General features: G+C 65.0%; 41 protein-coding genes and 1 tRNA gene (1 of these 42 running past the window's edge). 22 read left to right on the top strand and 20 right to left on the bottom strand.

The window, feature by feature from the left end:
- The 4 genes from AC1KVG_RS18730 to AC1KVG_RS18715 all read left to right on the top strand — a co-directional run.
- A protein-coding gene (locus AC1KVG_RS18730) for a phosphoglycerate kinase (protein WP_168958783.1) crosses the window boundary here: on the top strand, positions 1–1,066 show its 3' portion. 110 nt of this gene lie to the left of the window's left edge; only the last 1,066 of its 1,176 coding nucleotides appear in the window; its start codon lies off the left edge, out of view; it ends in the stop codon at positions 1,064–1,066.
- Positions 1,063–1,716: an HAD family hydrolase gene (locus AC1KVG_RS18725; protein WP_481095371.1), complete on the top strand. Its 654-nt coding sequence runs from the start codon at positions 1,063–1,065 to the stop codon at positions 1,714–1,716. The genes AC1KVG_RS18730 and AC1KVG_RS18725 overlap by 4 nt, the downstream gene beginning before the upstream one ends.
- 208 nt (positions 1,717–1,924) lie before the next feature.
- A complete protein-coding gene (gene pyk / locus AC1KVG_RS18720) occupies positions 1,925–3,391 on the top strand; it encodes a pyruvate kinase (RefSeq protein ID WP_043889404.1) in 1,467 nt (488 codons plus the stop codon).
- A gap of 362 nt (positions 3,392–3,753) precedes the next feature.
- The gene (locus tag AC1KVG_RS18715) at positions 3,754–4,758 is read left to right on the top strand and encodes a class I fructose-bisphosphate aldolase (protein ID WP_006451416.1); all 1,005 of its coding nucleotides are present in this window, start codon (positions 3,754–3,756) and stop codon (positions 4,756–4,758) included.
- 247 nt (positions 4,759–5,005) lie between these two features.
- Here the strand turns inward: AC1KVG_RS18715 and AC1KVG_RS18710 are convergent, their stop codons facing one another.
- The 4 genes from AC1KVG_RS18710 to cobA all read right to left on the bottom strand — a co-directional run bounded on the left by AC1KVG_RS18710 (position 5,006) and on the right by cobA (position 8,693).
- Positions 5,006–5,545 (bottom strand): O-acetyl-ADP-ribose deacetylase, encoded by a 540-nt coding sequence (locus AC1KVG_RS18710; RefSeq protein WP_205393882.1) that lies wholly within the window; start codon positions 5,543–5,545, stop codon positions 5,006–5,008.
- Between the two features lie 208 nt (positions 5,546–5,753).
- Positions 5,754–6,260 carry a methyltransferase family protein gene (locus tag AC1KVG_RS18705; RefSeq protein WP_481095370.1) on the bottom strand — a complete coding sequence of 169 codons (507 nt, stop codon included), beginning with the start codon at positions 6,258–6,260 and terminating at the stop codon, positions 5,754–5,756.
- Positions 6,261–6,511: 251 nt separating this feature from the next.
- The gene (gene cysK / locus AC1KVG_RS18700; RefSeq protein ID WP_023904961.1) at positions 6,512–7,471 is read right to left on the bottom strand and encodes a cysteine synthase A; all 960 of its coding nucleotides are present in this window, start codon (positions 7,469–7,471) and stop codon (positions 6,512–6,514) included.
- Positions 7,472–7,487: 16 nt separating this feature from the next.
- Positions 7,488–8,693 carry a uroporphyrinogen-III C-methyltransferase gene (gene cobA / locus AC1KVG_RS18695; RefSeq protein WP_481095369.1) on the bottom strand — a complete coding sequence of 402 codons (1,206 nt, stop codon included), beginning with the start codon at positions 8,691–8,693 and terminating at the stop codon, positions 7,488–7,490.
- Between the two features lie 162 nt (positions 8,694–8,855).
- Here cobA and AC1KVG_RS18690 point away from each other — a divergent pair, with 162 nt between their 5' ends.
- Complete coding sequence (locus AC1KVG_RS18690; protein WP_006451421.1) at positions 8,856–9,839, top strand: LysR family transcriptional regulator; 984 nt, start codon at positions 8,856–8,858, stop codon at positions 9,837–9,839.
- 498 nt (positions 9,840–10,337) lie between these two features.
- The gene (locus tag AC1KVG_RS18685) at positions 10,338–10,619 is read left to right on the top strand and encodes a hypothetical protein (protein ID WP_481095389.1); all 282 of its coding nucleotides are present in this window, start codon (positions 10,338–10,340) and stop codon (positions 10,617–10,619) included.
- A gap of 463 nt (positions 10,620–11,082) precedes the next feature.
- Here AC1KVG_RS18685 and AC1KVG_RS18680 read toward each other — a convergent pair whose 3' ends face one another.
- The gene (locus tag AC1KVG_RS18680) at positions 11,083–12,276 is read right to left on the bottom strand and encodes a sensor histidine kinase (RefSeq protein ID WP_043889402.1); all 1,194 of its coding nucleotides are present in this window, start codon (positions 12,274–12,276) and stop codon (positions 11,083–11,085) included.
- 292 nt (positions 12,277–12,568) lie between these two features.
- On the opposite strand from AC1KVG_RS18680, the gene AC1KVG_RS18675 reads away from it, so the two are divergent.
- From AC1KVG_RS18675 to AC1KVG_RS18665, 3 genes are all read left to right on the top strand, one after another.
- A complete protein-coding gene (locus AC1KVG_RS18675; RefSeq protein WP_481095368.1) occupies positions 12,569–13,006 on the top strand; it encodes a DUF2946 family protein in 438 nt (145 codons plus the stop codon).
- Positions 13,007–13,199: 193 nt separating this feature from the next.
- Entirely contained in the window at positions 13,200–15,200 is a 2,001-nt protein-coding gene (locus AC1KVG_RS18670; RefSeq protein WP_481095388.1) for a TonB-dependent receptor, read from the top strand.
- On the top strand, positions 15,200–16,879 hold the full coding sequence (locus AC1KVG_RS18665; protein ID WP_481095367.1) for a PepSY-associated TM helix domain-containing protein: 1,680 nt from the start codon (positions 15,200–15,202) through the stop codon (positions 16,877–16,879). The genes AC1KVG_RS18670 and AC1KVG_RS18665 overlap by 1 nt, the downstream gene beginning before the upstream one ends.
- Positions 16,880–17,016: 137 nt before the next feature.
- Here the strand turns inward: AC1KVG_RS18665 and AC1KVG_RS18660 are convergent, their stop codons facing one another.
- From AC1KVG_RS18660 to AC1KVG_RS18650, 3 genes are all read right to left on the bottom strand, one after another.
- Positions 17,017–17,742, bottom strand: coding sequence for a phosphoadenylyl-sulfate reductase (locus AC1KVG_RS18660; RefSeq protein ID WP_023904953.1), 726 nt, complete (start codon positions 17,740–17,742; stop codon positions 17,017–17,019).
- Complete coding sequence (gene cysI / locus AC1KVG_RS18655) at positions 17,739–19,460, bottom strand: assimilatory sulfite reductase (NADPH) hemoprotein subunit (RefSeq protein WP_481095366.1); 1,722 nt, start codon at positions 19,458–19,460, stop codon at positions 17,739–17,741. The genes AC1KVG_RS18660 and cysI overlap by 4 nt, the downstream gene beginning before the upstream one ends.
- A gap of 105 nt (positions 19,461–19,565) precedes the next feature.
- Entirely contained in the window at positions 19,566–21,413 is a 1,848-nt protein-coding gene (locus AC1KVG_RS18650; RefSeq protein ID WP_481095365.1) for an assimilatory sulfite reductase (NADPH) flavoprotein subunit, read from the bottom strand.
- Between the two features lie 178 nt (positions 21,414–21,591).
- Between AC1KVG_RS18650 and cysD the strand changes: the two genes are divergently transcribed.
- From cysD to AC1KVG_RS18610, 8 genes are all read left to right on the top strand, one after another.
- Complete coding sequence (gene cysD / locus AC1KVG_RS18645) at positions 21,592–22,500, top strand: sulfate adenylyltransferase subunit CysD (RefSeq protein ID WP_023904950.1); 909 nt, start codon at positions 21,592–21,594, stop codon at positions 22,498–22,500.
- Positions 22,500–24,476 carry a sulfate adenylyltransferase subunit CysN gene (gene cysN / locus AC1KVG_RS18640; protein ID WP_481095364.1) on the top strand — a complete coding sequence of 659 codons (1,977 nt, stop codon included), beginning with the start codon at positions 22,500–22,502 and terminating at the stop codon, positions 24,474–24,476. The genes cysD and cysN overlap by 1 nt, the downstream gene beginning before the upstream one ends.
- A gap of 118 nt (positions 24,477–24,594) precedes the next feature.
- Entirely contained in the window at positions 24,595–25,674 is a 1,080-nt protein-coding gene (locus AC1KVG_RS18635; protein ID WP_481095363.1) for an efflux RND transporter periplasmic adaptor subunit, read from the top strand.
- Entirely contained in the window at positions 25,671–28,796 is a 3,126-nt protein-coding gene (locus AC1KVG_RS18630) for an efflux RND transporter permease subunit (protein WP_481095362.1), read from the top strand. Before AC1KVG_RS18635 ends, AC1KVG_RS18630 begins: the two co-directional genes overlap by 4 nt.
- A 273-nt stretch (positions 28,797–29,069) precedes the next feature.
- Positions 29,070–29,390, top strand: a complete 321-nt coding sequence (locus tag AC1KVG_RS18625) for a hypothetical protein (RefSeq protein ID WP_481095361.1) — start codon at positions 29,070–29,072, stop codon at positions 29,388–29,390.
- A gap of 148 nt (positions 29,391–29,538) precedes the next feature.
- Positions 29,539–32,226, top strand: coding sequence for a M1 family metallopeptidase (locus tag AC1KVG_RS18620; protein WP_481095360.1), 2,688 nt, complete (start codon positions 29,539–29,541; stop codon positions 32,224–32,226).
- 471 nt (positions 32,227–32,697) lie between these two features.
- The gene (locus AC1KVG_RS18615) at positions 32,698–33,621 is read left to right on the top strand and encodes a TrmH family RNA methyltransferase (protein ID WP_481095359.1); all 924 of its coding nucleotides are present in this window, start codon (positions 32,698–32,700) and stop codon (positions 33,619–33,621) included.
- The gene (locus AC1KVG_RS18610; RefSeq protein ID WP_481095358.1) at positions 33,621–35,132 is read left to right on the top strand and encodes a carboxylesterase/lipase family protein; all 1,512 of its coding nucleotides are present in this window, start codon (positions 33,621–33,623) and stop codon (positions 35,130–35,132) included. Before AC1KVG_RS18615 ends, AC1KVG_RS18610 begins: the two co-directional genes overlap by 1 nt.
- A gap of 64 nt (positions 35,133–35,196) precedes the next feature.
- Here AC1KVG_RS18610 and AC1KVG_RS18605 read toward each other — a convergent pair whose 3' ends face one another.
- Together AC1KVG_RS18605 and AC1KVG_RS18600 are read right to left on the bottom strand one after the other, a co-directional pair.
- Entirely contained in the window at positions 35,197–36,684 is a 1,488-nt protein-coding gene (locus tag AC1KVG_RS18605; protein ID WP_481095357.1) for a neprosin family prolyl endopeptidase, read from the bottom strand.
- A 303-nt stretch (positions 36,685–36,987) separates the two neighbouring features.
- Positions 36,988–38,952, bottom strand: coding sequence for a glycoside hydrolase family 97 protein (locus tag AC1KVG_RS18600; protein WP_481095356.1), 1,965 nt, complete (start codon positions 38,950–38,952; stop codon positions 36,988–36,990).
- A gap of 219 nt (positions 38,953–39,171) precedes the next feature.
- Between AC1KVG_RS18600 and AC1KVG_RS18595 the strand changes: the two genes are divergently transcribed.
- Both AC1KVG_RS18595 and AC1KVG_RS18590 read left to right on the top strand, forming a co-directional pair.
- Positions 39,172–42,639: a glycosyl hydrolase 2 galactose-binding domain-containing protein gene (locus AC1KVG_RS18595; protein WP_481095355.1), complete on the top strand. Its 3,468-nt coding sequence runs from the start codon at positions 39,172–39,174 to the stop codon at positions 42,637–42,639.
- 140 nt (positions 42,640–42,779) lie between these two features.
- Complete coding sequence (locus tag AC1KVG_RS18590; protein WP_481095354.1) at positions 42,780–45,716, top strand: TonB-dependent receptor; 2,937 nt, start codon at positions 42,780–42,782, stop codon at positions 45,714–45,716.
- A 237-nt stretch (positions 45,717–45,953) separates the two neighbouring features.
- Here the strand turns inward: AC1KVG_RS18590 and AC1KVG_RS18585 are convergent, their stop codons facing one another.
- The 5 genes from AC1KVG_RS18585 to AC1KVG_RS18565 form a co-directional block, all read right to left on the bottom strand.
- Complete coding sequence (locus AC1KVG_RS18585) at positions 45,954–47,006, bottom strand: LacI family DNA-binding transcriptional regulator (RefSeq protein WP_481095353.1); 1,053 nt, start codon at positions 47,004–47,006, stop codon at positions 45,954–45,956.
- A gap of 194 nt (positions 47,007–47,200) precedes the next feature.
- The gene (locus AC1KVG_RS18580) at positions 47,201–48,619 is read right to left on the bottom strand and encodes a M20/M25/M40 family metallo-hydrolase (RefSeq protein ID WP_481095352.1); all 1,419 of its coding nucleotides are present in this window, start codon (positions 48,617–48,619) and stop codon (positions 47,201–47,203) included.
- Between the two features lie 110 nt (positions 48,620–48,729).
- On the bottom strand, positions 48,730–49,161 hold the full coding sequence (mscL, locus tag AC1KVG_RS18575; RefSeq protein WP_023904934.1) for a large-conductance mechanosensitive channel protein MscL: 432 nt from the start codon (positions 49,159–49,161) through the stop codon (positions 48,730–48,732).
- Between the two features lie 60 nt (positions 49,162–49,221).
- On the bottom strand, positions 49,222–49,935 hold the full coding sequence (locus AC1KVG_RS18570) for a fumarylacetoacetate hydrolase family protein (RefSeq protein WP_006448454.1): 714 nt from the start codon (positions 49,933–49,935) through the stop codon (positions 49,222–49,224).
- Between the two features lie 88 nt (positions 49,936–50,023).
- On the bottom strand, positions 50,024–50,299 hold the full coding sequence (locus tag AC1KVG_RS18565) for a hypothetical protein (RefSeq protein ID WP_006448453.1): 276 nt from the start codon (positions 50,297–50,299) through the stop codon (positions 50,024–50,026).
- Positions 50,300–50,561: 262 nt separating this feature from the next.
- On the opposite strand from AC1KVG_RS18565, the gene AC1KVG_RS18560 reads away from it, so the two are divergent.
- Complete coding sequence (locus tag AC1KVG_RS18560; RefSeq protein ID WP_481095351.1) at positions 50,562–50,903, top strand: Rieske (2Fe-2S) protein; 342 nt, start codon at positions 50,562–50,564, stop codon at positions 50,901–50,903.
- Between the two features lie 134 nt (positions 50,904–51,037).
- On the opposite strand, the gene AC1KVG_RS18555 is transcribed toward AC1KVG_RS18560, so the two are convergent.
- The 4 genes from AC1KVG_RS18555 to thiS form a co-directional block, all read right to left on the bottom strand.
- On the bottom strand, positions 51,038–52,900 hold the full coding sequence (locus AC1KVG_RS18555) for an SLC13 family permease (protein WP_023904931.1): 1,863 nt from the start codon (positions 52,898–52,900) through the stop codon (positions 51,038–51,040).
- A 73-nt stretch (positions 52,901–52,973) separates the two neighbouring features.
- Complete coding sequence (trmB, locus tag AC1KVG_RS18550) at positions 52,974–53,732, bottom strand: tRNA (guanosine(46)-N7)-methyltransferase TrmB (RefSeq protein ID WP_268214330.1); 759 nt, start codon at positions 53,730–53,732, stop codon at positions 52,974–52,976.
- Between the two features lie 164 nt (positions 53,733–53,896).
- Complete coding sequence (locus AC1KVG_RS18545; RefSeq protein WP_481095350.1) at positions 53,897–54,691, bottom strand: thiazole synthase; 795 nt, start codon at positions 54,689–54,691, stop codon at positions 53,897–53,899.
- 49 nt (positions 54,692–54,740) lie between these two features.
- A complete protein-coding gene (thiS, locus tag AC1KVG_RS18540) occupies positions 54,741–54,941 on the bottom strand; it encodes a sulfur carrier protein ThiS (RefSeq protein WP_006448448.1) in 201 nt (66 codons plus the stop codon).
- A gap of 190 nt (positions 54,942–55,131) precedes the next feature.
- On the opposite strand from thiS, the gene AC1KVG_RS18535 reads away from it, so the two are divergent.
- Positions 55,132–56,916 (top strand): autotransporter outer membrane beta-barrel domain-containing protein, encoded by a 1,785-nt coding sequence (locus tag AC1KVG_RS18535; RefSeq protein WP_481095387.1) that lies wholly within the window; start codon positions 55,132–55,134, stop codon positions 56,914–56,916.
- A gap of 116 nt (positions 56,917–57,032) precedes the next feature.
- Positions 57,033–57,106: transfer RNA gene (locus AC1KVG_RS18530), tRNA-Gly, on the top strand.
- Positions 57,107–57,228: 122 nt separating this feature from the next.
- On the opposite strand, the gene AC1KVG_RS18525 is transcribed toward AC1KVG_RS18530, so the two are convergent.
- Positions 57,229–57,671 (bottom strand): MFS transporter (locus AC1KVG_RS18525; RefSeq protein ID WP_481095349.1); only part of this gene is annotated, 443 nt, incomplete at its 5' end.

The following is a 57,671-nucleotide window of genomic DNA, read 5'->3' as shown; positions in this document are numbered from 1 at the left end:
CACCGCCTCGGTGCCCACCATCAAGCTGGCGCTGGAAAAGGGCGCCGCAGTGATGGTGACGTCGCACCTGGGCCGCCCCAAGGAAGGCAGCTGGACCGAAGAAGATTCGCTGGCGCCGGTGGCCGCGCGCTTGAGCGCGCTGCTGGGCGTGGACGTGCCGCTGGTGCGCGATTGGGTCGATGGAGTCGAAGTGGCGCCGGGCCAGGTGGTGTTGCTGGAAAACTGCCGCATGAATGTCGGCGAGGGCAAGGACGACGAGACCCTGTCGCGCAAGTACGCCGCGCTATGCGATGTGTTCGTCATGGACGCCTTCGGCACCGCGCATCGCGCGCAGGCCTCCACGCATGGGGTGATCCGGTTCGCGCCTGTGGCCGCAGGCGGCCCGTTGCTGATGGCCGAACTCGATGCGCTGGCCAAGGCGCTGGACAACCCGGCCAAGCCGCTGCTGGCGATCGTGGCCGGCAGCAAGGTCTCCACCAAGCTGGAGCTGCTGTCCAACCTGGTCAACAAGGTCGACCAGCTGATCGTCGGTGGCGGCATCGCCAACACCTTCATCGCCGCAGCCGGGCATGACGTGGGCAAGTCCTTGAACGAGCCGGACCTGATTCCCACCGCCAACCAGATCGTGGCCGATGCCAAGCTGCGCGGCGCGGAGATTCCGTTGCCCACCGATGTGGTGGTCGCCAAGCAGTTCCTGCCCGATGCGCAGGCCACCGTGAAGTCGCTCGATGCCGTGGAGGCCGACGATCTGATTCTGGATATCGGCCCGCAGACCGCCAAGCGCTACGCCGAGCTGATCGCCAGCGCCGGCACCGTGGTGTGGAACGGGCCGGTGGGCGTGTTCGAATTCGAGCCCTTCAGCCATGGCACCGAAACCCTGGCGCGTGCGATCGCCAGCTCCAGGGCATTCTCGATCGCCGGCGGTGGCGACACCCTGGCGGCCGTGGACAAGTACGACATCGCCAAGGACGTCACCTACATCTCCACCGGCGGCGGCGCGTTCCTGGAGTTCCTGGAAGGCAAGACCCTGCCGGCGGTGGCCGCACTCGAGGCGCGCGGTAAGTGAGTGCAGCCACGCTGTTCTTCGATCTGGATGGCACCCTGGTCGATTCGGAACCGGGCATCGTCGGTAGCATCGTGCAGGCCTTCGACGAGGTGGGCCAGCCGCGTCCGTCGCCGCAGACCCTGCGCGCCTGGATCGGCCCGCCACTACGCGACAGTTTCACCGAGTGCTTTCCGGATGATCCGGAGCTGGTGCAGCGCACCTTGGCCGCCTACCGCGCGCGTTACGACGCGGTGGGCTGGACCGAACTGAGCGTGTTCGACGGTATCGGTGAGGTCGTCATCGACCTGCAGCGCGCCGGCCATCGCCTGGCGGTCGTGACCTCGAAGAACGAGCGCTACGCGCGCCGTATCGTCGAGCATCTGCCCTTCGGTGCGTGCTTCGAGAACGTGATCGGCGCCAGCGAAGACGGCGAGCGCCGCTTCAAGCCGGACCTGATCGCCGAAGCATTGCGCCGTTTGCAGATCGAAAAAACCGGCTGCGTGATGATCGGCGACCGCCGCATGGATATCGATGGCGCCACTCACCACGGTATCCACAGCATCGGCGTGTTGTGGGGCTTCGGCGACGAAGCCGAACTGCGCGCCGCCGGTGCTGGTGCGATCGCACACACCCCGGCCGAGTTGCGTGCATTGATCGACGCAAATCATTGACGCTTGCAAAGTCTGTTCTTCACCGCCGCCGCGTTAGGGTGGCAGCCCACGGTTTCAGCCCGCAGCGCGTCAGCGTGGTGCGGAAAGCGTACGTACTGTCCCGCACTGTCTTCAGGACATGCCGGAATGCGAGGGTGGCTATGCCGCAATGCCATCCTTGGTACGTGACGCGTGTGTTAAGTTTCGCGGCTTTTACAGGGAGGCCATCATGAAAGAACGTCAACGCCGCACCAAGATCCTCGCAACGCTCGGACCGGCCACGGATCCGCCCGGTGTGCTGGACGCTTTGTTCAAGGCGGGCGTCAACGTGGTGCGCCTCAATTTCAGCCACGGCGATCCGTCCGGCCAGGCCAAGCGTGCGGCCGAAGTCCGCGCCGCTGCGGTACGTGTCGGTGCCGAGGTCGGCATCCTGGCCGACCTGCCTGGCCCGAAGATCCGTGTCGAGCGCTTTGCCGAAGGCAAGATCAAGCTGACCACCGGCGCACGCTTCGACCTGGTGGCCGACCCCAATGCACCTGCGGGCGACCAGAATCAGGTCGGCGTCAGCTACCTGGGTCTGCCGCAGGACGTGGCCGCAGGCGATGTGCTACTGCTCGACGATGGCCTAGTGCAGCTGCAGGTCACCGAAGTGCAGGGCCAGCGCATCGTCACCACCGTGCTCAACGATGGCGTGTTGTCCGATCGCAAGGGGTTGAACAAGCAGGGCGGTGGCTTGTCGCTGGGCGCGCTGACCGAGCGCGACAAGGAACTGATCGGCATCGTCGCCAAGATCGGTGTGGACTTCATCGCGGTGTCGTTCTGCCGTAATGCCGAAGACATGAACGATGCACGCCGCATCGCGCGTCAGCACGGTTGCGATGCCGCGCTGGTGTCCAAGATCGAGCGCACCGAAGCGATCGAGAACCTGGTCGAAATCGTCGAAGCCTCCGACGTGGTGATGGTGGCGCGCGGCGATCTGGGCGTGGAAATCGGCGATGCCGAATTGCCTGGCCTGCAGAAGAAGATCATCCGCGAGTCGCTGGCGCAGAACAAAGTGGTCATCACTGCCACGCAGATGCTGCAGTCGATGGTGGAGAGCCCGATCCCGACCCGCGCCGAAGTGCTCGACGTGGCCAATGCGGTCATCGACGGCACCGATGCGGTAATGCTCTCGGCCGAAACTGCGGCCGGTGCCTATCCGGTGCGTGCGGTGGAAGCGATGGCGCGCATCTGTCTGGGTGCCGAGCGCCAATTCGAATTCGACACCGACTTCGAAGCGGCGCAACGCAACCTGCAGCGCGCCGACCAGGCGATCGCGATGGCGACCATGTTCCTGTCCGAGCACATCGGTCTGGCCGGCGTGGTCGCGCTGACCGAGTCCGGCGGCACGCCGCGTTACCTGTCGCGCTTCCGTTCCAACATGCCGATCTACGCGTTCACCCGGCACGATGGCGCACGCCGCCACATGGCGATGATGCGCGGCGTGTTCCCGATCAGCTTCGACAGCCGCGGCCTGACCCCGCGCGAAGCCGCACGTGCGGCGATCCGTCTGCTGGTGGAGAACGAGCGCATGGGGCCTGGCGACCGCGTGGTCTTTACCAGCGGCGAGCATATGGAAACCCACGGCGCCACCAACACGCTGCGTCTGCTGGAAGTGGGCGAAGACGGCCGCGCCAGCGGACTGGGCGAGCTGTAGTCACGCCTGTTTGGTGATGACACAGCGCGCGTGCGAAACGCGCGCTGCGTGGTGATAGCGAGGACAAACACAACGGCGGCCTGTGGGTCGCCGTTGTGCTGTGTGGCATGTCCGGCTGAGGTTTGTTGCGGAACGTTTGCGCACGCAAGACGCCAGACAAGACCCATGCGCGCATCCGCCCGATGCGCGGCCACCGGCATCGTCGTCATGCGTGCACATCGCGATGCACATCGCGATGCGCGCCGCGCCACACATCCTGTCACGCAGGACACGTGTAATCGGTTGCAGACATTCCGTGAAGGAATGTCTGCGACTTTCGTCGCTATACTTTCGTTCTCCCCCGCAGCTGCCACAGGAACTACATGAGCATCGAACAGCTTGCCGAAACCGCCCAGGCCATGGTCGCCCCGGGCAAGGGCATCATTGCCATCGACGAATCGACCAGCACGATCGCCAAGCGTTTTGCCAGCGTCGGCATCGAGAACATCGAAGAAAACCGTCGCGCCTATCGCGAACTGCTGCTTACCACGCCCAAGCTGAGCGACTACATCTCCGGCGCCATCCTGTTCGACGAGACCATCCGTCAGAAGACCAAGGACGGCGTGCCGTTCGCCGAGTACATGACCGCCCACGGCATCATTCCGGGCATCAAGGTCGACAAGGGCGCGCAGCCGCTGGCCGGCATGCCGGGCGAGCTTGTCACCGAAGGTCTGGACGGTCTGCGCGCGCGTCTGGAGGAGTACTACACGCTGGGCGCGCGTTTCGCCAAGTGGCGTGCGGTCATCAACATCGGCGAAGACATTCCGTCCGGCACCTGCATCGAGGCCAATTCGCATGCGCTGGCGCGTTACGCCGCGCTGTGCCAGGAACAGGGCCTGGTGCCGATGGTCGAGCCGGAAGTGATCATGGACGGCAGCCACGACATCGAGACCTGTTACGAAGTCACCGAAGCCACGCTGCGTTCGCTGTTCGGCGCACTGTATGAGCAGAATGTCGTGCTCGAAGGCACCATCCTGAAGGCCTCGATGGTCATCTCCGGCAAGGGCTGCGAAGAGCAGGCCGGCATCGAAGAAGTGGCCGAGTCCACCGTGATGTGCTTGAAGTCGACCGTGCCGGCGATCCTGCCGGGCATCGTGTTCCTGTCCGGCGGCCAGAGCGACGAGCAGTCCACCGCGCACCTCAACGAGATGCACCAGCTCGGCAATCTGCCGTGGCCGCTGAGCTTCTCCTACGGCCGTGCGATGCAGCAGGCTGCACTGAAGCTGTGGGCCAAGGACATGACCGGCAACTTCGCCAAGGCGCAGCAGATCATCTATGAGCGCGCCAAGGAAAACGGTCTGGCCGCGCTGGGCAAGTGGAAGGGTTGATCGGTTGATGACGGCTGCAAGGCCGTCGCATCGCTAAGACAAAAACGTCGGTAGCAATGCCGGCGTTTTTGTTTGCCTCGAACAAGAGCGACAGCGCTGATCGGGCGCGATTTCGGGCCACACCGTCATACGGCACTGAAGTCGTTGAAAGACTGTCGGCGGCAGTGATTGCGCTGCACATCAGTCGTCTAGTCAAAACGCAACGAGCGCCTCGCGGCGATCGTCACTTCAACTTTTGCATCGCGCCTCAGGCGGCCGCAGTTTCCTGGGCGGCCAATGCCTGCTGATATGCCTTGAAGGTCGCCTCGTTGTAGGCCACCAGCACAATATGCTTGGGCACCTTGTGCGAGCGCTGCCAGTCGCGTGTCTCGGTCACGGCGATGCGTGCGGCCTGATACAACGGGTATCCATAGATGCCGCAACTGATCGCTGGAAAGGCGATCGAATGCAGCATCATCTGCTCGGCAAGTTTCAGTGACTGCCAGTAGCAATTGGCGAGTTGTTCCGGCTCGTTGTGCTTGCCGTCGCGCCACACCGGGCCGACGGTATGAAACACATGCCGTGCCTTCAGATCGAAGCCGTCGGTAATGCGGATTTCGCCGGTCGGGCAGCGCACGCCCGGACGCACTTGCGGTAACGCTTCGCAGGCTTCCAGCAAACGCGGGCCGGCGGCACGATGGATGGCCCCGTCGACGCCACTGCCGCCCAACAACGATTCGTTGGCGGCGTTGACGATGACGTCAACGTCGAGTTCGGTGATGTCGCCTTGCCAGACTTCGATCTTCATAGCGCGATAGTTAAGGGATTTGCATGAGGAACGCGTGATGGGGCGCGCGTTGCGGAATGGGCACGCTATCGCCCATTCATCTCACCTGCTGCGACCGCCCGGCGCGCGTACGTCGATGCCGCGCGTCGATGGCATGCCGCGACTGTGCGAACGTGCCGATGCGATCGATCGGATCAATCGCAACGCAGATGTCACCGACAATCGAGAGCTACAACCAGCGCCGCACGCGCGCGCAATAGGCGCTGTAATGGCGGCCGAATTCACTGCGCAGGCGCGCTTCTTCGAACGGGATGACGTAGAGCTGCAAAGCAAGCCATGGCAGCGGCAGCAACGTAACCGCCCACAGCAAACCCAGCTGCAGACATAGGCCGATGTAGCTCAGCACCAGCGCCAGATACATCGGGTTGCGGGTGAAGCGATACGGGCCGTCCAGCACCAGCCGCGAGGGATGACCGCTGGGCATGATGGTGGTGCGCTGGCGCGCGAACAGGATGAAGCAGCTCACCGCCAGCGCCAGCCCGAGACCGGCGATGCTGCCGCCGGCCAGTTCGATCCATGCCAACAGGGTTGGCGCAGGTAATGGCAGATCCAACGCGCTTTGCAGCCAGGCACCCAGGCCCAGTGCCAGCGCGAAGTGAGCAGGCGAGGTGATCTTGACCAGCCATGGCGCCCGCGATGCGCGGGTGTCGCTGTGTCCGTACGGCCGGTTGTTCACCACGTTTCTCCCTGCATCACGGCCGCCATCCTAACGTTTCCTTGACATGGACGGGAGTGCGCGGGTGCCGTAGTGCGAGCTGCTCCGCACGCAGCGATCTACAAAGCTTGGCGATGTCCGAGATATCTGCGGCACCATGCGATTGCATGACGCAATCGCATGCCGAGGAAGGCGAGGCCGATGACTGGATCGACCACAAACAAAAAGGCCGCGCTGTGGGCGCGGCCTTGCATGCAGATACAACGCGACGATCAAGGCAGACCGGCCAGCCAATCGTCGTCGGAGCCCTCGTTGATGTCGGCGAACAGCGGCGTGGAAAAATACCGCTCGCCGGTATCGGGCAGCATCGCCAGCACCACGGCGCCGGGCACCGCGCTTTCGGCTACGCGCAATGCAGTGGCGACAGTGGCGCCGCCGGAGATGCCGGTGAAGATGCCTTCCTCGGCGGCCAGGCGACGGGCCACAGTGATCGCATCGGTGTCTTCCACGCTCAGGACTTCATGCGCGACATCGCGATTGAGCACTTCCGGCACGAAGTCCGGGGTCCAGCCCTGGATCTTGTGCGGCTTCCAGTCCTGGCCCTGAAGCAATGCAGCGCCGGCCGGCTCGGTGGCGGTGATGCGCACTTCCGGGCGGGCCACGCGCAGCACTTCGCCTACACCAGTGAGTGTGCCGCCGGTGCCCCAGCCGGTGACGAAATGGTCCAGCCGGTGGCCGGCGAAATCGCGCAGGATTTCGGCGGCGGTGGTGTTGCGGTGATAGGCCGGATTGGCCGGGTTGGCGAACTGGCTGGCCAGAAACCAGCCGTGCTGCTCGGCCAGTTCCTTGGCCTTGCGCACCATGCCGCTGCCGCGCTCGGCGGCCGGGGTCAGGATCACCTTGGCGCCATACGCGCGCATCAATTTGCGGCGCTCGATGGAGAAGGTTTCCACCATGGTGGCGACGAACTTGTAGCCGCGTGCGGCGGCCACCATTGCCAGCGCCACGCCGGTATTGCCGGAGGTGGCTTCGACAATGGTGTCGCCGGGCTTGAGCAGGCCGCGCTGCTCGGCGTCCAGAACGATCGCCAGCGCCAGCCGGTCCTTGACCGAGCCGCCCGGATTGAACGCCTCGACCTTGACGTACAGGGTCACGTGCTCGGGCGCGAGGCGATGGAGCTTGACCACCGGGGTACGGCCGATGGTGTCGAGGATGTTGTCGTACAGGGCCATGGGGTCTCCGTCGGAATCAGGCTGCGTGGGCGAGTGTGGGCGCGTCGGGCGTTGCGATGGGTGAGTGCGGGGGCGGCCGGGCGGTCAACGGCGCTGCGCCGAACCAGTGCAGGCTGGCGGCCAGCCCGGCGACCTCGCCCAGGATCAGCAAGGCCGGTGCGCGCACGGCGTGCTGCTGCGCGGTGGCGGCCAGGCTGGCGAGGGTGCCGGTGATCACGCGTTGCTGCGGGCGCGAGCCGTTTTCCACCAGCGCGAATGGCGTGGCGGGCGCGCGACCGGCCTGCAACAGGCGTTGCTGGATGCTGTCCAGGCCTGCCACACCCATGTAGAAGGCCAGGGTCTGGCGTTCCTGGCCGAGCGCCTGCCAGTCCAGCGTGTCCAGCGAATCCTTGCAGTGCGCGGTGATCAGCCGCAGCGATTGCGCGTGGTCGCGATGGGTGAGCGGAATGCCGGCATAAGCGGCGCAGGCGATCGCAGCGGTGATGCCGGGAATGACCTGGAAGCCGATGCCGTGGTCGCGCAGGAATTCCAGCTCCTCGCCGCCACGGCCGAACACGAACGGGTCGCCGCCTTTCAGCCGCACCACGCGGCGCCCGGCGCAGGCGTGTTCCAGCATCAGCGCGTGGATCTGCTCCTGGCGCGTGCTGTGGCCTTGTGCGGCCTTGCCCACTTCCACGCGCAGTGCGTCGCGCCGGGCCAGTTGCAGGATCTGCGGGCTGACCAGGCGATCGAAGAGCAGCACATCGGCCTGGCGCAGCGCGCGCAGGGCATGCCGGGTGAGCAGGCCGGGATCGCCGGGGCCGGCGCCGACCAGGGTCACGCTGCCGGGGGCCAGCGTGCCGACTGCGGTACGGGGCGTGGGGGATGCTGCGGGTGTCGCTGCTGAAGCGGCCGGGGTAGCGTCGTGCGTGAGCAGGCGGCGCGTGGTGGCTGCAGCGCGTAGGGCATCGTTGAGTTCGGCTGTCGCGCTGGCGGCGATGGTCAGCCAGACCGGTTGGTCGGGCAGTTCCAGCCATGACGGGTCAAACCCGCCCAACAGCCAGCGCACCTGCCCAGCCTGCACCCAGTTGCGCAATTGCATGGTGAGTTCCGGTGCACCCACCAACGGTAGCGCGCCTGCCTGCAGCAGCCCGGCGGTGGCGCGCTCGGCATCGGCGCCGCCGCCGACCACCAGGACGGCACGGCCACGCAGGTCGGCAATGAGCGGGAACACAGGGGGCACGGCAGGGGCATCGAGAAGGGAGGGCCAGACCGTAACGCCGGCATATAGCCGTCGGAAATGACTTCATACACCCTGGAAATAGCGTTCGGTTATAAGCTGGCCCATAGAACTCCTCTACAGTCGAGTCCCTGTGGCGCCTCGCGCTTTTTTGGATATAAGCCCATGACGCTGACCCAACTTCGTTATCTGGTCGCCATCGCCGATGCCGAGCTGAACATCACGCTGGCCGCCGCGCGTGTGCATGCCACCCAGCCCGGTCTGTCCAAGCAGCTCAAACAGCTGGAGGACGAACTGGGCTTTCTGTTGTTCGTGCGCAAGGGGCGCAGCCTGGATGCGGTCACGCCGGCGGGGGTGGAGGTGATCGAGCGTGCGCGTTCGGTGCTGTCGGAAGCCAACAACATCCGCACCTATGCGGCCAACCAGCGCCGCGAGAGCCAGGGCCAGCTGACCCTGACCACCACCCATACCCAGGCGCGCTTCGTGCTGCCGCCAGCGGTGGCGCAGATCAAGCACGCCTACCCGCAGGTGAGCGTGCATCTGCAGCAGGCCGCCGAAAGCGCGGCGCTGGATCTGCTCAGCCAGGGCGATGCGGATATCGCGGTGGTCAGCACCGCCGGTGGCGAGCCGAGCGCCGGGATTGCGGTACCGTTGTACCGCTGGCGTCGGCTGGTGATCGTGCCGCGCGGTCATCCGCTGGATCAGGCGCGCACCGCGCCGGATATGCAGGCGTTATCGCAGTATCCGTTGATCAGTTACGAGTCGTCCACGCGGCCAGGTTCGTCGTTGCAGCGGGCATTTGCGCAGGTCGGGCTGGAGCCGAGCATCGCGCTGACCGCGCTGGATGCGGACCTGATCAAGACCTATGTGCGTGCCGGCCTGGGCGTTGGCCTGGTGGCGGAGATGGCGGTCAGCGCCAACGACGAGGATCTGCGCGCCTGGCCAGCGCCGGCGCCCATTGCCGATTGCATCGCCTGGGCGGTGCTGCCGCGCGACCGCGTGCTGCGCGATTACGCGCTGGATCTAGTACATGTGCTGGCGCCGCAGATCGACAAGCGCGATCTGCGCCGCGTGCTGGATGGCAACCAGGCGCCGAACTGGCCACTGCCACCGACTTGGGAATCGCTGACCCAGACGATTACCAGCTAAGCGGCTGGCCACGGCCGCATGAGCGCTGGTTGAGCGGCTATCGAAAGTTGCAAGTTTGCCGGATCGATGTGGTGCATGTTCTGCAGGAAAGCGAAGGCATTACCTGCCGATCAGCGGCGGCGCACAGGCCAATCCCGCACCCACCGTCTGCCGGTTTTGTGAGAGTGCTTCGGTCACTGAGGGGCGCTTGCGCGCGTACCGGCGTGTCCCGCTCCCGGATGCGGCACCGCGCATCGACTATCGCCGCTCACGGCGCCTGCCAGTTTTACGCGAATGCTCCGGTCACTAATGGCGCTTGCATGCGTAACCAGCATGAGACACACCGCAAGTACGTCCATGTCGCAACCGTGCAACTGCATCATGCTGGCGGTCGGTGTTCGGAATCGGTAGGACTGTTCGTACACTGCGGTCTGCGCGCGGGGTATACCAATTCCGGTTTGCTGCGCGCGCGCGATCCCCGTTCGCCACTGTGAGGCGTTGCAACCGATGACCGAGCGATTGACCGAGCCACTGCGTCCGCCTCTCAGCCGGCTGTGGTCGCCCGACCAGGACGGCGGCATGTCGTTGCAGCTGTCGGCCAACCTCGACGGCCGCGAGCATGCGTTGCTGACGGTACTGGCCGACCCGCACGACGAAGCGTTATGGGTGGCAGTGCAGGCCGGCGACACCCAGGTGCAGATTCCCCTGGCGGTGCTGCGTCAGCTGTTGGAGGTCGCAGCCGAAGAGGTGCATTCGGCCGCGTGGTTTGCGCGGCAGGATGCGGCCGAACCTGAGCTTTGACGGCCTCATCCGTTGCACGCGTGACTGCTCTGGATGCTGCACTGCAACGTACGTGGTTGCGAAAAATCTCAATGCGATCAACAGCCTGCGCGCAGACTCGCACTAACCCGGAAACACGCTGTCAGTGATTCTCCCTACACGTGTCAGGGCCGCCGGATCGGCGTCATAGGTCCGCATCAAGTTGCGCGCTGCGCTGTCGTAAATCCTTATAGCAACCATAACGCGACACTCTCGGACGTCTAGGGGTGGACGGCGCAGGACCGGCGATGCAGTGATCGCATGGCCGGTTTGTTTGGCGGTGTCGTCGAGAGGTTGCCAGCGCTGTCGCATCACCATTGCGCGAGGCTGCGCGATGGCGCGGCTGGCGCACCCGGGTCCCTGGGGAGAGACCTGGCGTGCTTGGCGGCGGATCCGGGTCGGGAGCCCGGGTCCGCCTTTTTTTATGCGCGACGCATTGCCGCGCTCAGGCCAGCGGGATGCGCACCGAGAAACAGGTGCCGCCTGCCGGGCGTGGGCGCACATCCACCTCGCAGTCCAGGGTTTCGGCAGTGCGGTGCACGATCCATAGACCGATGCCCAGCCCTTCGCTGTTCGGGTCGGCCTGGCGAAACGCCTGGAACACCTGTTCGGGGTGGTCCAGGTTCAGGCCGATGCCGCTGTCGATGATTTCTACCTCGGCATAGCCGGGGCGGCGGCGCACGCCGACCAGCACGCGTCCGCGTTCGGTGTACTTGACCGCGTTGCCGACCAGGTTGCCGATCAGCGTGGTCAGCAGCGTGGCGTGGCTGCGCACGCGCAGCGAAGTGGGCACGTGGCGCAAGGCCAGGCATTTGTCGCTCGCCGGTTGCCGCCATACGCCGAGGACCGCGTGCAGCACGTCTTCCAGTGCCAGCGGCTGCAGATCCGGGGTGGAGCTCTTGCTCGCGGCGGCCAGTGTGGCCAGTTCGTCAAGGCTGCGTGCCACCATGCCGATCGCATCGCGTGCGGTGACCAGGGTGGGAACGGAATCGACATTGGCGTGCCGGCGCATCTTGTCGATGGCATAGGCCGCAGTGCGCAGCGGAGTTTTCAGGTCGTGCCCGGCGATCGCCATCAGTCGGCTGCGATAGCGGTCGGACTCTTCGGCATTCTGCAGCGCGCGGCGCAGTTCCAGCTGCGCCATGGTCTGGCGCGCCAGTGCACGCAGCGCTTCGACCTGTTCGTCAGTGAGTTGACGCGGTTGCCGGTCCAGCACGCAGACCGTGCCCAGCGGCAGGCCTTCGCTGGTCTTGAGCAACGCACCTGCATAAAACCGCAGTGGCACCTCGCCGGTGACCAGCGGGTTGCGTGCAAAGCGGATGTCTTCGCGCGTGTCGGGCACCACCAGCACGTCGTTGTCGAGCAGCGCATGCGCGCACATCGACTTGAACAGCGGCGTCTCGCGCTCGCCCATGCCGCGTTCGCTCTTGAACCATTGGCGGTCGGCGTCCACCAGGCTGATCAGCGCGATCGGGGTCTGGCAGATGATCGAGGCCAACTTGGTGATGTCTTCGAATGCCGCTTCGCGCGGCGTATCGAGAATGCCGTAGCTGCGCAGCGCCTGGAGGCGCAACGCTTCGCTCGCTGGTTTGGGCGCGCAGGGAAAGGGCTCAGCCGCTGGATCGAACAAGACGCTCATGCGCGCGCAGGATGAATGGAATAGAGCGACAAGCATAGGGCATGGCAGGGGCTGGCATGTGGGTGCGATCACGCTCGTGGATGGAACTGTGACTGCCGGCCTCGACAGTGGAGGGGCGGCGCTTTGGTTTGTTTGCGATGTCGTGACGCAGATTGCGCGGTGTGTTGCGGCGGAGCAACGATCAGTACGAAGGGGGTGCCACGACTCAAGGATGCGACATCAGGGTGCGACATCCGGTCGCGCACCGGCCGCAAGCATCGCCGCGCGGCAGGCGGCGGCTTACACTCGCGCGATGCGTTCGTTCCGTCATCACCGTTGGCTGCACCTGCTTGCCTGTCTGGCGGTGGCGCTGATGCTGGTGGCGCCGCTGATCAGCCGTTGGAGCCAGGCGCAGTCGGTCGAACCGATGTGCATGAGCGGGCCGGCATTGGACGCAGGCGGGTCGTTGCACACAGGCCACCAGGCCATGCCGGCGCAGACTGCCGCGCATCATCACGACAGCGCCGCGTCGCCAGCCAAGCCGCAAACCGGCGAACACGCTGCCGGCATGCACGGCGAAGCTTGCGATTACTGCGTGCTGGCTGCGCGCCTGCTGCCATGGCTGGCGCTGCTGGTGCTGTGTCTGCTGCAACTCCGGTCGGCGCCGGCGCCCATGCACACCCATGCACGGGCGTGGTCGGTCGTGCGCTGGGCCGCACTCGGGGCACGTGGGCCGCCGCTGCAGGCGTAAGTCTGGCCCCATCGCGGGCGTCCGCTGCGTTGTTGATTGCACGCCTGGTCTTCCGGCGTGCCCGCCTGCCGCTGCATGGACGGCCCGCTTTCCTGAAGTGATGCCTGTGCCCGCTGCTATGCCGCGGCGCACGGCGGTGTTGCCGTGCTGGCACGGCGAAGGGTTGGTCATGCGTCTGCGGTTCTTGAAAACGATGTGGTATGCGCCGTCGTTGGCGTTGGTGTGGTGGCCTGCCTGCCAGGTGCAGGCACAGGATGCGGCGTTGACGCTGGGCAAGGTGCAGGTGAGCCAGACCCAGCGCAGCCCGAACACGGCGCGCGTGCTGAGTTCGGTGGATGTGATCGGCGGCGAGCTGCTGCACGATCAACACGTGGATTACAGCTGGGAGCTGCTGATGCGCGCGCCGGGTGTGCAGGTCACCCAGTTCCGCATGGGCACCGATGCGGGGCGGTTCTCGTTCCGTGGCTTCAACGGCGAGGGACGGATCAATGCAGTGAAGCTGCTGATCGACGGCATTCCCAGCAACGACAATGCCGGTGGCATGCCGTATCTGGATGCGGTGTTTCCGCAGGACATCAGCGCGATCGAGGTCGTGCGCGGCACCAACGATGCGCGCTACGGTCTGAATGCGATTGCCGGCAGCGTGGACGTGCTGACCCGCACCGGCGGTAACGATGGCCGTTTGAGCGTGACAGGCGGCAGCTTCGGCGCACGCGAGGTGCAGCTGGGCAAGGGCTTCGAACATGGCGCATGGAGCCAGAACTATGTACTGGCGTGGCGCGATTCCGATGGCTATCGCAACCATGCCGAGGCGCGTAAGCGCAGCGTGGCCGGCAAGTGGTTCTACACCGACCCGGATGGTGTGTTCCGTGCCGGGCTCACCACGCGTTACTACGACAATCATGCGCTGGAAGCGGGCTATCTGGATGCAGCCAGCGCGCGTACGGCGCCGCGTAGTTCGCCGGGTTATGCGCAGGACGATCGCAGCGAACGCCAGCTACGGCAGACCGCATTGCATGCGGACGGCACGCTGGGCGCCGCTGCGCAGTGGAGCGCAAAGGCCTACCAGAACGACTATCGCAATCGACGCTGGGTGCGGTTTTCCGCAGCCGGCCTGCAGCAGGAACGCGATACCGACGAAACCCATCGCGGGCTGCTGCTGCGTGGCAACTTGCAGCCGGATTGGGGCGCGCTGAGCGCCAACCTGGAAGCCGGCGTGGATGCGCAGTGGCAGGACAATCAGTCGCAGCGCTACCGCACCGTGGCGCGGGTGCGCGGCGCGCAATTGCGCGATTGGGATTACGACCTGCGCACGCGTGGGGCCTACATACAGGCGGTACTGACCCCGGTCGAGCGGCTGCAGCTGGTGCCGGGCTATCGCATCGACCGTGTCGATGGGCAGCTGCACGATGTGCGTGCCGGCATTTACGCACCGACTTACGACTACGGCACCATCAAGCAGCCCAAGTTCAGTGCCAGCTATCGGCTTGTCGGGCAGAGCAGCATGTACGCCAACTGGGGCCGCAGCTTCCAGATCGGCAGCGGCGATGGTGCGTATCGTCGCCAGCCCGGCAATCTAGGCCCATCGATCAACGACGGCTGGGAGGCCGGTTTCAAGTTCGCCCCTTCGGCGGAAATGGATGGGCGCCTGGCGTATTGGGAGCAACGCGCGTCCGGTGAAGTCGCCACCATTCTGGGAGTGAACGGCGTGGCCGGTGTCGGCGATGTGGCCAACGTGGGGCGCACGCTGCGGCGCGGCTGGGATGCGCAACTGAATCTGCAGCCGGCCGAACACTGGCGGGCCTGGCTGTCGTATTCGCGGCAGAAGGCGAGCATCGCCACGCCCGACCCGAGCGCGCCGGCCACGCGCGGCAAGGAGATCGAAAACGTGCCGCATTGGCTGGCGACTGCCGGGTTGGAATGGCAGCTCACTGCGGCCGTGCAGCTGAGCGCCTGGGGCAATGCGCAAGGCGATTACTATCTGGAGCGCAGCAATACGCTGGGCCGCACCGGTGGTTACGCCCTGCTCAATCTGGGCGCGCGCTGGAACGTGGATGCGCGCAATGCGCTCAGCCTGCAGCTGCGCAACGTGACCGATCGTGCGTATGTGTACGCGTGGTACGACACGGGAAGTTCCGGTTATTCGCCGGGCGATGGGCGTGCATTGTCGCTGTCCTGGGATTGGAGCTTCTGATGCGCATATCGACTGCTCAGGGTGCTGGTGCCGAGCTGCGTCAGGACAGCCGCTGGCGCTTCTATCGCGCGGTATGGCGCTGGCATTTCTATGCCGGCTTGCTGGTGCTGCCTTTCATCATCTGGCTGGCGCTGACCGGTGCGGCGTTTCTGTATCAGGACGCGATCGATCGCAGCGTGCACCACGGGTTGAAAGTCGTGCCGGTAGGCGCGCTGCGGATGTCTGCGCAGCAACTGGTCGATGCGGCGCAGCGCAGCGACGGCGGCACGCTGTTTCGTTACACCACGCCCAAGCAAGCCGATGCCAGCGCCGAGATCGGGTTGGTGGATGCGCAAGGTGCGCGGCATGTGGTCTATGTCGATCCGTATCGCGCACGCGTGCTCGGCACGCTGCCCGAGCATGGCACCCTGGCCTGGACGATTCGTCGGCTGCACAGCCTGGAGTTGATCGGGCCGTTTGCGCGCGGGTTGATCGAAATGGCGGCCGGCTGGGCGATCGTGCTGGTGCTGACCGGTATGTATCTGTGGTGGCCGCGCGGGCGTCGCGGCGGGGTGGTCAGCGTGCGCGGCAAGACGGCGCAACGGCTGTTCTGGCGCGATCTGCATGCGGTTACCGGGGCGAGTGTGGGCGCGGTGTTGCTGTTCCTGGCGCTGACCGGCATGCCGTGGTCGTGGGTGTGGGGCGCGCAGGTCAATCGCTGGGTCAATGGGCAGGATTTCGGGTATCCGGCAGGGCTGCGGGTGCAGCAGCCGATGTCGCAGCAGCGGTTGACCGAGACGACCGATCCGGCGTGGTCGTTGCGGCAGGCGCGCGTGCCGGAGTCTGTTGTGCCTGGGCGTGGAGTTGTTGGAATGGATGAGGGTTTGCAGGACGGGCGGGTGGGTGTGCCGCGGGCGCTCCAAGGCTCGCGCGCCAGTAGCGCACAAGCGGTGCCTGATCGCCCCGAGGGGAGAGGGGCTAACTTCCATCCTGCTCATGCAGAACATCTGGAGCACATAGCGCACATAGCGCACATAGCGCACTCACAACACCCGGGAAACCCGGAGCACCCGGAGCACCCGGAACACTCCGAACACTCCGAACACTCCGAACACCCAAGCCAGTCGGAACATGCAGCCCACGGCGGCACCGGCAGCGTCGCTGCGCCCGGTCATGCTGCGATAGGGCTGGATGCGGCGATGGCGCGCTTCGGTGCGCTCGGTATCGTGCCGGGCTACAGCATCTCGCCGCCGCGTGGCGCCACTGGCGTGTACACCGCCTCGGTGTATCCGGCCGACCTGCAACGGCAGCGCGTGATCCATCTGGATCAGTACAGCGGTGCGGTGCTGCTGGACATGACTTATCGCGATTACGGGCCGATAGGGCGCGCGCTGGAATGGGGCATCAACGTGCACCTGGGCCAGCAATACGGCTCGGCCAATCAGTTGATCCTGTTGCTGGCGTGCGCGGCGATCGTGTTGTTGTGTGTGAGCGCTGCGGTGATGTGGTGGAAGCGTCGCCCGGTTGGCGGGCTGGGCGTGCCGCCGCTGCCGGCCGAACCACGCACGCTGCGCGGTCTGATGGTGCTGCTGGTGCTATGCGGGCTGATCTTCCCGCTGGTCGGACTCTCGTTGCTGCTGATGTGGCTGTTCGATCGCTACTGGATGCAGCGCGATCAAACTGGCATCGCAGCACCATGAGGGGCGGCGTGTCTGCGGCTGCATCGCGCGGAGCATTCGCTGCGGCTAGGCGTTAATTCTTAGGATGCCCAGCAGAAACATTCAGCGCGCCACAGCGCTTGAAATTACCGCGAAGAAATCACGACGCGCTGCCGTGCTCAGATGTCCTCGTGAATGCCGCACTCGCGCTTCAGCCCGAAGAAGCGCGTGTCTTCTTCGCGCATGCCGGGTTCCCAACGGCGCGTGGTGTGGAAGTCGCCGATCGACACGTAGCCTTGCTCCCACAGCGGGTGATACGGCAGATCGTGTGCCTGCAGGTATTGCCACACGTCGCGGTCTGTCCAGTCGGCGATCGGGCTGACTTTGTAGCGCTCGCCGCGCTTTTGCACGATCGGCGTCTGCGCGCGGCCGCCGGACTGGCTGCGGCGCAGGCCGGTGAACCAGGTGCCCACATTGAGCTCGTCCAATGCGCGCCGCATCGGCTCGACCTTGCGCAGGTTGTTGTACTGGTCGATGCCGACCATGCCCTGTTCCCACAGGCGACCGTGACGCGCCTCCATCCAGGCACGGCTGACCAATGGGCGATACACCTTGAGATTGAGCTTGAGCCGGTCGGCCAGCGCGTCGGCAAACCGGTAGGTTTCCGGGAACAGGTAACCGGTGTCGATCAGGATCACCGGAATGTCCGGGCGCTGCTGGGTGAGCAGGTGCAGGGTGACTGCCGACTGCGCGCCGAAACTGGACGACAGCGCTGCGTCCTGCGGGCCGTGTTGCAGTGCCCAGGCCACGCGCTCGTCGGCACGCAGGCCTTCCAGCTGCGCGTTGAGCGCGTCCAGGTCGTCCAGCGCGGAAGGTGCGATCGATGCAGCAGGCAGCGCGGTCATGCGAGCAATTCCAGGTCGAGGTGACGGTGGGTGGGGTAGGGCGGCAGGGCGATCAGGCCGCTGCGATGCAGGAAGTCGCCGAAGCCTTCGTCGCCGGCCTGGTCGCGTTCGGCCGCATAGCGCGCCAGCAGCGGTTCCAGCGCGGCGAGGATGTCCGCTTCGGTGATGTTCTCGCGATACAGCGTGTTCAGACGCTGGCCACGGCGATCGCCGCCCAGCATCAGGTTGTAGCGACCGGGTGCCTTGCCCACCAACGCGATCTCGGCCAGATACGGGCGCGAGCAGCCGTTGGGGCAACCGGACAGGCGCAGCACGATCGGGGTGTCGGCCAGTCCGTGTTGTTCCAGCAGCGGTTGCAAGGCCGCGCTGAAGTCGGGCAGATACCGCTCGGCCTCGGCCATCGCCAGGCCGCAGGTGGGCAGCGACACACAGGCCATCGCGCCGCGTGCCAGTGCGGTGGGCGCGCGATTGCCGGCATCCAGACCGTACTGCGCAACCAAGGCATCGACGCGCGCGCGCTCGCTGGCCAGCACACCGGCGATGACCAGATTCTGGTTGGGCGTCATGCGAAATTCGCCGACGTTCAATTGCGCAATCGCACGCAGGCCGCTCAGGTGCGCAGCGGCCTCGGTATCGGCGATGCGCCCGGCCGGCAGCGAGAGAGTCAGATGCCACAGCCCGTCTTCGCCTTCGACCCAGCCGTAGCGATCGCCGTTATGCTCGAAGGCGAACCGCTGCGCCGGCTGCAGCGCGAAACCGGCGCGGCGTTCGATCTCGGCCACGATGGTGTCCAGACCATGATCGTCGATGGTGTACTTGAAGCGTGCGCGTTTGCGCACTGCACGGTTGCCGAAGTCGCGCTGCGTGGTGACCACGGCGGTTGCGAGATCAAGCAACTGATCGCGGGTGACAAACCCAATGACGTTGGCCACGCGCGGCCAGGTTTCCGCATCGCCATGGCTGGCGCCCATGCCGCCGCCGATGCTGACGTTGTAGCCAAGCAATTGGCCCTCGCGCAGGATGGCGATAAAGCCCAGATCGTTGGCGAACACGTCCACATCGTTGAGCGGCGGCGCAGCGAAGCCGATCTTGAACTTACGTGGCAGGTACCGGTCGCCGTAGATCGGTTCTTCTTCGCTGCCGGAGCCGGAGACGCGCTCTTCGTCCAGCCAGATTTCGTAATACGCGCGCGTATTCGGCAGCAGATGCTCGGACACGCGCGCAGCATCGGCATACAGCGTTGCATGCGCCTGCGAAAGCAGCGGATTGGCTGCCACTTGCACATTGCGATTGACATCGCCGCAGGCAGCCAGCGTATCGATCAAGGTCGCATTGATCGCCTGCATGGTTGCCTTGAGTTCGCGCTTGATCACACCATGGAACTGGAATGCCTGGCGCGTGGTGATGCGCAGCGAATGATTGGCATACCGCGTGGCGATGCTGTCCAGCGCCAGCCACTGCGTGGGCGAGATCACCCCGCCCGGCGTGCGCGTGCGGATCATGAACTGATACGCCGGTTCGAGCTTCTGCCGACGCCGCTCATCGCGGATATCGCGATCGTCCTGCTGGTAGCTGCCGTGGTACTTGATCAGGGTCTGATCGTCCTCACGCAACGCACCGGTCACCGCATCGGCCAGGCTCTGTTCCAGCGACCCGCGCAGACGACGGCTTTCGGATTTGATGTCTTCGACGGAATGGCTCATGACGGGATTCGGCATTCGTGATTGGGGATTGGCAACACAAGGCAGGCAGTACGACGACAACACAGCGACCTCGGGAGCCCGCCGTTACGAATCCCCAATCCCAACTCCCCAATCCCAGCACTAATAGACATCGCGCGCATACCGCCCCTCCACCTGCAGCTGGGTGAGATACGCAGCGGCGGCTTCGGCATCGAGTGCGCCGTGGGTGGCGACGATGTCGAGCAGGGCGGCGTGCACGTCCTTGCCCATGCCGATCGCGCCGCACACATACACATGCGCGCCGCCTTGCAGCCAGGCGTAGACCTCGGCGCCGCGCGCGCGCAGGCGGTGTTGCACGTAGAGCTTTTCGGCCTGGTCGCGTGAGAACGCCAGATCCAATGCATGCAGTTCGCCGCGCTGCAAGGCCTGCTGCCACTCGGCCTGATACAGGAAATCGGTATTGAAATGCTGGGCGCCGAAGAACAGCCAGTTACGGCCCTTGGCGCCGGTTTCGGCGCGTTCCTGCACGAAGCCGCGGAACGGTGCCACGCCGGTGCCCGGGCCGATCATCAGGATGTCGCGGTCCGGATTGGCCGGTACGCGGAAGCGTTCGTTCGGCTCGATATAGAGCGGTGCGGTGTCGCCTTCGCGCAGCGCGGCAAGAAAGCCGCTGGCCGAGCCCAGATGCGCGTGGCCGTGCGCCTGGTAGGTGAGTTCGTCCACGACCAGATGCACTTCCTCGCCCACGCGCTTGCGGCTGGAGGCGATCGAGTACAGGCGTGGGGTGAGCGGACGCAGGGCAGCCAGCAGGCTGCCATGGTCCCAATCCGCCGGCCAGCGTCGCAGCACGTCGATCAACTGGTGATCGGAGAGCAACGACGCCAGGCCGGCAGTCTGGGTCGGGGTGAGCAGCGTCTGCAGCTCCTCGGCGCGCGCACGCTCGGCATGTGCGGCCAACAGCGGCCGCGACAGCTTGGTGAGTTCGCGCCGAGTGGCAAGCCACTCGTTCAAGGCCAGAGTCTCTTCGCCGATGGTGACCGCGGCATGACCATCCAGGCGCAGCGTCTGCAGCACTGCATCCACCAGTGCGGGCGGATTGCGATGACGGATGCCCAGCGCATCGCCGGGCTCGTAGCTCAGCCCGCTGCTTTCCAGCGAAAATTCCAGATGACGCACGCGCTTGCCGGGCAGTGCATAGACGCGAAATTGCGGGCCCTTGAAGTCGCGCCCGCTGATGATCTGGTTGGCCAGCACCTCTGCAGCGAACGGGTGCTGATGCGACCACACTGCTGCGGCCGCGCTGCTGCGCAATGGCGTGATGGTGGCCGAGGGCGGGCCACTCTTGAGGTGCTCGCGTGCGTGCGTGAGTGCCTGCGCACGCCAGGGCGCGGCGACGCTGTCGATATCCAGATCGGCTTCGCCACGCGGCTGCACGCGGCTGCCGCCGAGTTCGGCCAGGCGCTCGTCGATGCGGCGCGCAATGCCGCAAAAATCCGCGTAGCTGGAATCGCCCAGCCCCAGCACCGCATACTTGAGCTCGGGCAGCTTAGGCGCGCGCCGGCTGGCCAGAAATTCGACCAGCCCGATCGCATCGTCCGGCGGGTCGCCTTCGCCCTGGGTGCTGATCACCACATACAACAAGCGTTCGCTGGCCAACTCGCGGGTGGGGTAGGTGTCGGCGCGCAGCACGCGCACGCTCAAGCCCGCCGCCTCGGCCTCGGCGGCCAGTTGCTCCGCTTCGCGGCGGGCATTGCCGGTCTGGCTGCCGTACAGCACGGTCAGGCGCTGGCTCGCTTGCGCGATCGCGTGGGGCTGCCCGCCCGGCAGGACCGCGAGCGAGCGCGGCGGCTGGCCTTGTGCCAGCCCGGCGGTGTAACCAGACAGCCACCACAGTGACGCAGAATCCAGGCCGTCCACCAACCGTTCCAGCAGCGCCTTGCGCTCGTCGGGCAAGGGGCTGGGCGGTAGCGCGGAACTGGCGGCGGTCATTTGGATCCGGGGGCGTTGATGAGACCAGTGATGTTATGGAAACGTTGCGGCGGCCAGAAAGGATGAGCCGTTATCGCGTTATGCCGGCCGCTTATTTGGGTGCGGGCTGCCTGCGCCACACACTGCGGCGCCTTGCCCTACCATCGGCTGGTCTGCCCGCCGACGCCACGACACCCCGATGACTCTGCAGCCCCTGTCTCACCTCGACCGGCTCGAGGCCGAAAGCATCCACATCCTGCGCGAAGTCGCCGCCGAGTTCCGGGCTCCGGTGATGCTGTATTCGGTGGGCAAGGACAGTTCGGTGCTGCTGCATCTGCTGCTGAAGGCCTTCGCGCCGTCGCCGCCACCGATTCCGCTGCTGCACGTGGACACGCGCTGGAAGTTCGGCGAGATGATCGCCTTCCGCGACCGCCGTGCGGCCGAGACCGGCGTGGACCTGCGCGTGCACATCAACCCGGACGGCATCGCCCAGGACATCGGCCCGATCAGCCATGGCGCGGCGGTGCATACCGACATCATGAAAACCCAGGGCCTGAAGCAGGCGCTGGAGCAGGGCGGCTTCGATGCAGCGATTGGTGGTGCGCGCCGCGACGAGGAGAAATCGCGTGCCAAGGAGCGCGTGTTCTCGTTCCGCAATGCGCGTCATCGCTGGGACCCCAAGAACCAGCGCCCGGAGTTGTGGAATCTCTACAACGCGCGCACCAAGCCGGGCGAAAGCGTGCGCGTGTTTCCGCTCTCCAACTGGACCGAGCTGGATATCTGGCTGTACATCTACCGCGAACGCATTCCGGTGGTGCCGCTGTATTTCGCCGCACCGCGCCCGGTGGTGGAGCGCGACGGCGCGTGGATCATGGTCGACGACCATCGCCTGCCGTTGCACGCAGGCGAAACGCCGCAACTACGCTCGGTGCGCTTCCGCACGCTGGGCTGCTATCCGCTGACTGGTGCGATCGAATCCACCGCCGACACGCTGGAAGCGGTGATCGCCGAGATGCTGGTCAGCACCAGCTCCGAGCGCCAGGGCCGCATGATCGATCATGCGCCGGGTGCATCGATGGAGCAGAAAAAGCTTGAGGGGTATTTCTGATGGGCAGTGATTCGGGAGTGGGGATTGAAGATTCGCAACAGCGGTTCGCCGTGGACGGAACGGGGGAAGCAGCTGCCTTTGCCAATCCCCATTCCCCACTCCCGAATCCCGGCGCCATCGGCGCCTACCTGCATCAACACGAATCAAAGCCGCTGCTGCGCTTCATCACCTGCGGCAGCGTGGATGACGGCAAGAGCACGTTGATCGGGCGCTTGTTGTACGACAGCAAGCGCTTGTTCGACGACCAGCTCGCGGCACTGGAAAGCGATAGCCGCCGGCACGGCACGCAGGGCGAGGGCATCGACTATGCGTTGTTGATGGATGGCCTGGCCGCCGAGCGCGAGCAGGGCATCACCATCGATGTGGCGTACCGCTATTTCGATACCGACCAGCGCAAGTTCATCGTGGCCGATTGTCCCGGGCATGAGCAGTACACGCGCAATATGGCCACCGGCGCATCCACCGCCGATGTCGCGGTGGTGCTGGTGGATGCGCGTAAGGGATTATTGGCGCAGACGCGCCGGCACAGTTACATCGTGTCGTTGCTGGGCATCCGGCATGTGGTGCTGGCGGTCAACAAGATGGATCTGGTGGACTACGACGCACAGGTATTCGCCGAGATCGCCGATGCCTATCGCGTGCTGGCCGCGCAGCTGGGCATTGCCGATGTGCAGTGCATTCCGCTATCGGCACTGGATGGCGAAAATCTGTCCAGCGCCTCGACGCGGATGCCGTGGTACGGCGGCCCGCATCTGCTGCAGCATCTCGACACCGTGCAATTGGAGGCGCCGGAAGCGGGCAGCGGATTCCGCTTGCCGGTGCAGTGGGTCAATCGTCCCAACCAGCATTTTCGTGGCTATGCCGGCACCATTGCGGCCGGGCAGGTGCGGGTTGGCGATGCCGTGGTGGTGGTGCCGTCCGGGCGGCGCACGCAGGTGGCTTCGGTGCTGGATGCCAATGGCGACGTGGATAGCGCGCGCGCCGGCCAGGCGGTCACGCTGACCTTGCGCGACGAGATCGATATCAGCCGCGGCGACATCATCGCTGCCGTCGACGACCCGCCGGAAGTGGCCGACCAGTTCGCCGCACATCTGTTGTGGATGGACGATGCGGCGTTGCTGCCGGGCCGCCCGTACTGGCTCAAGATCGGCACCCGCACGGTCACCGCGAGCGTCAGCGAGATCAAGCACAAGGTCGATGTGAATACGCAGGAGCGCCTGGCCGCCAAGCGGCTGGAGCTCAACGAGGTGGGTTACTGCAATCTGTCGCTGGACGAGCCGATCGCGTTCTCGCCGTATGCGCGCAACCGCGTGCTGGGCGGTTTCATCCTGATCGACCGGCAGAGCAATGCCACGGTGGCCGCCGGCACGCTGGAGTTTGCGCTACGCCGCGCCGGCAACGTGCATTGGCAGCATCTGGATGTGGATCGCGCCGCGCGTGCGCGCATCAAGGGCCAGACTCCGCGCGTGCTGTGGTTTACCGGCTTGTCGGGCGCGGGCAAGTCCACCGTTGCCAACCTGGTCGACAAGCGCCTGCATGCGCTGGGCTATCACACCTTCATCCTGGACGGCGACAACGTGCGCCACGGGCTCAACCGCGATCTGGGCTTCACCGACGAAGACCGCGTGGAAAACATCCGCCGCGTGGCCGAGGTGGCGCGCTTGATGGCCGATGCCGGCCTGATCGTGCTGGTGAGCTTCATCTCGCCGTTCCGTGCCGAGCGGCAGCTGGCGCGCGAGCGCTTCGACCAGGGTGAATTCGTCGAAGTGTTTGTGGATGTGCCGCTGGCGGTCGCCGAGGCGCGCGATGTGAAGGGGCTGTACCGCAAGGCGCGGGCCGGGCAGATTCCCAACTTCACCGGCATCGATTCGCCGTACGAGGAGCCGGAAGCGCCGGAGATCCATCTTCACGCCGATGGTGAGAATGTAGAGGCGCTGGCGCGCCATGTGCTCGAGTTTCTTGAACTGGAACGTTGACCAGCGCATCGCGCTGACGACGGCAAGGGTCTTTGGTCATGGTGCAAAGCACGCCTTTCTGTCAACACCCTGGCGGCTAGGTCGTTAAACTTTCGACGTACCTCGCCAGGATGTTCTGATGCTTGTTCTGCCCAGCGCGCGCTTTTGCGCCGCGCTCTTCTTGGCCGCTGCGTTGGCCGGTTGCAGCCGCCAGGCTGCGGCGCCCGCCGTTGCCAAACCCATTCCGGTCTCTGTGCAGGCGGTGACCACCCAGCCCTGGAACTCGACCGTGCAGTCGATCGCCACCGTGCGCGCGCGCGAATCGGTGGCGCTGACCGCTGCGGTCAGCGATGTGGTGGAGCAGGTCAATTTCGATAGCGGCGACGAGGTCAAGGCCGGGCAGTTGCTGCTGCGCCTGCGCGGCAATTCGCAGCAGGCGGCGCTGACCGCCGCGCAGGCTACCTTCGAAGAAACCGATCAGTTGTATCGGCGCCAGTTGAGTCTGGTTGGCCAGCAGTTGGTGGCCAAGTCCACTGTCGATACCCAACGCGCCTTGCGCGATGCGGCGCAGGCGCGCGTGCAGCAGATGCGCGCGGAGATCACCGACCGCGAAGTGCGTGCGCCGTTCTCCGGCGTGCTCGGCATCCGCCAGATCAGCCCGGGCTCGTTGATCACGTCCAGCACCGTGATCGCCACGCTGGACGATGTGGAGCGCATGTACGTGGACTTCCAGGTGCCCGAGTCGCAGTTCGGCCTGGTGCAACTCGGCAATGCGGTCAATGGCACGGCGGCGGCGTACCCGGGCGCGCAGTTCGAAGGCGTGGTGGCGGCGATCGATTCGCGGATCGACGAGACCACCCGCTCGGTGACGGTGCGCGCGGATTTCCCCAACGGCGATCGCCGGCTGCGCCCGGGCATGCTGCTGGATGTGCGGCTGTTCCAGCCGGCGCGGCAGGCGGTGGTGATTCCGGAGATTGCGGTGGTGCAGGTGGGGCGCGAGTCCTACGTGTTCCGGGTCAAGCCCGACAGCAGCGTGGAGCGCGCCGATGTGCGGCTGGGCGAGCGCCGCGATGGCAAGGTGGAGATTCTGGAAGGGGTCAAGGCCGGTGAGCGCATCGTGGTGGACGGCACCGGCAAGCTGCGTCCGGGCCTGAAGGTGGTCGATCAGGCTGCGCCTGCATCGACATCTGCAGTGGCGCCCACGCAGGCAGCGCGATGAAACTCTCCGATCTGTCCATTACCCGCCCGGTGATGGCGGTGGTGATGAGCCTGTTGCTGATCGTGCTGGGGGTGATGTCGTTCACCCGGCTCACGCTGCGCGAGTTGCCGGCGATCGACCCGCCCATCGTCTCGGTGGATGTGGAATACACCGGCGCTTCGGCGGCGGTGGTGGAAAGCCGCATCACCCAGGTGCTGGAAGACGCGCTCGCCGGTATCGAAGGCATCGAGACCATCGAGGCGCGCAGCCGCAATGGCTCCTCGGACATCAGCATCGAATTCGTGCAGTCGCGCGATGTGGAAGCGGCCGCCAACGATGTGCGCGATGCGGTCAGCCGCGTGTCCGATCGCATGCCCGACCAGGCGCGCCCGCCGGAAATTTCCAAGGTCGAAGCCGACGCCGACCCCATCCTGTGGCTCAATATGAGCTCCAGCACGATGGACACGCTGCAGTTGTCCGACTACGCCGAGCGCTATGTGGTGGACCGCTTTTCCAGCCTGGATGGCGTGGCGCAGGTGCGGATCGGCGGACGCCAGCGCTATGCGATGCGCATCTGGCTGGACCGCGATCAACTGGCCGCGCGCGAACTCACCGTGGCCGATGTGGAAGCGGCGCTGCAGAACGAAAACGTCGAGTTGCCGGCCGGCAGCATCGAATCGGCGCAGCGCGATTTCACCTTGCGCGTGGAGCGCAGTTATCTCAAGCCCGAGGACTTCGCCAAGTTGCCGTTGAGCAAGGGCGAGGGCGGCTATGTGGTGCGGTTGGGCGATGTGGCCAAGGTCGAGCTGACCTCGGCCGAACGGCGCGCGTATTTCCAGAGCAACGGCGTGCCGAATGTGGGTCTGGGCATCGTGCGTAACTCCACTGCCAACGCGCTGGACGTTGCACGCGAGGCGCGCGCGCAGGCCGAGGAAGTGCAGAAATCGCTGCCGCAGGGCACCAACATCTTCGTCGCCTTCGACACCACCACCTTCATCGATGCGGCGGTGGAGCGCGTCTACCACACGCTGATCGAAGCGGTGGTGCTGGTGCTGGTGGTGATCTGGGTGTTTCTGGGCAGCGCACGTGCGGCACTGATTCCGGCGGTGACGGTGCCGGTGTGTCTGATCGCCGCCTTCATCGCGCTGTACGCGTTCGATTTTTCGATCAATCTGCTGACCCTGCTGGCACTGGTGCTGTGCATCGGCCTGGTGGTGGACGATGCCATCGTGGTGGTGGAAAACATCCAGCGCCGCATCGATCTGGGCGAGCCGCCGCTGGTGGCCGCCAAGCGCGGTACCGGGCAGGTGGCGTTTGCGGTGATCGCGACCACTGCGGTGCTGGTGGCGGTGTTTTTGCCGGTGGGATTTCTGGAAGGCAATACCGGGCGCCTGTTCCGCGAGCTGGCGGTGGCGTTGGCGGCGGCGGTGGCGATCTCGGCGTTCGTGGCGTTGACGCTGACGCCGATGATGTCGTCCAAGTTGTTGCGCTCGCACGGGCAGGCCAAACCCAATCGCTTCCATCGCTGGTTCGATGGCCGCATGCAGGCGGTGTCCGGCGCGTATGGGCGCTCGCTGGAGCGGCATGTGCATCGCACCTGGATCTTCGCGCTGCTGATGCTGCTGGCGCTGGGCGCCAGCGCGTGGTTGATGAGCCGCATTCCCTCGGAGCTGGCACCGGCCGAAGACCGCGGCAATTTCCAGATCATGATCGATGGGCCCGAAGGCGCCGGCTTCGATTACACCGTGGGGCAGATGCATCAGGTCGAAGCGATTCTTAGCCCCTACGTGGGCCCGGACAAACCGATCGTGCGTGCCAACCCGCGCGTGCCCGGCGGCTTTGGCAGCAGCGAGGAAATGCACACCGGCCGCGTCAGCGTGTTCCTGCAGGATTGGGAAAAGCGCACGCGCCCCACCACCGAAGTGGCCGACGAACTGCAGCAGAAACTCAACGTGCTCAGTGGCGTGCGTGCGCGCACGCAGGTGAGTGGTGGGTTGGTGCGCAGCCGCGGGCAGCCGTTCCAGCTGGTGCTGGGCGGGCCGGATTATGCCGAGATCGCGCAGTGGCGCGATCGCATCCTGCAGCGCATGGAAGCCAATCCCGGCCTGGTCGGTCCCGACTCCGACTACAAGGAAACCCGCCCGCAGATGCGCGTCAATATCGACCGTCTGCGCGCCGCCGATCTGGGCGTGCCGGTAACAGCAATCGGTGGCGCGCTGGAAGCGATGATGGGCTCGCGCCGCGTGACGACGTTCGTCGAAAACGGCGAGGAATACGACGTGATGCTGCAGGCCGGTCGCGAAGGCCGCATGGCGCCGGAAGACCTCACCGCGATCCGCGTGCGTTCGATCCGTGGCGAACTGATTCCGTTGTCCAACCTGGTGAGCTTGAGCGAAGTGGCCGAAGCGGGCACCTTGAACCGCTTCAATCGTTTGCGGGCGATCACCATCAGCGCCGGCTTGGCGCCGGGCTACCCGCTCGGCGATGCGATCGCCTGGGCGCAGCAGACCGCACGCGAGGAATTGCCCGAGTACGCGCAGGTGGACTGGAAGGGCGAATCGCGCGAATACCAGCAGTCCGGCAGCGCGGTGTTGCTGACCTTCGGCATGGCCTTGCTGGTGGTGTATCTGGTGCTGGCCGCGCAGTTCGAAAGCTTCGCCCATCCGCTGGTGATCATGCTCACCGTGCCGCTGGCGGTGCTGGGTGCATTGGTCGGTTTGTGGCTCACCGGTGGCACGCTCAATTTGTTCAGTCAGATCGGCATCGTGATGCTGGTGGGCCTGGCCGCCAAGAACGGCATCCTGATCGTGGAGTTCGCCAATCAGTTGCGCGATGAGGGCCGTGGCGTGCATGAGGCAATCGTGGAATCGGCATCGGTGCGTTTGCGCCCGATCCTGATGACCTCGATCGCCACCGTGGTCGGCGCGATTCCGCTGGTGGTGGCCGGCGGGCCGGGCTCGGCCAGTCGCGCCACCATCGGTGTGGTGGTGATCTTCGGCGTGTCGCTGTCCACGCTGTTGTCGCTGTACGTGGTGCCGGCGTTCTACAGTTTGATCGCGCCATTCACCAAGTCGCCCGAAGCAGTGGCACGCGAGCTGGAGACCCTGGAGGCGCAGACGCCGTCGGTGGGTGGGCACGCCTGAGTGATGCCGGCAGTGGGTGCTGCCGGTTGTCGAAGACGCGGTGATGCTGCGGCATCGGTGTTGATCGCTGCGTGTGCATGCGCCTGCAGCGCAAACAAAACCCAAACATCGGGGCGCACGCTGGGTCCATCGAGCGCATCAGCGCAAGGCCAGCATCATTGATGCAATGACGCAGGGCAGCCCCGGCGCCTTGCCGGGAGTGTCTTCGCAACGGCCTGCAGCACTGCCGCGTGATCGAGCCAGACGCCGCAATCCAGTCCAGGAGTGCATGCGATGCAGACACTGCCTTTCGCCAAGGGCGATCCATCCGCATTGCGGGCTGCCGGTGGGCACGCCGCGCAAGCGTACTGTCCGCATTGCGGTGCGGCGCGCGCTGGCGATCTCGCTACACGCGCTGCAACACCGTGCACAGCACAACTGCCCGACACCACTGCGGTAGCGCCTGCGCAGCCAGCCACGCACCGGCCACGCTCGGGCGAACCACCGCAACACATCGCTCCATGGCAGTGCCCGATCCTGCGCGCGGCCCTGCTCGGCACCATTGCGCTGGTGCTGCTGGTCGTGGATATGTTCGTGCTATGGCCGGTGCCGTAGGCCGCGCCAACTGGCCTCGGCACCATTGCATGGCTCAGCGGTCGCACGCACCTTTACCAACGCGCTAAGCGCGTGCAATGACTAAGGTCACATGACAGTCATGGCCGGCTGTGGTCGACTTCGGCGGTTACCCTGACCGGAATTGCCGATGCGTCGTTTTGCCTGCCTGCTTGCTCCCTCTCTCCTTGCGCTGTGCTGCGGCACCGCGCTGGCGCAATCCTCCGGCGAGCCGGTGCCCAATGGCCGGCTGCCTGCCTGGGCGGTGCCGGAGCGCTACAGCCTGTCGTTCAAGATCGACCCGGACCAGACCGAGTTCAGTGGCCGCACCAGTATTCGCGTGCAGCTCAAGCAGGCGTCCGATCACCTCTGGCTGCATGGCAAGGAATTGGAGGTCAGCAAGGTCACGATCACGCCGGCCAAGAGCAAGGGCAAAGGCAAGCCGCTGACCGCACGCTATGTGGAAGCCGATGCGCAGGCAGGTGTGGTGCGCCTGGACTTCGGTCGCACGCTGCAGCCGCAGACGCTCACCGTGGACATCGTCTACAGCGCGCCGCTCAATCAGCAGCTCCAGGGCCTGTACCAGGTGAAGTATCAGGGCCAGTCCTATGCGATGACGCAGATGGAACCGATCAGCGCACGCTACGCGTTCCCCGGTTTCGACGAGCCCGCGTTCAAGACGCCGTTCGACCTCAGCCTGACCGTGCCCACCGACGACCAGGCACTGGCCAACACCATCGCCACCTCGACCAAGCCGGCCGGCAAGGGCTGGAAAACGGTGACCTTCGCCCCGACCGTGCCGCTGCCGACCTATCTGGTCGCCTACGCCGCCGGCCCGTGGGATGTGGTCGACGTGCCGGCAATGCTGGCCACCCCGCAGCGCCCCAACGCCACGCCGTTGCGTGGCATCGCCGCCAAGGGCCAGGGCCCGCGCATCACGCCGGCGCTGGACCAGACCCCGGCGATCATCGCCGCGCTGGAGGACTATTACGCCTTCGGCTATCCGTTCGACAAGCTCGATCTGGTCGCCGCCCCGGATTTCAGTGCCGGTGCGATGGAAAACCCCGGCTTTGTGACCTTCCGCGATTGGCTGCTGCTGCTGGACAAGGAGTCGCCGGCAGAGAACGTGCAGCGCTCCTTCAACACCAACGCGCATGAGCTGGCCCACCAATGGACCGGCGACGCGGTCACCATGGAGTGGTGGGACGACCTGTGGTTGAACGAAGCGTTTGCCACCTGGATGCAGCAGAAGATCACCATGCAGCTGCACCCGGAATACCGCGCCAATCTGGACCGCATCACCGGCGCACAGCACGCGATGGACAACGACAGCCTGGTCAGCGCGCGCAAGATCCGCCAGCCGATCACCGGCAATGGCGATATCGAAACTGCCTTCGACGGCATCACCTACCAGAAGGGTGCGGCGGTACTGGCGATGTTCGAAGCTTTCGTCGGCGAAGACGTGTTCCGCGAAGGCATGCGCGCCTATATCGCCAAGCACAAGTTCGGCAGCGCCACCGCCGACGATCTGGTCGATGCGATCGCCGAGGCCGCCGGCAAGGGCGAAGATTTCAAGGCCGCATTCCGCAGCTTCCTCAATCAGCCGGGCGTGCCGTATCTGCAGACCCAGGTCGCACGCGAAGGCGGCAAGACCGTGGTCAAACTGCAGCAGCAACGCTACCTGCCGCTGGGCTCCACCGGCTCCACCGCGCAGCAATGGGGCGTGCCGGTGTGCGTGAAATACGGCAAGGGCAAGAACCAGGTCGGCACCGCCTGCCAGATGCTCGAAGACGGCAGCGGCAGCATCGTGCTGGAAGGTGCGGGTAAAAACACCTGGGTGTTCCCGAACGCGCGCGGCGCCGGCTATTACCGTTTCAGCCTGCCAAAGAAACAGCTGGCAGCGCTCGGCAAGCAGATCGGTCAGCTCGACGAGAACGAACAGCTCGCCTACGCCGATGCGATCGATGCGGCCTACCGTCACGGCGATGCCGACAGCGACGCAGTGCTGGCAGCGATCAAGCAGTTGGCACCGTCCGCATCGGCCGATGTCTCGACCGCACTGCTGGATCGCTTCGTGTGGATCTGGCGTTACCAGGCCACCACCGAGGCGCAGCGCGGCGCCTTGCGCAAGGCCGCCGAACAGGCGTATTTGCCGCGTCTGCAGCAGTTGGGTTACACGCGGCGTAGCGGCGAATCGATCGACGACACCACGCTGCGCGCGTCGCTGGCCGGCCTGTTCGCGCTGCGGCTGCAGAACGCGCAGGTGCGCAACGCGCTGCTCGCGCAAGGCGATGCGGTGCTGGCCGGCGGCAACGGCGCACTGGACTTCTCCAAGGCCAATCCGGATCTGCTCGGCACCGTGCTGGCAGTGACCGCACAGGAACGTGGTGCGCCCGCCGTGCAGGCGTTGATCGATGCATTGCGCACGCACGCCGACCCTGCGCAGCGCAACGCCATGATCACCGCACTGGGCACGCTGCAGGACCCGGCATTGCTCAAGCAGGCGCGCGACTTTGCGCTCACCGATGCGATCAAGGTCGGCGAGATGAAGGGCTTGCTGTCGCGCGGGCACAGTTACGAGACCTCGCACGCTTCGATGTGGCCGTGGTTCACCGCCAACTTCGATCGCATCGTGCAGCGCAGCGGCTCGTTCGACGGCGGCGGCTTGCCGGGAATGGGCGCAACCGGCAGCTGCAGCGTGGAAGACGCCGATCGCCTGGATGCGTTCTTCAAACCGCGCCTTGCCAAGCTCAGCGGCGCCGACCGGGGCCTCGCACAGACCGGCGAAACCATCCGCCTGTGCGCTGCACTCAAGCAGGCGCAAACCGCCAAGCGCTGAGTTGCAGCGTGCGACCCGGGTGCGCAGTATCGGCAGTGTCGATGCTGCGCACATAGGGGCCGGAGCGATGGACGATTCACCGACGCAGCACGGAGCCGGCCTCGTGCTGCGCCGTTGGCGCCAGGACGACCTGGATGCCTTGTTGCGGCGCGCCATGACCCGCTGATGCCGCGCGGGTTGAGCGCGCAATTTCCGCACCTTTTTACACACGCCGATGGCGAAGCCTTCCAAATGGGGGCACGCCGATCCTGCGCGCCAGAAGTCGGTCCCGCCGGAGAGGTTGGGGCTCTGGAAATCGGCTTCATCCCAACCGCCGTACACGGCCCATCGCGCCAGTGGCTTACCATCGTCGTCACTGTTCCTGCGGCAGCGGCCTTGGTGGTGCTGCAGGATGACCGATACAGCAATCGCGGGAGGGGTCGAGAACGGCCTGTTCCGCACTGCAAGAAACACGAACGACTGGATACGACGATGACACAGCATGATGGACGGGGCTCACGCCCGCCGCGCGATGGCGGCACCTCCGGCGGCGCGCACAACCCTTGGGGGCGCGCCGTGCCGCGTACACCTGCAGCGCGGCCACCCGCACCGCAGGCGCCTGCGCAGTACGCGCCCTCGGCCACGCCCGCTGCTTCTGCGACCTCTGGCGGCAACGCGCGCGAAGTGCGGCTGTACGGCATCAATGCAGTGCAGGCGGTGTTCAAGGCGCGGCCGGAGGCGTTGCGCAAGCTGTATCTGAGCGAGGCGCGTATTCCGCAGTTCAAGGCCCTGCTGGCCTGGTGCGTCGCCCAGCGCATCGGCTACCGCGTGGTCGAGGAGGCCGATCTCAGCAAGCTGGCCGCCAGTACCCACCACGAAGGCGTGGTGGCCGAAGTGCTGCGCGTCACCCCGCAGTCCTTGCAGGACTGGCTGGCCGCGTTGCCGGCCGGGCCGGTGCTGGCGCTGTGGCTGGACGGCGTGGGCAACCCGCACAACTTCGGCGCGATTTTGCGCTCGTCCGCGCACTTTGGTGTGGCCGGTTTGCTGCTGCCGGCTGGCTCCACGCTGGGCTTGTCCGGCGCGGCGGCACGTGTGGCCGAAGGTGGCGCCGAAGCGGTGCCGCTGGTGCAATTGCCCGACACTGCATTGGCGATGGCGCAGCTGCGTCAGGCCGGATTCGCAGTGGCCGCCACGCTGGCGGACGGTGGTGAAGACGTGTTCGCCGCAGCTTTGCCGCAGCGGCTGGTCTATGTGATGGGCGCAGAAAGCGAAGGCATGGACCGCCAGTTCGCACGCGATTGCGACCTGCAGTTGTCGATTCGCGGCAGTGGCAAGGTCGAGAGCCTCAACGTGGCTTCGGCCACGGCGGTGTTCCAGGCCGCCTGGCGCGCCCGCGTGCTCAGCGGGCAGTCCTGATGCGTGCGTCTGCGTGGTTGCTCGCCATTGGCGGGGTGCTGAGCGCCAGCACTGTTGTGGCAGCTCCGGCCGCAGCGGCTGCCGCCCCCGAGGTGCGTACCGATCACGGCATGGTGCGCGGGCAATGGCAGGACGACGGTAGTGCGGTGTTCCGCGCGATTCCCTTCGCTGCTCCGCCATTGGGCGCATTGCGCTGGCGGCCACCGCAGCCGGTTGCGGCATGGTCGGACGTGCGCGATGCCACCCAGGCGGCCACGCCGTGCGTGCAGCCGGCGCTGGGCTGGAACAACGCCATGGCCAAGCGCGGCACCGAAGATTGTCTGTATGTCGAAGTGCAGACGCCGAAGTTGCAACCGGCCAAGCCGCTGCCGGTGTTCGTGTGGATTCACGGCGGCGCCAATGTGGCTGGCGGCGCGGATGGTCATCTGCCGACCAATCTGGTCGCACAGAACATGCTGGTGGTGACGCTGCAATACCGGCTTGGCGCCCTCGGTTTTCTGTCGCTGCCGGAACTACGCGATGGCGATAACGAAGCCGCCGGCAACTACGCCTTGCTCGATCAGATCGCCGCGCTGCAGTGGGTGCGCGACAACATCGCGCAGTTCGGTGGCGATCCTGCGCGGGTCACCATCGCCGGGCAGTCGGCCGGTGGTCAGGACGTGGGCCTGCTGATGCTCAGCCCGCTGGCACGCGGCCTGTTTTCCGCAGCGATCGAGCAGAGCGGCACGGCCGGTTTCGGGTTGCCGGCGCGTTCGCTGGAAGAGAACCGCACGTTGGGTGTGAATATCGCCAAGCGTGCAGGCATCGATGATCCTGCAACGCGTCTGGCACAGCTGCGTGCGCTGCCGGTGGAGCAGGTGATCAAGGCCGCGCAGGGTGTCGACGTGCCGGCCCTGGACGACGATGGCTACATCTGGCTGCAGGCGGTGGTCGACGGACGCGTGCTGCCACGTGCGCCTACCGCGTTACTGGCCGAAGGTGCACAGGCCAAGGTGCCGCTGTTGATCGGCTATGTGGTGCAGGAGCTGGAATATGGCGGCAAGCAGGGCGCGCAGGCGCGGCTGCGTCGCGACTATCCCGCGCAGGCCGAGGCAGTGCTGCAAGTGCAGCGTGCACATGCGGCGCAGCGTGCCGCGCGTCAAGGCGATGCGGCGATGCAGCTGTCTACCGATCTCACCTTCCGTTGCCCGGCAGTGACCGTCGCACAGCAGCAGGCCGCGCTGGGCGTGCCGGTGTGGCATTACGTGTTCGATACCGCCGCACCGGGCGGGCAGGTGACCCATAGCGCGGAGCTGCCGTTCCTGTTCAAGGATCTGCCGATGGGGCAGCCGCCGGTGAGTTTGCAGCGCTATTGGGCCGCGTTCGTGCAGCGTGGCAATCCCAACGCCAAGGGCTTGCCGGCCTGGCCGGCGTTCGCGCCCGGGCATGCGGCATTGCAGTTCGACGCCAACGGCGTGCGGCAAATCAAGGATGCGCGCCCGCCCGTGTGTGCAGGCGTGGACTTGCCGTAAGCGATCGTGCGCACTGAAATCGCGCGCACCGAAACGGTACGCGCGATGACTCCCCTCAACTCACTCAGGGTGCGCAGCCCGGCCCGCCGAAGTAGAAGCCGCCGTTCTGCATTTCCGGCGACAACGTGGTGCGGGTGACGCCTGCACCCAAGGCATACGGGTAGGTGTAACCGGCCATCGCCAGCGTGTAGCAGGACGGCTGCGCCACATTCAAGCTCGACACGCGTTGCGCGGGATGCGTGGCCATCGCCGCATCGCGATAAAAATGGTTGGCCTGAAATGCGGCCTGGCGATAGCCGGCGTTCGCAAACCGGCCGCTGCCCATCGGTGCGCTGGGACGACCGTCCCAGGTGGAAATTTCGCCGCCCGCAGAGATGAAGATGTTCGCGCTGCCCTCGGCGATATCGCCTGCGTAAAGTTCGGCCTTGTAGTAGCCGATCCATTCGCCATTCAAGCCGAACCACCAGTAGCCATCGGCATTGCGCTGGAATTCCACGTGCAGCATCGCCTGCTTGCCGCCTGCGGTACTGAAGCCACCGGCCGGTGCTGCACCGAGCACATTGGCGGTGCTGGTCTGCACGAAGTCGGCGCAATCCAGATTATGGCAACCGGTGGTGATGTAGCCATCCTGGGTGGAGTAGATAAACAGGATCGGCCGCGTGCCCCAACCGGCGCCGGGCTGGGTCTGCCAACCGGCTTCCAGCGTCTGGATCACGCCTTGGCGGGTGTAACCGCCCAACCAGATCTGGCTGATCGACTGTGCATCGTTGGCGGTGACTGTCGGCACCCAGGTGTTGAGATCGGCACCGGCGCCGGTCACCGGCGAGCCGGCGGTGTCCAGATAGATGGTGGAGTAGTAATGCACCACCGATGCGGCCTCCTGCGCCGCTGGCGCAGCGTCAGCCTGCCTGGGCGCGATCACACTGGGAGTGGTGCCACGCAGAAAGCTGCGCAGATCCGCATGCTTGCTCATCTCGGCCAGGCCGATGCGTTCGAGCGGTACGCTGCCGGTATCGCAGCGTTGCGCCGCATCGATCGGCGTCACCGTACCCGTGTTGCTTGAGATCGTCGGCGGCATTGCTGGCGTGCTGCCATCGCGCAGTGCCGGCTGCTGCTCGCGCGGAATGCAGTCGAAGATCTTGCCGTCCTGTTGTACGCTGCGCAGTACCGTCAAGCCGTTGTAACGATTGAAGACATAGCGCTGCATTTCGGCGAATGCGGTGGGGTCGGTGACCTTGGCAGTTGCGCCACGCGTGGCGTAACTAAGCTGCGCCTGCGTATCCAGAAAAGTTTTGAACTCGCGCGTGACCTGCGGAAATGCCCGCGACACCGATAGCGACGCGCGTAGTGCATCGCGCTGGACGGGTGCGACGCTTGCCGTGGCAGGCGTCCGCAGTAGCGGTGGCATCAGTGTGTCGATGCTGCGATCGCTGGTTGCCGAAATCGACGGCGGCAGCAACGCGGCGGCGTGAGTGGCGGGAGCCAATGCACAAACGCAGAGCGCAGCAACGGCGCGGCCGATCGCTATCGGCCGATTGGAACGGAAGGTCATGTGTGTTTCCCCTGACGCCAGAACGAAACTGCCTGCACGTGGCGCACCATGCAGCACAGTGCTCTCGGTACGCAGTTGCGTCCCGAGGTTCGTTCGGTGGCGCATGCCTGCGTTGAAGGCGTGCGCATCCTAACTGTCTAAAAAGGGAATATATCGGAAAACACGCATTGCGTGACATCAGGCACACGCCAAGCGCAATGCGCTAAGCGGATGCCATGTCGATGGTCATGCACACCCTTGCGTACGGCGTATTGCCACTGCGCAAAGGTGTGCACGGTCACTCCGCCATAAGCATGGCTGTTCTTACTTTTTTTGCAGCCTCACTGCAGCGCCGCCGCTTGCAGCCAGCGCAAGCCGCAACGTGTCGTTACGTGTGAGCTTGCGCGTGTCGATACGCACTTCTGTCGGCGCCTCGCCATCGGCGTAGATGGTCGCGGTCCACGTGCCCTTGCCCAGAAACGATAACGGCAAGGTCAGCGTGCGTGCCTGCTCGTTGGTCATCGCGCCCACATACCAGTCCTTGCCGCTGCGTCGCGCTATTGCGATGTGCTCGCCGATGGCACCGTCCAATGCCCGCGTCTCGTCCCAGCTTGCCGGCACATCGCGCAGGAACTGCGCTGCCGGCACGTTTTCGTATTGCTCCGGGCTATCAGCCACCACCGCGAACGGGCTTTCGTACACCACATACATCGCCAGCTGCTGCGCGCGGGTGGTCATCACTTGCGGCGCGATGTGCTGCGCCTTGAAGTCTGCCGGGCGCACATTGCGGAAGCCGCCGGGCGTGTAGTCCATCGGCCCGAGCAACATGCGCGTAAACGGCAACGTGAGGTTATGCGTGGCGGTGATGCGCGTGGTCCACTTGTTGTATTCGGCGCCGAGCACGCCTTCTTGCGTGAGGTAGTTGGGATAGGTGCGGCTCAAGCCGGTGGGGTGATAGGCACCATGCAGATCCACCAGCAATGTGTGCTTGGCGGCCTTGGCGAGCAGGCGGTGATAGAAATCCACCATCTGCTGATCGTCGCGGTCCATGAAGTCGACCTTGATGCCCTTGATGCCGAGCTGTTGATACCACGCAAGCGCTTCGTCCATATGCGCATCGAGCGCGCGCCAGTGCGCCCACAGCCACAGCCCGACATCGCGCTGCCGTGCGTAGGCCACCAGGCCCGGCAGATCGAGTTGTTCCACCGGCCTGCGGATATCGGCATCGACATTGTACTGGCCATCGCCGGTGCTGCCGAAATACCAGCCGTCGTCGATCAGCATGTATTGCAGTTTCAATTGCTGCGCGTGATCGATATAGCGCTGGATGGTGGCGGTATTCATGCCGGGGTTCGCCACACCGCTGGCCAGCGAGCCGGACCACCAATCCCACGCCGATTTGCCTGCACGCACCCAGCTGGCATCGAAGGCAGGCGGTGGATTGAGTGCGGAAATCAGGTTGGAGTCGATCAGGCTTGCCGGGCTGTCGCCGAGCATGATCACCCGCCATGGCGTGGCGAAATCGCGGCCTTTGGCATCGAAATCGACCGCCAGCTTGGGGTCGTCCAGGCGTGGCGATAATTTCGCCGACACCCCCAGCCCACCATCCTCGCGGCCGGTGAGATACAGGCCGGCGTAGTCGCGCAGGTTGGCCTCGGCAATCGCCAGCGTGGTGCCGCTCGCATCGGTCTGGCACACCAGCGGCAGTTCAAGCAGATTGTGCGGGCGCAACTTCGAGGCGGCGATCGCATCGTATTCGCCCTCGTGGCTGGTGCCGAAGCGACCGAGGTTCAATGTCCAGCACGCATAATCGCGCGGAAATGCAAAGCTGGTGAGCTCATTGCGAATATGCACCTCACCGGCGTCGGGCAGCACGTAACGCAGTGCTACACCATCGTCGTAGGTGCGCAACTCGATGGTGAGTCGTCGCTGTTGCGCATCGGACAACTGCACGCGCAATTGGCGATAGTGATCACGCACCTGGCGCGTCTTGCCCACGCTCAAGGCGAACTGGCTGTCATGCGTTTCGGTGGTGCTGCTTTGCAGCGTCATATCGCGGCCGAGCTTATTGGCCCTGCCCAGATCCAGCCCAAGCGGTGCATCGTCGAGCACCACTTTGTTGCGATACAGCACGCGATAGGTTGGAATGCCGCCCTCGCGTAAGGTGAATTCCACCTGGGTACGTGCGTCGGGCGATTGCACACGCAAGCTCTGTGCTGCAACCGGCGCAGCGATCACACACAGCAATGCGCATGCCGCCGGTAATGCGGACTGGATCAGGTTTCGCATGAGTCCCTCCTCCTGGGAGCGCCAACCCTAACGCAGAAAGGTTGTTGTCGGTATCTACCTGGGGTAACGTTACCTCGCACCATGGCCGCTGAAACAGGGGCGGCAGCCACGGGCGGCATCACTCGAAAGCAAAGCGACAAGACAGTTGCGAGTCGTCTTGTTGGTTGCGTCCGGCGATGTGCACCGCTGTTTGGCAGTAGAGCTTGGGAGAGGCCTCTAATGCTGATGGTTCGCAAGGCGTTCCGCCGTGGAGCGCTGTGGTTGTTGTGTGGTTGCATCGGTTGGACTGCAGTGGAGGCTGCGCCTGCCGACGATCCGCCGGGTCCTTACGATGTGCGCGTGCTTGCGGGCGGGGTGGGGCTGACCAAGAAGCTCGCCGCCGATACGCCATTGCTTGCCGCCAACGCCGATTGGAGCGTGTCCGGTTGGGTGCGCCTATCCAGTGCAACGACAGGCCCTGCGTTGATCGCCGGTGTGGGCGATCCGCAAGGCACTGGCCGCTATTTTGTTGTCGACGACGGCAAGCTCGGTTTCGTGCAGGGTGGCGACAACGTGCTGCGCAGCAAGCAGACGCTGCGCGCAGGGACGTGGACATACGTCGCCGCAGTTGCACAAGGCACGCGTCTGACGCTGTATGCAAATGGCCGTGAGGTTGCCAGCGGCAAGGTGCAGCAGCTCGCGGTTGCGCCAACATTGGTATTCGGCCCGCGGCAGCAACCGGCTGCGTATACACACCACTTCGGTGGGGAGATCGCGGGCTTTACCGCGCAGGCGGGTGCACTGGATGCGGCAGCCATCGCGTCGCTTGCAAGGCAGGCGCCGGATCCTGCGTTGCAGCGCTTTGAAGACGCATCGCCTGGCTGGCGTGTGCAGGTCAAGCAGATGGCTGGGCAGCTTGCGCCGCAGCCTGCGGCGACCTTGCCACGCAGTGCAGCGGCCTTCTCGACGCCGGTTGCAAAGCCAGTGCCGAACGCACCGGCGCTGCAGCCGCTGGATGCCGCGTCATGGCGGGTCGGGGCATGGCAGTTGGCTGCGGCACCGGACCTTGGTCAAGCCACCGGTGCAACGCTGTCGCGCAGCGATTACGCAGCGGGCAAGGCCACGTGGCGCGCCGCGACCGTGCCGGGCACAGTGCTCACCACGCTGGTGGATCGCGGCGTGTATCCGGATCCGGATATCGGCCTCAACAACATGGCGATTCCCGAATCGTTGAGCCGGCAGGACTGGTGGTATCGCAGCAGTTTCGATGTGCCTGCGGCGCTGCAAGGCAAGCGACTGGAACTGCTGTTCAACGGCATCAACTATGCCGGCGAAATCTGGGTCAACGGCACCCAGGTCGGGCGCACCCGGGGTGCATTCGCACGCGGTCGTTTCGATGTCAGCAAGCAGCTCAAGCCGGGCAGGAATGTCATCGCAGTGCGCGTGTCGCCGCCGCCGCATCCGGGCATCGCACACGAACAATCGATGACAGCGGGCGTCGGCGAAAATGGCGGTATGCAGGCGCTGGACGGGCCGACCTTTATCGCCAGCGAAGGCTGGGACTGGATTCCGGCGGTGCGCGATCGTAATGCCGGTCTGTGGCAGGACGTGCAGTTGCATGCCACCGGTCCCGTGGCACTCGGTGATACGCAAGTGGTCACCGCGCGGCTGGCATCGGATCACCGCCGCGCAGAACTCGAAGTCAGCGTGCCACTGCGCAACGACACCAACGCAGCAGTGCAGGGCACCCTGCAGTTGGCCTTCGGAGATGTACGTATCCAGCGCGAGGTCACGGTGCCGGCCGGTGGCAGCACGCTCAGGCTCACCGCTGCCGATACGCCGCAGTTGATCATCGCCAATCCGCGCCTGTGGTGGCCCAACGGCTATGGCGAGCCTGCGCTGTATACCTTGCAGGTCGGTTTCGATATTGCCGGCACGCGTTCGGACGCGCAGCAGCTGCGTTTTGGCATTCGTCAGGTGACCTACGAACTATCGTTGTTCGATAACGATGGTGCGCTACGCCGCGTGCTGGTGGATCTCAATCAGGCGCGGCAACGCGGCGAGCGCATCATCGATGTTCGCCATGGCGCGATCCGGCCGGTGCCCGGTGGCAATGCGCAGTCGCTGTATCCGGGCGCATTGGCGTCGCCGGCCGTGCAGCAACTCGACGACACCAGTCTGGTCCCGCATCTGGCGTTGCGCATCAATGGCGTGCGCATTGCGGTGAAGGGCGGCAACTGGGGCATGGACGATTGGCGCAAGCGGGTCTCGCGCGAACGGCTGGAGCCGTACTTCCGCTTGCAGCGCGATGCGCATTTCAATGTAGTGCGTAACTGGGTGGGGCAGAACACCGAAGCCAGCTTCTTCGAGCTGGCCGACGAATACGGCATGCTGGTGTTCAACGACTTCTGGCAGTCCACCCAGAACTACAACCTGGAGCCGGCCGACGCGGCGCTGTTTCTGGACAATGCCGCCGAGGTGATCAAGCGCTTCCGCAATCATCCTTCCATCGTGCTGTGGTTCGGGCGTAACGAAGGCGTGCCGGCTCCCATCCTCAACGAAGGCCTGGACACACTGGTTGCCGAACTCGATGGCACACGCTGGTACACCGGCAGTTCCAACGAGATCAATCTGCAGGTCAGCGGGCCGTACAACTACCGCGAGCCGGTGGCGTACTTCAACAAGCTGGCGCAAGGGTTTTCGGTGGAAGTGGGCACGCCCTCGTTCTCCACGCTGGAATCGTTCAAGGCGTCGGTACCTGCGGTGCAGGATCAGTGGCCGATCGGTGATGCCTGGGCGTATCACGACTGGCACCAGTCAGGTAACGGCGACACCGGCAGCTTCATGCGCACGCTCACCGACAAGCTCGGCGCACCGACCAGCCTGGCCGATTTCGAGCGCAAGGCGCAGCTGCTCAATTACGACACCCACCGCGCCATCTTCGAAGGTTTCAACGCGCAGCTGTGGAGCAAGAACAGCGGGCGATTGCTATGGATGAGCCATCCCGCCTGGCCCAGCAACATGTGGCAGATCTACAGCCACGACTACGATACGCATGCCGCTTACTACGGTGTGCGCAACGCAGCGGAGATGCTGCATGTACAGATGAACCTGCCAGGCCACGAGGTGGTGGTGGTCAACAACGCGGCCGAGCCGGTCAGCGGCTTGCGCGTGCGTGCCGAGATCTACGGTGCCGATGGCAAGCTGCTGCAACAGCGCGAGCAGGCGGTCGATGCAGCGGCGGTCGCGGTGTCGGCGCCGGTGCTGCAATTGGCGGCACTGCTCAAGGACACCAATGGGCTTGGCTTTGTGCGCTTGCAATTGCTCGACCGCGACGCCGTCGTGCGCTCGCGTAATTTCTATTGGGTGGCGCGCAATGCGGCCGCCATGCGCGGCCTGGATGCGCTGGCGGCAGTGCCGGTGCAGCTCAGCACGCAGTTGCAGGACGGTGCGGAGCCGGTGCTGCGCGCCACCGTGCGCAATGCCTCGCAGCAGGTTGCGCTCAACACCAAGCTGACCCTGGTGGATGCGCAAGGCCAGCGCATCCTGCCGGCGTATTACAGCGACAACTATCTCAGTCTGGTGCCAGGCGAGCAGCGCGAGATCGAGATTCGCGGTCCGTCTGCGGCGAGCTTGCGCAATGCCACGCTGCAAGTGCGTGGCTGGAATGTCGAACCATCAACAGGTGCTGCCAACGGGCTTCCGTAGCGGCGCCAGCAAGTTGCCGCGCCGTGCCTTGCACGGCGCTCGTACTGACGTGCCGATCGCACGTCAGCCAATACCGCATTGCCGTGCCTGCAATGCCATTCGAAACGGTCGTGGATTGTCGTCATCCCTGGGAGGGGACCATGAACAAGCTGCATGCGAACACCCGTCACACCCCATTGGTTGCCGCACTCGCGGCGGCGCTCACCTTGCTTGCCGGCAGCGTCAACGCGCAGGACGCCAGTACCACTCCTGGCGTCACCGAACTGGACAAGGTCATGGTCAAAGGCGTGCGCGGCGCGCAGGCCGAGGCCATTGAAAACAAGCGTACCGCCGCGCAGATCATCGATTCGATCTCTGCCGAAGACATCGGCAAATTGCCCGACGTCACCATCACCGATTCTCTGCAGCGCGTGCCCGGTGTGCAGATCCGGCGCTCGGCCGGCGAAGGCTCGCAGCTCAATATCCGCGGCATGCCGCAGGTGCAGACCACCATGAACGGTGAGTTGTACTTGAGCGCCGGTGGCGGCGACCAATATGGCCAGCCCAATATTGGCCGTGCGCAGCCGGATTTTGTCGACATCCCGCCGACCTTGTTCAGTGGCGTTGATGTGATCAAATCGCCCACCGCCGCCGATCTGGATGGCGGTATCAGCGGGACTGTGTCGCTGAAGACGCGCCGCCCGTTCGATCTGCCGGAAGGCTGGACCTTCAGTGGCCAGGCCGAAGGGTCCTACGGCGATCGCGTGCAGGAACTCAATGAGCTGTACTCGGGTCTGGCCAGCTTCCGCACCGAGCGTTGGGGGGCATTGCTGGCGGTGTCGTATTCGGATGCCACGCTGGAAAACAAGCACCCCAGCGTGTATTCCAACGGCGCGCAGAAATCCACCGAGCAGAACGTGGGCTTCGATTTCAACGGCGATGGACGCATCGGCAGCAATACCGACCCGAGCAATCTGCCGCGCGATTATTTCTACAACTGGGTGGCCACCGAACTGGATAACCGCAGCACCGATCGCCAGCGCACCGGCGTCAACGGCTCGTTCCAGTTCAACATCAACGAGTCGTGGACGGTGCTGGCCGATGCGGCCTACACCAAGCTCGAAGACCAGGACACCTCGGTGGCCGCGCAGCTGCATACCGGCTGGGCCACCAACCAACTGCAACCGGGATCGGTGGTCGATCCCAATGGCGTGCTGGAATACGGCCAGTTCCGCTACAACCGCTTTCAGGCGCATTCCATGGCCGGTGTGGCCGATTCGAATGCGTTGAACACCAATCTGGAACTCCGCTTCGACGATGGCGGCCCGTTTCGCGCGTCGTTCCGTTGGGTGCACGGCGATGCCGAGCGCACCTACGACGAGGCGCGTGCCGACGCCGTAGTGACGCGCGGCGACCAGATCACCCGCGCCGGTGGCGTGACGCAATGGGCAAACGCCAATGGCTTGCCAACGGTGGATGCCTCGGTGGATTTCCGTGGCACCTATCCGGCGGTCAACCTCGGCACCGATGTGTCCAACCCGGACAACTGGCAGCTGATGTCCACCTGGGCGCAGGGCAACAAGATCGAAGCGACGATGGATGCGTTCCGCGCCGACGGTACCTTCGAGTTCGATGAGGGCGTGGTGCGCGGTTTCCAGTTCGGCATCCGTTACGGCGAGCGCGAGGTCAAGCTGGATACCTACCGCTACCTGTCGCCGGTGTCGAGCAGCTGCGCAGACCCGAACCGCTCGCTGTATTACTTCAAGGATCCGCTGATCGTGGATACCTGCAGCGGCGTCTCCGAAGCGCGCCTGCTGCCGTTCAATTCGATCCCCGGTTACTGGGCGTACTTCAACGACTTCGATCCGCTCAAGGTCACCGGCCTGGGCAGCCAGGGCCTGCCGGCGATCAACCCGCAGGTCATGAAGGACCCGGTGGGCTATCTCAACAGCCTGTACCCGGGCAATGTGGCGTACCAGCAGGCCGCCGATTCATACAAGGTCACTGAGAAGAGCACCGCAGCTTACTTTCTGGCGAATCTGGAGGGCGGCACCGGCAGTGCGGTGCCGTGGACGGCGAACATCGGCGCACGCATCGTGCAGACCAAGCTGGCGATCGATCAGTATCTGAGCAGCGGCAATGTGTTTATCGGCAATGTCGAATGGAACGGTGTCAGCCCGGCGATCGGTACCAATCGATTGAATCGCCAATACACCGACGTGCTGCCCACCGCCAACTTGTCGCTGGATATCACCGACGCGCAGAAGCTGCGCTTCGCCTACAACAAGGCGGTGGCGCGTCAGGATCTGCCCGATCTCGGGCGCGGCCTGGTGAGCTTCTATGCGGTCAACGGCACGCCACCGCGTAATCCCGCGCTGCCCTCCGATGCGGTGCTGTTCCTCAACGGCCGCTCCGGCAATCCGGATCTCGATCCGTACCGCGCCACCAATTACAACGCCTCGTGGGAATGGTATTTCGCCGATGCCTCGTTGATCAGCGTGGGCGCGTTCCTGATCGATGTTAAGTCGTTTCCCACCACCGTGACCAATATCGAACTGTTGCCTGACGCCGATGGCGTGGTGCGTCAGGGCGGTACGGTCGAGCGCATCGTCAACGGCGGTGGCGGCAAGATCAAGGGTTTCGAAATCGGCTACCAGCAGGCATTCGATTTCCTGCCCGGCTGGCTCAGCGGCTTCGGCACCAACATCAATTACACCTTCTCCGATGCCGACACCGACAACACCGATATCGACGGCAACACGCTGCCGATCGGCGATAACTCCAAGCATCAGGCCAATGCGGTGTTGTGGTACCAGAAGGACAAGCTGCAGGCACGCGTGGCCTACAACTGGCGCAGCAAGCGCTTCAGCCAGGTCAACAGCGGGGCCTGGGGCGATGAGCTGGCGATCTGGAACGACGATGTGGGCTATCTCGATGCGTCCTTGAGCTACGACGTCAACGACCACCTGACGCTGTACGCACAGGCCACCAACCTCACCGGCGAGAGCGAACGCCGTTACGCGCAGTGGACCAATCACTACTACGACCAGAACATCTTTGAGCGTCGTTACTACGCGGGTTTGCGTCTGCGCTTCTGATCCGCTTGCACCGATGTGCGACACGGCGCAGCTATGCGCTGTGTCGCACATGTTTGCGTGTTGTCCACTCTCCAAGCGGTCATTGCGCTTTCTTCCCGTCGCCGTTGAATGCGGCGCTGCAGTACGCCCGATGGAAACGTCGGGCACCCTCCCATTCGGCTGCATCGTCGGGAAGCGATGCGGCCGTTTTTTGTGCGTAATGGCACAGGGGTTACATGCTGCGGATCGATGTAGCGGTTACCGTGCCGGCGGACCCGCCGTGGATCCGCGCTTGACCACGGTGTACTTCATCACCTGATGCACGCCCGGTGCGGTATCGCCCTTGCGTCGCTGACGGATTGCATCGGCCAATAGCGACACTGCGGCGCGTCCCATCGCGGTGACCGGTTGATGCACGGTGGTGAGCTCGGGCCAGATGGTGGTGGCCACCGGGGTGTCGTCGAAGCCTGCGACCGACACGTCCTCGGGCACACGCAAGCCCAGCCCATGTGCGACTGCCACGGCTGCAGCGGCCATGTCGTCATTGCTGCAGAAGATGGCGGTGGGCGGTTGCGCTTGTGCGAGCAGGCTGCGTGCGGCGAGCAGGCCGGAGCGATAGGTGAATAATCCTTCGGCGATCAAAGCATCTGCGACCTTCAAACCTGCAGCCTGCAAGCTGTCGAGATAGCCATTGGCGCGTAATGCGCTCGGGGTGTGCTTGGGGTCGCCCTTGATCAAGGCGATGCGGCGATGGCCCAGTTCGATCAGATGATCGACGATGGCGCGCGCGGCCTGATAGTCGTCGATGCGTACCGAGCTGATTTGCGCCATCGGTGCGCCGCTGGCAACTGCGACCACCGGGATGCCGCGTGCATCGAGTTCCACAATGGTCTGGCGCGAATCGCATAACGGTGGCGGCAATATCACCCCGTCCACGCCGGCCGCCAACAAGCGCTCGGTCGCGGCGCGTTGGCTGCGGATGGCGCCGCATTTTTCCACCAGCACCTGGCTGCCATTGAGGCTGCTCTGTTCGAGCAGGCCGAGCATGAATTGATTGAGATACGCTGCGCTGGGATTGCTGTACAGCACACCGATGCGCAACAAGCCGCTGGTGCGTAATGAGCGACCAGCCAGGTTGGGCCGGTAGCCCAATGCCTGCACTGAGGCTTCCACGCGCACGCGCATGTCTTCACCGACATGCGGGTGGCGGTTGATGACGCGCGAGGCGGTCATCGGCGAGACGCCGGCGTGTTTGGCAACATCCAGCAGAGTCGCTGCAGTATTCGCACTGCGTTGCCGCTTGGCCGCCATTGTGTGTGCTCGTCCTGGAGTGGAAGCGAAAGGGCAGGGGGTGCGCTTGAAGCCTGCAGCGACTCAAAACATGCGTCGCCGCAGGCAATCGGCGCTGTTGATGTTCGGGATCGGCACCGATAACGCACACCGTGTGCGTCACCTGCACCGCCTGTGCTCAACCGACGTCCGCCTGCGGACGTCTTCAGCCGCGCTTACTCGCTCGGCGGTTGCACGACCTTCGCACGACTACCGAAATCGCCATCCGCTTCTGCCGCCAGATACGCAAACACCGTGTAGGCAGCCACGTTTTGCGCGAGCGCCTTCGGGTCGATCTTGTCCAGGGTGTCGTCGGCGGTGTGATGCAGATCGAAGTAGTCGGTGCCGTCCTGCGCCAGCCATGCCCACGCGCCACCCTTGGCCGAGATCGGGCCGACATCCGGGCCGGGGCCGCCCTTGCTCGGCTCATACGCGATACCAAGCGGTGCGAGCACCTCGGCGATCTGTTTGGTTGCTGCGCGCGAGTCTTCCGGTGCCGCCGAGCCGGTGTTGAACGCATAGATACGCCCGGCGCCGAAGTCGCTCTCTGCGCCGATCTGATGCAGCGCCATGTCCTTGGCATCCTTGCCGTGTGCGGCCGCGTACGCCTTGCCGCCATACAGGCCTTGCTCTTCGTTGGCGAAGGCCACCACGCGAATCGTGCGCTTGGGCGCTTGCTTGAGTTGGCCGATCAAATGGCCTGCAGCCATGGTGATCGCAACGCCTGCACCATCGTCGATCGCGCCGGTGCCCAGATCCCACGAATCCAGATGCCCGCCGATCACCACCACTTCCTTCGGCTTGCTGCGCCCGGTGATTTCGCCGATCACGTTGTACGAGGTCGCCGTGCCGTCCCAACCGCAATCCAGTGCCAGCCGCAGACGCGTGCTGCCCAGCGCGGTGAGCCGCGCGAGCTGATTGGCGTCCGGTACCGACAACGCCGCTGCCGGCACCGGCGTCACGCCTTCATCGAAGCGGGTGATGCCGGTATGCGGCACGCGGTGCGAGTCGGTGCCGGCCGAGCGCATCACAAACCCGATCGCGCCCTTGCGGATCGCCTCCGATGGGCCCTTGCTGCGCACCGCGCCGCCATTGCGGTAATCCTGGCCGTCGCGTGCCTTGATCATCTGGTAATCGACGAACGCGATCTTGCCGGTGAGCGAGCCGGCCGGTGCAGCCTGCAACGCAGCGAGATTTTCGAAGCGCACGACCTCGCCTTCGACGGTGCCGCCCGGGCTGCCGCCCAGCGCGGTGATGTGCAAGGGCTGCGCATGCGCGCCGATCACCGTGGCCTGCTCGCTGCGACGCTGCCACTTGGGAAACGTCACCGGCTCGGTCCACACCTTGTCGAAGCCCAGCGCGGTGAACTTGGCCTTGGCCCAGGCCACCGCGCGCGGATCGGCTTCGCCGCCGGCAATCCGCGGGCCCACTTCGGTGGTCAACGATTCCACCACTGCAAAGCCGGTGCTGTCGGCCAACGCCTGCTCGCGCAGCTGTGCGGCGGTGCGCAGCGCGCTATCGGCGATGGTGGTTGGTGCGGCCAGCGCGGGCGCGCAAGCGAGTAGGGCAGAGATGGCGACAGCGAGACGACGCATGCAGGGCGGCTCCAACGACAAGGGGGACCCCGAGCTTATCAGCGCGAGGTCCCCCGTCTGCGTGCGAAAGGTCATCCTCCTGCGCGAAGTTGCGCAGTGGATGTGTCCGCTTACGGCACGTCTGGCGTCTTCAGCGTGTCGTTCTTCAGCGAGTCGCGAATCTCGCGCAGCAACAGCACTTCTTCGCTCGGGCCTTTGGGAGCATCCGGCTTGCGCTGGGTGAGGCGGTTGATCAGCTTGACCACCAGAAAGATCGCAAAGGCAATGATCACGAACTGCACGACGGTGTTGATGAAATCGCCATAGCCAATCGCCACGGCCGGAATTTCCTTGCCGGTGGCATCCACGCCGGCTGGTTTGAGCACCCACGCCAACCGCGAGAAATCCACATTGCCGATGGCCCAGCCGATCGGCGGCATGATGATCTTCTCCACCAGCGCGGTGACGATCTTGCCGAACGCCGCACCGATGACCACACCGACCGCCAGGTCGATGACATTGCCACGCATCGCGAATTGCTTGAATTCGCTGACCATTCCCATAGCGCACTCCAGATGCGGTCGCGGACCAACTGCCGCAATGAGATCGTAGCGGGCTGCGTGTCAGCCCGCGATGATGCCGTGGCGCTCGGCGACGTTTTCCAGGCGGGCGCTGAACTGATCGCCGGGCAGCAGCGGGCCGACACCGGCCGGCGTGCCCATGAAAATCAGATCGCCCGCGCGCAATGCATAGAGCTTGGAGAGCTCATGCAGGATCTCCGGCACATTCCAGATCATCTGATCCAGCAGCGATTGCTGGCGCACTTCACCATTGACCTCAAGCGACAGGTTCAATGCGTCCAGCGCGCCCACCTCGCCGGCATGCACCAGCTCGCTGACCGGCGCGGAATGATCGAAGCCCTTGGCGATGTCCCACGGCAGGCCCTTGGCTTTGGCGGCTGCCTGCAGATCGCGACGGGTCAGATCCAGGCCCACGCCGTAGCCGTAGATCAGCGCCTCGGCCTGATCCACCGGCAACTCGCCGGCCGGCGCATCGCGGCCCAGCGCCACCACCAGCTCCACTTCGTGGTGCAGTTCCTTGGTGCCGGGCGGATACGGAATGTGGTCGCCGTGACCGACCACGATCGCATCGGCAGGCTTCATGAAAAACGTCGGCTGGCCGCGTTCGGCTTTGGAGGCAGGCGCGGTGGCGCCCATCTCGCGCGCGTGATCGGCAAAGTTGCGGCCCACACAATAGATGCGGTGCACCGGAAAGTTGCCGCCACCAACCACCGGAATGCGCGGAACATCGGCGGCGGGAATCACATCGTGGGTCATGCACGCATCCTTGGAGAACGGGACGCGTGAGTCTAGCCGTTTGGCGGTGTACGACAACACCGTCTGCGCGTCATGCGCGCAGCGTCGCTCAGTGCGACAAGGGCAACGCGGGCTTGCGCACCACGCGGTATTCGGCTTCGACCACGCGTGCTTGCTGCGGCGCACGTCGATTGGACTTGCTCAACAATTTCCAGGCGATACCGCCCAGGATCATGGCCGCACCGACGAACACGCTGAAGAAGATCAACACCGCAAGAATGACCAGACCCGCCAGACCCGCAGCAACGCGCACCAACGGATGACGCGGTTTGCGCGGTGCAAACAGGTGGTGAATGTTGCCGAATTGGAAGATGCGTGCAGGCATGGCGGTGGGTTGCCGGGCAGGAAACAGGCAGGCAGTATCGTTGCGGTTTCATGTCATTGAGTGAAAAGTTCGTTAAATGCACTCTGGTTTTGCGGCGGCCATCACGTTCGGCCTAGCGTATAAGCCCGCCCCGTCGTCGCTTGCGGCCTGCGATGGACGAGGTATTCGCTGTGCGCTGATGCGCTGATCCCGCCGATAGTGCAGTGCAGCAGCGATCCATGTGCATGCCACAATCGACATTCGTTCTCGATCGGCTGATCGCATGTCTTCGTCATCGCCCACCACGCTTGCCGAATTGGCGCAGATTCCCGACGCAGGATTTCTGGAAGTCGAAGCGCTGTGGGATGGCGGCCCGGAGTCGCTGGTGTTGTATCGCGAAGGCGCGCAGGTGCGTGCGTGGTTGAACGTGTGCCCGCATGCCGGCCGTCGACTGGATTGGGCGCCAGGCCAGTTCCTCAAGACCAAGGAAGGCCATCTGGTCTGCGCCGCACATGGCGCGGCGTTCGAGCTCACCAGCGGCGAATGCATCAGCGGCCCGTGCCGCGGTCAATCGTTGCTGGCGGTGCCGGTGCGCATCGAGGGCGAGCAGGTTTTTCTGGGCTAGGTCGCTCGGCTCCTTCGGCAGCGACGTTGCCTGTAAGCCACGGGCGAGTGCGTGCAGCGTGTCGGCGATATCTGTGGTGGTTGCGTGCCAGGTCGCGTTGCAGCTCGCGTGCTGCTAAAAATCGCTACACCGATTCAGCGCGCCGCCCACCAGAACATCAGGTTGATCATCGACACCATCACCACGATGTAGATCAGCGACAGCGGCGCGCCCACGCGCCACAGCTCGCGCGGTTGATAGTTGGCCGGGCCGGCCACCATCGAGATCACCGGGTTGGAGGCGGTCATCAGATTGTTGGATGCCGACAACGCCACGATCAATGCAAATGCAGTGGGATTGCCGTTGGCCGCCAGCGCCAGATTGACCGCGATCGGCACCATCACAATGGTCGCGCCGACATGGCTGATCACCAACGAAAACGCAGTGGTCAGCAATGCCAGACTGATTTCCAGCGCCCACACCGGCACGCCTTCGGGCAGGCGGTCGATGGTGTGGCCGGCCACCCAGGCTGCGGTGCCGCTGCTGTCCATCGCCCAACCCAGCGGAATCAGGCCGGCCATCATGAAGATGGTCTTCCAGTTGATGGAGGCGTAGGCCTCGTCCATGCGCAACACGCCGCTGACCAGCATGCAGGCCACGCCGGTCATCAGCGTCAGCGCCACCGGCAGGCGCGAGGTCAACGCGATCAAAATGGTGAAGGCGAAGATCGCCATGGCGATCTTGAACTTGTGCGGGCGCTGCTCGCCCTTGGGGAAGTCGGTCACCGGCACGAAATCGCGGCTTTCCGCCGCCTGCGCCAGGTCCTGCCAGATGCTGTGGAACACCAGCATGTCGCCGCCACGCAGCGGCACGTTGCGCACGTCCTCGCGGATCACCTGCTTGTCGCGGTTGATCGCCAGCAGGCTGATGCCGCTCTGCTTGCGCAGACGCAACTCGGCAGCGGTCTTGCCGATCAGCCGCGAGTTGGGCGGAATCAGCGCTTCGGAAATGCCGGCCAGGCTGGGATTGAACAGATCGCCCAGATTGCGCAAGCGCGAGGACATGCGCAGGAAGTGGTTCTGCGCAAAGTCGGTCACTTCCTGGCGCGGCCCCATCGCACCGAGCACGCTGCCGACCCAGATGCGCATGTCGGCCGGCGGTGCCAGGCGGGTGTCGTTGCCGGTCTTCAGGGCGAGCAGCAAGGGCGCGTCGTGCAGCGCTTCGGCCTCGCCCAGGGTCATGCCGACCAGCGGGCTTTCGGCGCTGACGGTGAGCTCGAACACATCGCCATCAATGCCGTAGGTCTTGGCGAAATAGCTCTCGGTGCGCGAGGGCGTGACGCCTTCGTTGATCAGGCGTTCTTCTTCGATCAGCTTGCGGTCGCCGTAGAACCGGAAGTACAGCAGTGCGGCGATCAGCAAGGCCACGCCGATCGGCAGCGGCGCGAACATCGTCAACGGCTCGATGCTGGCCATGCCCGAGGGCAGGTTGTTGTTGGCCGAGACAAGCAGATCGTTGAGCAGGATCAACGGCGAATTGCCCACCATGGTGAGCGCGCCGCCCATCACGATGGCCGCCGCGATCGGCAGCAGCATGCGCTGCAGGGTGAGCCCGGTGCGTGCGGCCAGCCGCGAGGCGACCGGCAAATACAGCGCCATCACCGACGGGTTCTGCATGAACGACGAGTTCAAGCCGGAGATGGCCAGCGTCATCATCATCAAGCGTTGTTCGCTGCCGTGCGAACGCCGCAGCAGCCAGGTCGCCAGGCGATTCAACGCACCGGTGCGCTCCAACCCCGCACCGAGAATGGTTGTGGCGATGATGCTCATCACCGCGTTACCGGAGAAGCCACCGAACAGTTCTTCCGGCGCCACCAGCCCGGTCACACCCAACACCACCAGCACGATCAACGCCACCACATCGGCGCGGATGCGCTCGAACAAAAACATCGCCATCGTGAAACCGACCAGCCCGAGGACGAGCTTCATATCGTTGGTCAGTGTCAGCGCGGTGTCCATTGGGGCAGGGATTCGGGATTCGGGAGTGGGGATTGGTCAGGCGCTGCGGCGTTGAGTATGCGGGCAAGCGTTGTTACGAATCCCCAATCCCGATTCCCGAATCCCTGTCATACAGCAAATCCCACACGCCGTGACCGAGTTTCTGGCCGCGTGTTTCGAAGTGGGTCTGCGGTCGCCAGGCGGGGCGTTCGACATGGCCGCGTGGGCCGGCGCGATTGACCAGGCCCGGTGTGGCGTCGAGCACGTCCCACATCTGTTCGGCGTAATCGGCCCAGTCGGTGGCCGCGTGCAGGCGGCCGCCATCGCGCAGCTTGCGCACGAGCAGCTGCGCAAACGCCGGCTGGATCAGGCGGCGCTTGTTGTGGCGCTTCTTGTGCCACGGGTCGGGGAAGTAGATGCGCACTTCGTCCAGCGCGCCATCGGCGATTTCGTGCTCGAGCACTTCCACCGCATCGTGGTGGTAGAGGCGCACATGCGTGCTGTCGTCGTCGTGCAAGGCATTGAGCAAGCGACCGACGCCGGGCGCATGTACCTCGATGCCGATGTAGTCGCGGCCGGGATCCTGCTGCGCGGCAAAGCGCAATGCTGCGCCGTTGCCGAAACCGATTTCCAGCACCTTGGGTGCGGCGCGGCCGAAGGCGGCATCGAAATCGCGCGGCGTCCCGACGTAATCCAGACCGAAGCGCGGCCACAACTCATCGAACGCGCGCTGTTGCGCAGGCGTAAAGCGGCCCTGCCGCAGCACGAAGCTGCGCACCTGCCGGCGGCCCTCTTCGATGGTGAAGGGCTTGGGCGGCATCTTGGCGCCGTCACTGGTAAACGGATCGGTCATGAATTAAGTCATCAGTAAAACGAAAGCCCCTCTCCCACCGGAAGAGGGGTGAGGGTGCGGCGTGAGGGGGTACGCGCAGCAACGCAGGGATCTAGCAACGGCAATATCCGCCACGTCACGCGGCCAATCATTGCGCATCGACCGCAATGTCAACGCAGCCCCACTCATCCAATCACACCATCAACCGGACTCGACGCCGACGCATACCGCTTACGCGGAATCCGCCCAGCCAGAAAGGCCTCACGTCCCGCCTCGATCGCCTTACGCATCGCGCTCGCCATCAGGATCGGATTGCGCGCGCCGGCAATGGCGGTATTCATCAACACGCCATCGCAGCCCAGCTCCATCGCGATCGCCGCGTCCGATGCCGTGCCTACGCCCGCATCGACAATGATCGGCACCTTGGCGTTCTCGATGATTTCCAGCAGGTTGTACTTGTTCTGGATGCCCAGCCCGGAGCCGATCGGCGCGGCCAGCGGCATCACCGCCACGCAGCCGATCTCTTCCAGTCGCTTGGCCAGGATCGGATCGTCGGAGGTGTAGACCATGACGTCGAAACCGTCGGCGACCAGTTGCTCGGCGGCCTTGAGCGTCTGCACCACGTCCGGGTACAGCGTGCGCTCGTCGCCGAGCACTTCCAGCTTGGTGAGGTTGTGGCCATCCAGCAGTTCGCGCGCCAGCCGGCAGGTGCGCACCGCATCGTCGGCGGTGTAACAGCCGGCGGTGTTGGGCAGCAGCGTGTAGCGATCCGGCGGCAGCACGTCCAGCAGGCTGGGCGCGTTCGGGTTCTGGCCGATGTTCACCCGGCGGATCGCCACGGTCACGATCTGCGCGGCGGCCGCTTCGGTGGCCAGGCGGGTTTCGTCCAGATCCTTGAACTTGCCGGTGCCGGTCAGCAGACGCGAACGGTAGGCCTTGCCGGCGATGATCAATGCATCAGTGGGGGCAGTAGTCGTCATCGGGCAATTATCACCGATCGCGCGCAGCTGCGCCGGCTTGCGCGCAGCATCAACCGCCGCCCAGCGCGTGCACGATCTCCACCACATCGCCAGCGCACAACTGGTGTGTGGCATGCCGCCCGCGCGACACGATTTCGCCATTGACCTCGACCGCGACGCGTCGTTGTGCAAGACCTTCCTGCTCAAGCAAGGTGATCAGGAGCAAGTCATCGGGAACGTCGCGCGGGGTGCCGTTGAGTTGGATGTTCATGTCATCATTGTTGCATCGCGTGCCGCCGGAGCGCGCGTTTTTGCGTTATGCGGCAATGCAGCGTGAGCGCGGGCGGCGAGGGTGAAACCATGTGCCATTCGCCGGCGTACGTATGCCGGTCCGGTCCAGTTCCACACACCTTTGAGCAGGCACTCCCATGGCTACATCTCTTCGCCCGATCCGTTCCCTGATGGCCGTTGCCATCGCCATTGCGGCCACCCCGGCCATGGCCGCGTCTGCGTTCGATCAGACCGTGTTCTTCGGTGACAGCCTCACCGACAGCGGCTACTACAACCCGTTGCTGCCGGCCGCCTCTCGCGCAGTCACCGGCAAGTTCACCACCAACCCCGGTTTTGTCTGGGCCGAATACGTCGCCGACCATTTCGGCACCAACGCCGCACCCAACGGTAACGGCCAGACCGGCGACAACTACGCGGCCGGTGGCGCCCGCATCCAGGCCAGTTCGGTCAGCGCACTCGGCGCTGCGCCGTCGGTGACCAGCCAGATCAACACCTACCTGAGCGCCAACGGCGGCCAGGCCAACCCGAATGCGCTCTACACCGTGTGGGGCGGCGCCAACGATTTGCTCGCCGCCGCTGCGGCGCCGGCCCAGGCGCAGGCCATCATCGGCAGCGCGGTCACCGCGCAGGTCGGCGCAGTCGGTGCGTTGCAGGCTGCTGGCGCGCGCTATGTGATGGTGCCGACCATTCCGGATGTGGGCATCACCCCGCGCTTCCGCGCCGGCGGTGCCGCCGCGATGGCGCAGGGCACTGCCGCGGCCACCGCCTACAACACCGCATTGTTCAATGGCCTGCGTTCGGCCGGCCTGCGCGTGATCCCGGTCGACACCTTCCACATCCTGCAGGAAGTGGTGGCCGATCCGGGTACCTACGGTTTCAGCAACGTCACCAGCACCGCCTGCAACCCGGCGGTGCCGCTGCCGGCGTGTAACCCGACCAGCCTGGTCGCGGCCAATGCACAGAACACCTATGTGTTCGCCGACGGTATCCACCCGAGCACCGCCACCCACCAGATCCTGGGCCAGTACGCCATCTCGCTGCTGGAGGCGCCGCGGTTGCAGCAGGTGCTGACGCATTCCGCGCAGGCCATTGGCCGCGCACGCGCCGACCAGGTGGCGTGGCATCTGGACGGCAAGCCGGAAGCCGACGGCCTGCGCTGGTGGGGCAGCGTGCGTGGCGACATGCAGCGCTACGACCATGCCGATCTGTACGACGGCATGGCCCCGGCCGGCCTGTTCGGTGTGGATTGGAGCGCGGGCGATCTGGTGTTTGGCGGCTTTGCCGGCTTCGGCAGCATGGATGCCGATTTCGGCAACCGCAACGGCAGCTTCAAGCAGGATGACACCACCCTGGGCGCGTTCTTCGGCTGGTACACCGGCCCGGTGTGGGTCAATGCGCAGGTCAGCTACAGCGCGCTGCGTTATGACGTCGACCGCGAAGTGCAGCTCGGGCCAGCCACGCGCGTGCACAGCGGCTCGCCCGACGGCAGCAACCTCACCGCCGCGGTCAACGCCGGCTATTCGCTGGGCGAAGGCAACGTCAAGTACGGCCCGGTGGTCGGCCTGACCTGGCAGAAGCTCAAGCTCGACGGCTACACCGAAAGCAACGAAAGCTCCACCGCGCTGGGCTACGCCGATCAGGACATCGACTCGCTGGTGGGCCGCATCGGCTTCCAGGTCCGTCTGGACGGTGCTGCGGTCAAGCCGTACGTGCAGGCCACCTACGACCACGAGTTCAAGGACGGCACCGAGGCCAGCGCCTGGCTGCAGTCGATGCCGGACGTGGGCATGTACACCGTGCCGGGCCAGAACTTCGATCGCAACTACGCCACCGTCGTGCTGGGCGCCCGCACCGGCCTGTGGGGCCTGCAGAGCAATATCGGCCTGAGCACCACCACCGCCCAGCGCAGCGCTCGCGATGCGACCTTGTTCGTGAATTTCAGCGGTAACTTCTGATCGACGCACCGTTGCACGCGACACAGTTGTAAGACACGAGGGCCGGGCAACCGGCCCTCGTCACGTCTGCGCATTGCGCCCGACACCCGCACCCGCCTAAACTCTCGCAACGCCACGCGGGCGTAGCTCAATGGTAGAGCTGTAGCTTCCCAAGCTACTGACGAGGGTTCGATTCCCTTCGCCCGCTCCAGATGCAGCAAGCGCTTCTGCACATCTGACCGCTCCGCAATCCTCAGTCCGCTCCGCAATGCGATGCGTCTTTAACTGCGCAAGCCGTCCTGCGCGGTGGCATCGGCTCCCTACGTCCAGCGTTTATGCCTGTCTTCCGACCGTAGCCGGCCGCGATGCGTCGCTGTCATCGTTTGACACCGCAAAGCCATGCCGCTTGGCCGTCCAAGTCACCACCAGCGTTGCGGCAAGCAGCACCAGCAACGCGGGCGGGAACGCGCCGACGCCGAGCTGGTCGAGCAGCACGCCACCGAGAAGGCCGCCGCCAGCGATGGCGGTATTCCACGCGGTCACCAACATGGATTGCGCGACATCCGCCTCCTCTCCCGCCGATTTGGCGAGCGCTGTCTGAAACAACGTCGCGCTGCCACCGAAGGCAAGGCCCCAGACGCCGACTGCGATGTAGACGATCGCGGGAGACGTGCCGGCCAGGCCCAGTGCCAATGCCGAAACGCAGAACAGCAGTGTGCTGGTCAGCGTCAGTGCGCGTAGATGGCGGTCGATCAATACGCCCACGATCCAGATGC

The sequence above is a fragment of the Xanthomonas sp. NCPPB 3959 genome, from assembly GCF_056675575.1.
Note: the sequence above shows the minus strand (reverse complement) of the source record. Positions and strands in the feature narration are given on the sequence as shown.

Bases quoted from the DNA above. Each gene is read 5' to 3' on its own strand.
- pyk (WP_043889404.1), top strand. From the start codon at position 1,925: ATGAAAGAACGTCAACGCCGCACCAAGATCCTCGCAACGCTCGGACCG.
- AC1KVG_RS18715 (WP_006451416.1), top strand. From the start codon at position 3,754: ATGAGCATCGAACAGCTTGCCGAAACCGCCCAGGCCATGGTCGCCCCG.
- AC1KVG_RS18710 (WP_205393882.1), bottom strand. From the start codon at position 5,545: ATGAAGATCGAAGTCTGGCAAGGCGACATCACCGAACTCGACGTTGAC.
- cysK (WP_023904961.1), bottom strand. From the start codon at position 7,471: ATGGCCCTGTACGACAACATCCTCGACACCATCGGCCGTACCCCGGTG.
- AC1KVG_RS18690 (WP_006451421.1), top strand. From the start codon at position 8,856: ATGACGCTGACCCAACTTCGTTATCTGGTCGCCATCGCCGATGCCGAG.
- AC1KVG_RS18680 (WP_043889402.1), bottom strand. From the start codon at position 12,276: ATGAGCGTCTTGTTCGATCCAGCGGCTGAGCCCTTTCCCTGCGCGCCC.
- AC1KVG_RS18675 (WP_481095368.1), top strand. From the start codon at position 12,569: ATGCGTTCGTTCCGTCATCACCGTTGGCTGCACCTGCTTGCCTGTCTG.
- AC1KVG_RS18670 (WP_481095388.1), top strand. From the start codon at position 13,200: ATGTGGTATGCGCCGTCGTTGGCGTTGGTGTGGTGGCCTGCCTGCCAG.
- AC1KVG_RS18665 (WP_481095367.1), top strand. From the start codon at position 15,200: ATGCGCATATCGACTGCTCAGGGTGCTGGTGCCGAGCTGCGTCAGGAC.
- AC1KVG_RS18660 (WP_023904953.1), bottom strand. From the start codon at position 17,742: ATGACCGCGCTGCCTGCTGCATCGATCGCACCTTCCGCGCTGGACGAC.
- cysI (WP_481095366.1), bottom strand. From the start codon at position 19,460: ATGCCGAATCCCGTCATGAGCCATTCCGTCGAAGACATCAAATCCGAA.
- AC1KVG_RS18650 (WP_481095365.1), bottom strand. From the start codon at position 21,413: ATGACCGCCGCCAGTTCCGCGCTACCGCCCAGCCCCTTGCCCGACGAG.
- cysD (WP_023904950.1), top strand. From the start codon at position 21,592: ATGACTCTGCAGCCCCTGTCTCACCTCGACCGGCTCGAGGCCGAAAGC.
- cysN (WP_481095364.1), top strand. From the start codon at position 22,500: ATGGGCAGTGATTCGGGAGTGGGGATTGAAGATTCGCAACAGCGGTTC.
- AC1KVG_RS18635 (WP_481095363.1), top strand. From the start codon at position 24,595: ATGCTTGTTCTGCCCAGCGCGCGCTTTTGCGCCGCGCTCTTCTTGGCC.
- AC1KVG_RS18630 (WP_481095362.1), top strand. From the start codon at position 25,671: ATGAAACTCTCCGATCTGTCCATTACCCGCCCGGTGATGGCGGTGGTG.
- AC1KVG_RS18625 (WP_481095361.1), top strand. From the start codon at position 29,070: ATGCAGACACTGCCTTTCGCCAAGGGCGATCCATCCGCATTGCGGGCT.
- AC1KVG_RS18620 (WP_481095360.1), top strand. From the start codon at position 29,539: ATGCGTCGTTTTGCCTGCCTGCTTGCTCCCTCTCTCCTTGCGCTGTGC.
- AC1KVG_RS18615 (WP_481095359.1), top strand. From the start codon at position 32,698: ATGACACAGCATGATGGACGGGGCTCACGCCCGCCGCGCGATGGCGGC.
- AC1KVG_RS18610 (WP_481095358.1), top strand. From the start codon at position 33,621: ATGCGTGCGTCTGCGTGGTTGCTCGCCATTGGCGGGGTGCTGAGCGCC.
- AC1KVG_RS18605 (WP_481095357.1), bottom strand. From the start codon at position 36,684: ATGACCTTCCGTTCCAATCGGCCGATAGCGATCGGCCGCGCCGTTGCT.
- AC1KVG_RS18600 (WP_481095356.1), bottom strand. From the start codon at position 38,952: ATGCGAAACCTGATCCAGTCCGCATTACCGGCGGCATGCGCATTGCTG.
- AC1KVG_RS18595 (WP_481095355.1), top strand. From the start codon at position 39,172: ATGCTGATGGTTCGCAAGGCGTTCCGCCGTGGAGCGCTGTGGTTGTTG.
- AC1KVG_RS18590 (WP_481095354.1), top strand. From the start codon at position 42,780: ATGAACAAGCTGCATGCGAACACCCGTCACACCCCATTGGTTGCCGCA.
- AC1KVG_RS18585 (WP_481095353.1), bottom strand. From the start codon at position 47,006: ATGGCGGCCAAGCGGCAACGCAGTGCGAATACTGCAGCGACTCTGCTG.
- AC1KVG_RS18580 (WP_481095352.1), bottom strand. From the start codon at position 48,619: ATGCGTCGTCTCGCTGTCGCCATCTCTGCCCTACTCGCTTGCGCGCCC.
- mscL (WP_023904934.1), bottom strand. From the start codon at position 49,161: ATGGGAATGGTCAGCGAATTCAAGCAATTCGCGATGCGTGGCAATGTC.
- AC1KVG_RS18570 (WP_006448454.1), bottom strand. From the start codon at position 49,935: ATGACCCACGATGTGATTCCCGCCGCCGATGTTCCGCGCATTCCGGTG.
- AC1KVG_RS18565 (WP_006448453.1), bottom strand. From the start codon at position 50,299: ATGCCTGCACGCATCTTCCAATTCGGCAACATTCACCACCTGTTTGCA.
- AC1KVG_RS18560 (WP_481095351.1), top strand. From the start codon at position 50,562: ATGTCTTCGTCATCGCCCACCACGCTTGCCGAATTGGCGCAGATTCCC.
- AC1KVG_RS18555 (WP_023904931.1), bottom strand. From the start codon at position 52,900: ATGGACACCGCGCTGACACTGACCAACGATATGAAGCTCGTCCTCGGG.
- trmB (WP_268214330.1), bottom strand. From the start codon at position 53,732: ATGACCGATCCGTTTACCAGTGACGGCGCCAAGATGCCGCCCAAGCCC.
- AC1KVG_RS18545 (WP_481095350.1), bottom strand. From the start codon at position 54,691: ATGACGACTACTGCCCCCACTGATGCATTGATCATCGCCGGCAAGGCC.
- thiS (WP_006448448.1), bottom strand. From the start codon at position 54,941: ATGAACATCCAACTCAACGGCACCCCGCGCGACGTTCCCGATGACTTG.
- AC1KVG_RS18535 (WP_481095387.1), top strand. From the start codon at position 55,132: ATGGCCGTTGCCATCGCCATTGCGGCCACCCCGGCCATGGCCGCGTCT.